This is a genomic window from Methylobacterium marchantiae (assembly GCF_042679825.1).
Taxonomy (GTDB): Bacteria; Pseudomonadota; Alphaproteobacteria; order Rhizobiales; family Beijerinckiaceae; genus Methylobacterium; species Methylobacterium marchantiae.
In genome coordinates this window covers 1-45364 of the sequence record NZ_JBHTND010000032.1, presented here as the reverse complement: position 1 = coordinate 45364, position 45364 = coordinate 1, and the positions used below count along the sequence as shown (strand labels likewise).

Genomic DNA, 45364 nt, shown 5'->3' with positions numbered 1-45364 from the left:
AGCGAGGCCGCCCCCGCCGGCCTCGTCGCCCAGGCGGAGAGCGGCGTGCGCAGCCGCTTCTCGGCGCGCAGCCCCGGCGACGATCTCACCGCCGCACGCTTCACCGGCTCCTCGACCCGCGCGGTGGCGGGGCGCTGAGGCGAAACCCGGCCGCCCGGCACCCTCTCCATGGGGCCCGGCATCGGACCGGCCGGGGTTTCCGATGATCTAACCCTACCGTATGGAACCCAGGCCCTGGTTCCGCGCCCGACCCGACCTCGTCGTTCAGGCCGCCGGAACCGGCTTGCCCTGCCGAGGGCGGCACGCCTGACGTCCCGCGACGAACGGCTCCGATGACGGATGTTTTGGCCTGTTGGGTGCAGGCGACATGACGGTCGAGGCGGGCCTGCCGCACTTCTTCATGACGGCATCGGGCTTGCCGCCACGGGGACCGCTCTCAACTTGATCGGGTTGATTCCCGGCGTCGATATTCCCGATGAGTTGCTGGATATTTTCGGGGCTCGCATGACGATCCGAACCTGGATCTCTTGAGAGAAATGGATGCAAAGCTGAACCAGATCGTCGCGCAGGGGCGGCAGGTCCTCGAAGAGATCAAGAGTGTCCAGGACGACATCCATTCGACGATCAATCTCGATATTTCCACGTCCGCGCGGGTCGCCAGGCTTCAGTTCGATTTGTACGTCCAGAAGGGCGACGATCTTTATCGGGACAATGCGGAAACGATGTCCACCGAGGCGTTCGCCCGGTGGCCGGCGCGAAGATCGATCCGAACGACCGCATCCTCTACGACCACGATACCGGTGTGCTGTCCTACGATGCGGATGGCAGCGGCACCGCCGCCAAGGCGATACCGTTCGCCGTCATCGACAACCACGCCAAGGTGTCGCTCACGGCCGCGGACTTCCTGATCGCGTGAGCCTCATGACGCGCCCTGGCCGGATGATTCGCCTTCGGCCAGGGCGGATGACACGCTCGGAGCCGTCCCATGGCGCCACCGGGGTTCGGGCCGGGGTAGTCTCTCGGCGCCTGTTCGAGTTGTTTTTCCAAGGCTTTACCTCATCCTGAGGTGCCGCATAGCGGCCTCGAAGGAGGCCTCCAGGGATCGCGCGACGACTGGAGGGCTCCTTCGAGGCCCTTTGCTCATGCAAAGGGCACCTCAGGATGAGGTGGTCTGATGGGATGATCGACTTCGGCATGAGAAGCGGCTGTAAATTGTGTCATGCGCTTCTTCCGCTTGGCACCAACCATAAGCCAGCCGGGGGGCTCGTGCGAGAGATCGGAACGGGAACGCGAGGTTCAACCGCTCGGGGTCGAATTTCAACCCGAGACACTTCCCGTCTGCCTGCCGACTTGACGCGGGCGCCGCCTCGCGACAGGAAGGCGGCACGGCAATGGATTCTGCCGGGCGCCGAGCCGAACCGCCATAAGGGCTGATGATTCCTACCCTTTTGCCACGCAGCAAGACGGTGGAACCATGCCTGCCTCCCTCCGAACCCTGATCGCCGGATGGCGCAAGGCCGTGGCGATCCGCGTGGCTCTTGCCGTCGCGTTCGTCCGCTGGGCCGTGATCCTGGTGCCGATGGCGGCCCTGGTGGGCTCGCTCTGCGCCGCCTTCCTCTGGAGCCTCGACGTCGCGACGAATGCCCGGTTCGCGCATCCCTGGCTGCTGTTCCTGCTGCCCTTCGGCGGGTTCTCCATCGGATGGCTCTATCACCGCCTCGGGCGCAGCGTGGAGGGCGGCAACAACCTCATCGTCGACCAGATCCACGAGCCCGGCGGGGGCGTGCCCCTGCGCATGGCGCCGCTGATCTTCCTCGGCACCGTGGTGACCCATCTGTTCGGGGGATCGGCCGGCCGCGAGGGCACGGCGGTGCAGCTCGGCGGCAGCCTCGCCAGCGCGATCGGCCGGAAGGCCGGGCTCGATCCGGCGGGCACCCGCATCGTGCTGATGGCGGGCGTGGCGGCGGGGTTCGGGGCGGTGTTCGGCACCCCCATCGCCGGGGCCGTCTTCGCCCTCGAAGTGCTGGCGATCGGCCGGGTGGAATATGCCGCGCTGATCCCCTGCCTGCTGGCGGCGGTGGTGGGCGACTGGGCCTGCCAGGCCTGGGGCATCCACCACTCGCTCTTCCGCATCGCCTACCTGGCGGAGGCGACGGGGCCCATCGCCCTCGATCCGGTCCTGCTGGCCAAGGCCGCCCTCGCCGGCATCGCCTTCGGGCTGGCCGCCCTCGTCTTCGCGGAAGCGAACCACCTTCTCGGCGGGTGGCTCAAGCGCCTGATCCCCTACGGTCCCCTGCGTCCCGTCGTCGGTGGATTCGCGGTGATCGGCCTCGTCTACGCGCTGGGTACCCGCGACTATCTCGGTCTCGGCGTCACCGCGCCGGATGCGGGGTCCTTGAGCATCGCGAGCTTCTTCGGGCCGGAGGTCCATCCCTGGTCCTGGGCCTGGAAGATCCTCTTCACCGTCGTCACCCTGGCCTCCGGCTTCAAGGGCGGCGAGGTCACGCCGCTGTTCTTCATCGGCGCGGCCCTCGGCAATGCGCTGGGCGGCTTGATGGGGGCGCCCCTCGACCTGATGGCGGCGCTCGGTTTCGTGGCCGTCTTCGCCGGCGCGGCCAACACGCCGCTCGCCTGCACGCTGATGGGGATCGAGCTGTTCGGGGCGACCCATGGCGTCGCCATGGCGATCGCGTGCTTTGCCGCCTATGCCTGTTCGGGCCATCACGGCATCTACCTGTCGCAGCGCATCGCCGTCCCGAAGGGCGGGGCCATCGAGCCGGGCTCGACCCTGCGGGAGGCACGGACGCGGCGCTGAGGCGGAAGGCGCGCGGTGCCGGCCCGCCCCCCGCTCGCGGCGCGAGGTGGCTCTACACCATGCCGAGGGCCTGCATGTAGAGTTCCAGGATGGCCTCTTCCTCCTGGCGCTCGGCATGGTCCTTCTTGCGCAGGGAGATGATCTTGCGCAGGGCCTTCACGTCGAAGCCGGTGCCCTTGGCCTCGGCGTAGACGTCCTTGATGTCGCCGGCGAGGCCGGCCTTCTCCTCCTCCAGGCGCTCGATGCGCTCGATGAAGCTCTTGAGCTGGTCGGCGGCAACCGAGGAGGCATCGACGGCGGGTGCGGCGGAAGCGGCCATGAGCGTCTCAATTCCTGATCTTACGCGCATCGTCGGGGACGCGCCGGAGGGGCTGGTTAAGCGATTACGCTTACCGGAAGCTTAGTGCGGCTCGGCTGCCGCCTTCGAGAAGGCCGCCTGTTGCTCCGGCGTCGCCTCGGCCTGGTTCCGCCGCTTCCATTCCTCGTAGGGCATTCCGTAGACGTGCTCGCGGCTCTCCTCCTTGCCGAGGTCGAGGCCGCGCGCGTCGGCGGCGTCCTTCAGCCAGTTCGACAGGCAGTTGCGGCAGAAGCCCGCCATGTTCATCAGGTCGATGTTCTGCACGTCGCTGCGCGTCTGGAGATGCGCCACGAGGCGGCGGAACACGGCGGCTTCCAGCTCGGTCCGGGTCGCGGGGTCGATCGTCGTCATGGCTGTCCTCGAGGTTCTGTCTCGCGCGTCGGCGTGACAGGTTGCTGCCGGAGACCGCCCCGTCAAGCGCGGGGTTCGATGGGCGGCAACGCGACGGGTGCAGACCACGGGAACGGCCCGGAGGCGTGGAGACCTGCACGAGGGACGCGGATCACCAGAAGATTCGGGCGGGCCCGGCGCCGCGAAGCGGAAGCGGCTTCGCCCCGTTCGGAGGTGTCAGCGGTACCGTCGAGGCCCTGTCACCCCGGCCTAGTCCTTCGCTCTATTATAAAACATCAGGGTACCGACCAGCAACGAGCCCACCACCCACTTGAGAAGGTAGGTCACGTCCATGCTGGCGACAGGATAATTGGGATAGATCCCGAGGCGAAACAGCTCGATCCCGTGGGAAATGGGATTCCAAGTGAAGATCGAGTGAGCGGGTTCGGGAATGAGATCGACGGTCTTGAACGCACCGCTGAACATCATCATCGGGCGACTGATCAGCCGGTAGAACGTCGACCAGCCTTCGAAATACGACCGGATGGCGGCATTTCCCAGACCGATGCCGAAGGCCAGCAGGCTCAACAGAACAAAACCCGCAACGCAATAGCCCGGCGCATAGGGAATAGCCTCGTTCACGCCGGACAGCCACAGCCCGCCGAAGAAGATCGCCATCAGAATGAGAATCTGAATTTGCTTGATCAGGAAATGTGCGACGATGTAATCGAACGGTTTTACGAAGTAATACTCCATCCTGCGGCCTTTTGGGGCCCTGACTCCGTTGGAGCCGTTCTTGAAGGCATAGAAGGGAAAGATACCTGCCCCCATGAACAGGAAGACGGACGTTCCGAAGAGGGGGACCTTGCCGTAGATATAGATCCGCAACGATCCCATGAGCACCACGAGGATCAGGGGCTCGAAGAAGGTCAGCAGCGCCATCGCCGGATGTTGCTTGCGGAAACGGGCGCCGAAATCCCGGATCACGAGGGCCAGGATGATGGTTCCCCAAGGCCTGCCCCTGGAGATCGACCGCGTCGGAAGCGCGATGGAGGATTCGGCCATACTCATCGGGCGCCTGCCTGATCGCGGATGATGCCGCTGTGTCTTGCAATATTGGACATGAACTGGTTCTCTTGCGTCACCGATTCATGAAATAGCGACATGAAATATATTCCACATTGAAGTCGATGCGGCATTGTTCGACAATCGTTCATGGGACGACGACGCCTGGATTGCGGACGCTCTATTGTCGGTTGATTGACAGACGAGGGTGGGCCATCACCTTATGCTGCTTTCCGACTTTTTTATGATGCCGGCGGGCCGACCTGGCGCGACCGGCGCGGTGATTCCGTCCCGGCCATAGGCAGGACCATCGCGGGTCTCGTCAACGCTGAATCTCGGCGGGACGAAGGAAGTCCCCTTCCCCACCCTGCCCGCTCCGGCGGATATGGCGCGCGGTCCTTCGCATCCGCCGGTCCTTCGCGTCCGAATGGACTGGCGGACAGCCGACAAAAACTTGACGGGACGGCCGTGTGGGTGCTTGTGGCGCCTCGCCGATAACCGGACCTTCGAATCCGGCAGGTGTCCTCAAGATTGCTGGAGGCCGGAGTGAAACGCTCGCGCCGCACGAAGATCATCGCCACCCTCGGTCCCGCATCCGATACGCCGGAGATGATCGAGAAGCTCTTCCGCGCCGGTGCGGACGTCTTCCGGCTCAACATGAGCCATCTTCCGCGCGAGAAGCTGCCCGAGAAGATCGAGGTGATCCGCACGATCGAGCGTGAACTGCGCCGGCCCATCGCGGTCCTGGTCGATCTGCAGGGCCCCAAGCTGCGCGTCGCCGCCTTCGCCGAGGGCAGCGCCATACTCGAGAACGGCGCGTCCTTCGTCCTGGATTCGGACCCGACGCCGGGCGACGTGAACCGGGTCTACCTGCCCCATCCCGAGATCCTCTCCGCGCTCGAGCCCGGCCACGTGGTCATCATCGACGACGGCAAGCTGCGGCTGACCGTGACCGAGGTCTCGGAAGGCCGTGCGGTGACGACGGTCGTCATCGGCGGCAGGATCTCGAACCGCAAGGGCGTCTCCCTGCCCGACACCGTGATCCCGGTGGCGGCGATGACCGAGAAGGATCGCGGCGACCTCGAAGCCGGTCTGAATGCCGGCGCCGACTGGATCGCCGTCTCCTTCGTCCAGCGCCCCGAGGACGTGGCCGAGGTGAAGAAGGTCGCCGCCGGCCGCGCCCTGGTCATGGCCAAGATCGAGAAGCCGCAGGCGCTCACCCGCCTCGACGAGATCATCGAGATTTCCGACGGGATCATGGTCGCGCGTGGCGATCTGGGCGTGGAGATGCCGCTGGAGCACGTGCCCGGCGTGCAGAAGCGGATCACCCGCAGCGCCCGGCGCCTGGGCAAGCCCGTCGTCGTCGCGACGCAGATGCTCGAATCGATGATCACGGCGCCGGTGCCCACGCGCGCCGAGGTCTCGGACGTGGCGACCGCCGTCTACGAGGGCGCCGACGCGGTGATGCTCTCGGCCGAGAGCGCGTCCGGCGCCTTCCCGATCGAGGCCATCTCGATGATGAGCCGCATCGCCGAGCAGGTGGAGCGGGACGCCCTCTACTGGACCATCCTCACCGCGCAGCGCTCGGAGCCCGACGCGACCGCATCGGATGCCATCGCGGCGGCCGCCCACCAGATGGTCGACGCGCTGGGCCTGACCGCCATCATGGCCTGGACCCATTCGGGATCGACGGCCCTGCGGCTCGCCCGCTCGCGGCCCAACGCCACGATCATCGCCCTCACCCCGCGGCGCGAGACCGCCCGGCGGCTGGCCCTGTGCTGGGGCACGCATCCGATCGTCACCAACGATGCCAGCGACGTCGACGACATGGCGTTCCGCGCGGCCAAGTTCGCGGTGCGCGAGCGTTTCGCCGAGATCGGCGACCGCATCATCGTGGTGGCCGGCGTGCCGTTCGGGACGCCGGGCGCCACCAACCTGGTGCGCATCGCCTTCATCACCCGCGATCACGCCGCCAAGGCCTGATCGCCAAGGCCCGAGCGCTAAGGCCTGAGCGCCAAGGCCTGAGCGCCAAGCCCTGATCGAGAGGTCTGCGCTTCAGCGCGCGACGGGTTCGCGGCCCGGCGCCGCGATCCTGTCGGCGAGGCCCTCGACTTCGTCCACGAGCGCCTCGGTGGCCACGTAGGGCACCATGTGGCCGATGCCGGGCAGGAGGACGAGCCGGGCGTCCGGAATGACCTTGGCGAGGGGCTCCGCCTGTCGGTCGGCCGGCACGGCGGCATCCGCATCGCCGGCGACGATCACCGTCGGCATCGCGATCGACCCGTAGCGCGGGGCCTGGGCCGCCACGGCGGCGGGCAGGCCGATGAGGTCGTAGAGATTGGCGAGCATGGTGTCGGGCCGCAGCACCAGGGCCGAGCGGCTCCGTTCGAGATAATCGTCGGGCAGATCCTGCGGCCGGAAGACGGCCCGTGCCGCGGGCCGAAGGTAGTAGAGGCCGAGCGGCGTCGCGACGGTGTGGCCGAGGAGCCAGGCCATCGGCGGCTTCAGGGCCAGTCGGTAATACCAGGGCAGCCCGTCCCTGGCGGAAAACGGCATCGCCACCGGCGCCACCAGAACCAGGCCCGAGACCAGCTTGGGATGATCGAGGGCGATGGCGCTGGCGAGCGTCCCCGACCAGGAATGACCGAGCAGGATGACGGGCCCCGTATTCAGGCGCTCCAGCGCCTGGGCGATGGCATGTCCCTGCGCGGCCGGACTTGCCATTTCGCGGCCGCCGAGGCGGTCGCTCCAGCCGAATCCCGGCCTGTCGAAGGCGATCACGCGAAAGCCGTTCCCGGCGAGCCGTCGGCCGACGCCTTCCATCGGATCGGCCGCATTGGCCGAGGCCCCGTGCAGGAGCACGACGGTTCCCTTGTCGGACACGTTCGGGCCGGCTTCGATGGTGGCGAGCCGGCCGCCCGCCACCTCGACGAAGGGGCCCTGCGGCGGAAACCGCGCGGCGACCCGTGCGGTGACGATGAGGGTGACGAGGGCGCCGGCCGCGAGCACGGACACGATCAGCCCGGCGATCGCGGCCGCGATCAGGCCGAGCCAGTGGAGAAGGATCATGTCCGGTCTACAGATCCCGGCCTTCGATATCGGGTGCGAGCTTGTCGATGGCTCCCTGGAGCTTCTCCATCCGCGGATAGATCGAGGCGGCGCGGCGGAAGGCGTCGAGGGCCCGGCGCTTGTCGTCCATGGACAGGTAGATCCGGCCCAAAGCCGCCCACGCCTCGTAATGGCGCGGCTCCAGCACCAGGGTGCGCTGCAGGTCGGCGACGGCGTTGGTCTGGTCGGTGAGCAGCCAGAACACCGTCGCCCGCCGGTTCCACCCCTCCGCCCATTGCGGTTCGAGCTGGGTGGCGCGGTCCATCAACTCGACGGCGAGGGGGAAGTCGCGGCTCGACATCGCCTGACGGGCGCGCTCGGTGAGGAGATCGGCGGTGGCGCTGCCTGAGCGGCCGAGGCGTTGCTCGATCAGGCGGGAGATCCCCTTGGCCTCGGTATCGTCCTCCGAGGCCTTCAGCCTTGCATAGAGATCGTCGAGGCTCGGCGCCTGCGCCTTCTTCGGGGCGTCCTTGGGGGCCTCCTTGCCGCTCTCCCCGTTCTGATTCGCTTCTCGGCCCTGGTGCGCGTCCCCGCCCCGGCCCGCCGGAGGCAGCGCCTCGGCGGCGGAGGCGGAAAACGCCAGAAGCGCCGCGCCCAGGAGCGCAACGTTGAGGAACGTGTCGAACGGTCGCGAAAGCGTCATGAGGGCGAGCTTCCTCGCCCTTCACGCCGCCGTCAACAGGCAGGCTTGACGCGGGCGCCCCATTCCGGGGCGGCGGCAGGCCTCAGCCCTGGCGGGCCTTGAAGCGCTTCTGCGTCTTGTTGATGACGTAGACGCGGCCCTTGCGGCGCACGAGCTGGTTGTCCCGGTGACGGCCGCGCAGGGACTTGAGGGAGTTGCGAATCTTCATCGTTCTCACGTCGGCCGGGGTCTAGCCCGCCGCCTGTCCATAGGGTCTCGGGGACGAGGCACCTCGGAAAGGCGTCCTCGGCGATGGCAGTGCACGCATCGCGGAAAGGCGGTTGCCATATCAGGCTTGAGCGCCCGAAGGCAAGGCGCAACCGACATGCGGCGGGAACGGATTTCCCGGACGTGGCCCCCGGGGTACGATCCGGGGCGTCGCGTCACCGATCTTCGGCGCCCCGGCGTTGGTTCGCGCCTCAGCGCTCGCGCCAGGCCTTGGCGATCTGGTCCGTGAGGGGCTTCGTCAGGTAGGACAGGACGGAGCGGTCGCCGAGCTGCATATAGGCCTCCACGGGCATGCCGGGCTGGAGCTGGACGGCTCCGAGCCGCGCCACCTGATCCTCCGGCAGGCGGATGCGGGCGGTGTAATAGCTCATGCCGGTCTTCGGGTCCTGGGACACGTCGGCCGAGACGCGGCTGACGATGCCGTCGATCTCCGGCGTCACCCGCTGGTTGAAGGCCGGGAAGCGCAGGACGGCGCGCTGGTTCAGCCGCACGTTGTCGATGTCCTGCGGCTGGATCCTCACCTCGACGATCAGCTTGTCGGCCTCGGGAACGATGAGCATCGCCGGCTCGCTGGGCACGACGAGGCCGCCGATCGTGTGCACGGTCAGCTGGTGGACCGTGCCGTCCTGGGGCGCGCGCATGTCGATCCGCTTGAGCTGGTCCTCGGCGGCGATGCGCTTCTCGACATATTCCGACCAGCGACCGCGGATCTCGGCGAGCTCCTTGCCGGTCTCGGTCCGCATGTCCTGGTCGATCTGGAAGATCTGCAGCTCGATCTCGGTGATCTTGCCCTTGGCCGATGCGGTGGAGGCAACGAGCTGGCCGCGCTCGCCCTGCAGCCGCGCGCCGTCGCGTTCGAGGGCGGTGACCCGCGAGAGCGGCACGAGGTTCTTGGCGTAGAGCTCGCGCACGCCCTTCAGCTCGGTCCCGATCAGCGCCGTCTCGCGCTCCTTGGCCGCGGCCTGTTCGGTGAGCCCCTTGATCTCCTCGCCGAGCTGGGAGACGCGCTCGCGCAGCTGCGCCTTCTGGCCGTTGCGGCCGGCGACGCGGGCCTGGAACAGGCGGGTCTCGCTGTCCACCAGATGGGCGACGGACGGGTCCTTGTCCTTGCGTGCGAGGAGGTCGGGCGGGAAAGCGATCTCCGAGGCGCCGTCGCGCTCGGCCTCGTCGCGGGCGCGGCGGGCGGCGAACTCGTCGAGGGCCTTGAGGATGATGTCGAGATTGGCGCGGGTCTGGGTCTCGTCGAGGCGGATCAGGATGTCGCCGGCCTTGACCCGCGCGCCCTCCCGCACCCGCAGCTCTCCGACGACGCCGCCGGTGGGGTGCTGGACCTTCTTCACGTCGGATTCGACCATGAGCTGGCCGGGCGCGATCACCGCCCCGGAGATCATCGTGAAGGTCGCCCAGCCGCCGACCCCGACGACGAGGAGGGCGCCGATGCCGATGGCCGCCGCGAGGTGGCGGCGGATCGAGCCCCGGGCGGTCGCCCGTGGCTGGGTGGGGGCGGCGAGGCCGGTGGGCGACAGGCCGGTGGGCGACAAGGCGATGGCCATCACGCGCTCTCCTGCAGGGTGGCGACGCCGGAACCGGTCCTCGGCGCCGTGATGGGCTCGGCGTTGGGGCCCGGCGTCGGCCTGAGCACCCGCTTGAGCACCTCGTCCTTGGGTCCGAAGGCCTGGGCGCGCCCGTCGGCCATCATCAGGATCATGTCGACGGCGGCCAGCGCGCTCGGGCGATGGGCCACGACGATGCAGATGCCTCCGCGCTGGCGAACGCCGACGATGGCCTGGGTCAGGGCGTTCTCGCCCTCGCCGTCGAGATTGGAATTCGGTTCGTCGAGCACCACGAGGAAGGGGTCGCCGTAGAGCGCCCGCGCCAGGCCGACGCGCTGGCGCTGGCCCGCCGACAGGCCCGCGCCGCCCTCCCCGATCCGGGTGTCGTAGCCTTCCGCCAGCCGCAGGACGAGGTCGTGGATGCCCGCGGCCCTGGCCGCCGCGATGACGGTGCCCGACTGCACATCGGGATCGAACCGCGCGATGTTCTCGGCGATCGTGCCGGCGAACAGCTCCACCTCCTGGGGCAGGAAGCCGATATGCGGGCCGAGATCGGCGCTCGACCATTGGTCGATGGCCGCGCCGTCGATCCGGACCTTGCCGCGCAGGGGCGGCCAGACGCCGACGATGGCGCGCACCAGGCTCGACTTGCCCGACGCGCTCGGGCCGATGATCCCGAGCCCCTGCCCCCGCTGGAGCGAGAGGCTGACATCCTGGACGACGATGCGCTGGGTGCCGGGCGGCGCCAGGCTGACATTCTCGGCGACCAGGGACTGGGACGGGGCGGGCAGCGCGTGCGGCTGCTCCACGGCGGGCATGCGCGCGAACAGCTCGGAGAGCCGCGCCCAGCTCTGGCGCGCCTGGACGAAGCCTTTCCAGTTGGCGATGGCGAGCTCGGCCGGCGCCAGGGCGCGGGCGACGAGGATCGACGAGGCGATGATGACGCCGGCCGAGGCGAGGTTGTTGATGACGAGCCAGGCGCCCAGCGCCAGGACGCCCGATTGCAGCGCCATGCGGAAGACCTTCGAGCCGGCGCCGAAGCCGCCGGCCACGTCGGAGGCCGTCATCTGCGACTGCATGTAGTCGCGGTTGGCGCCGCCCCAGCGATCGGCGAAGCGCCCCTGCATGCCCATGGCGGCCAGGACCTCGGCGTTGCGGCGCCCGGCCTCGGCGAGGCCGTTGCGGCGCATGCCGTGGGCCGTGGCGGTCTGGGACGGCATCCGGGTCGAGCGGTCCGTGGTGAGGGCGAGGACCGCGAGGACCGCCGCGCCGACGAGGGCCGCCGCGCCGATGAGCGGGTGGAACAGGAAGCAGATGAAGACGTAGATCGGCATCCAGGGCAGGTCGAAGAAGGCCGAGGGGCCGGTGCCGCCGAGGAAGGCGCGCAGCTGGTCGAGGTCGCGCAGGGGCAGCAGGCCGTCACCCGGGGCCGCACCCTTCAGCGGCGCGCGCACCACGATGTCGAAGACCCGCGCGCTCAGCGCCTCGTCCAGGGCCGCGCCGACGCGGGCCAGGATGCGCGAGCGGATCGTCTCCAGCACGCCCTGGAAGACGTAGAGGACGAGAGCCAGGATCACGAGGCCGACCAGGGTCGGCACGCTGCGGCTCGGGATGACCCGGTCATAGACTTCGAGCATGAAGAACGAGCCGGTGAGGTAGAGCACGTTGACGAGCCCGCTCATCACCGCGACCCCGATGAACGCCGTCCGGCAGCTTGCCAGGGCCGAAACGATCTCGGCCGAATTTCGCCCCTTCGCCACTGCCGCCCCCACCCTGCACTCTCGATCGTCAAGTCTAGTTCGTTGAAAGTCTGGCGTCTCCGGTTCGGAACCGCGACCCTCATCTGAATCTCTTACGAGCTAAGCGTGCGTTCGCGAACTCGAAAACATACGTTTCCGCGGGATTGTCGCCGCTTGTGTCCGATGGGAGCGATACACCGAAATGGCCACGGCCTATCGGGAGGCCGTGTCCGGCCGGCGGACAGGGGTGGCGGGATCGCCCGCATGTCGGGTGCGCGATGGGGATGCACGAGAACCGGGGCACATCCGGCTCGGCCCGATGCCCCCATCCGCCCCGCCGGCCTTACGCCGGTTTCGCCGCTCCTAAGCCGCAATCGCCGACAATCGCCAGCGGTCCTCCCCAGCGGTTCTGGCCCTCGATCCTCGCCCGCCGTTTCCGGCACGGCCGATCCTTGCGCCGAGGTATGGGCTCGCCGCCAATCGGACATCAGGTATGTGTCTGTAAACGGTCTGGGATTATATCCTCGTCGAGAGTGTTCGAGCTCCGGAGCGTGTCGAGTGCAGGCGGACCAGGATACACACGAATCCTCCGAACCGATCTTGCGGCGCGAGGAAAGGAATTCGACCAACTGGATTGCCACGATCCGGATTCCAAACGGCGAAGACATCCCCTGCACCGTGAAGGACGTCTCCAAATCCGGCGCCAAGATCGGCGTCCCCGCCTACCATGTCTTGCCGGATACGTTCCTGCTCCGGATCATCGGCCGGGACTTCGTCTGCATGGTCAAGCTCGCCTGGAGGCGGGGCGACTATGTGGGCGTGAGGATCGAGCGCGTCGGCAAGGTTCCGCCACCGCCCGCCAAGGCGGTGGGGTCCGTCAAGCAGGCGCCGCCGCCCGCGCCGCGTCCCGTCGATGCGGCGCCGCCACCTGCGGAACCGGGTGGGATCGGCATACGCTCACGCAGGCGGGGCTTGTCGACGTTATGAGACCGCCGCTTCCCGGAATGTCTCGGACAGCTCGGCTCCCGAGAGGCAGAAGGCGACGGTGATACGAGGCCTCGACGGAGGGTGACTCATCGAGGCCTGAACGCGCAGTGGCGGCCGTCCGCCGGGACCCCGTCGGGGGCATCTCTCGACATCGTGATGGTCGGGTCGAGCCGGGCTGCTTCAGCCGCCAGACGGATGGGCGATCTCGAACGCGCAAACGCCGCCGGATCGAATCGACCAAGTCCCCGATGCGCAGGTGTCAAACCGCACTGCGACCCGCCAAGAGCGGGCCCATATCGGTCTTACACAAGAACTCACGGTCTGCCGCCTTTCGACGGATACCGCGTAAACTTCGAGGACTCCGTTATGAATGCCCGTCTTGCTTCCGCCGTTGCCGCTGTCGTCTTGTCTGTCGGTGCCGTTGCTTCGCCTGCTCTTGCGCAGAGCTACAATGCGCCGGCCGGCATCTCGGCTTATGCGGCTCCCGGCAATGCCGGCCGTCGGGTCGTCGCCGATGACGATCTGACCACCGGATCCGTCGTCAGCCGCCGCAGCGTCGATTCCGCCCGGGAAGGCAACGCCGAGCAGAACAGCTTCCCGGTCTGGCAGTACGGCCGCACCTCCGGCGGCCCCCGCTAGACACTTGTAAAGCGGTCACATGAAAACGGCGGGGCGAAAGCCCCGCCGTTTTCATGTCTGCCTCGTGGAAGCGCTTCCCGGAATCAGGCGGCTTTGGCCATCAGCGGGCGCAGCAGCTTGGCGAAGCGCGCCGCCCACTCGATCTGGCCCGGCTCCAGGGCGATGAGATCCTGCCGGATCTCCACCAGGGCGTTGGGAAGGTCGCGGGCGATGGCGTGGCGGTCGATCGTGTCGCCCGGCAGGCCGCCGCCATAGGGTTCGTTGTCGCCCACCGTCAGCCCGGCCGGGTCGGCGCGAAGGCCGGCGATGAGCGGCGCGCTCATGCGGTCGTCCCGGTCCCACAGGATGCCCACGTGCCAGGGCCGCATATAACCGCGCCAGGATGCGGTGAAGCTGTGCATGGTGACGATGGAGGGCGGCACGCCCGCCGCCATCGCCCGCGCCACGGCCGCGTCCACGGCCTCGTCGAACGGCGCGTAGAAGCGCCGGATCCGCTCCTCCTTGCCGGCCTCGTCGATGCGGGCATTGCCCGGCACCACGGCCCCGTCCGACAGCCGCATCACCAGGGTCGGGTCCTCGCGTCCCCGGTTGGGATCGATGACCAGGCGCGAGAACCGCGTGAGGATCGCCGGCGCGCCGAGATGCGCGGCCAGGCGCCGGGTCACGGCGGCGGCGCCGATATCGTAGGCGATATGGCGTGCGAATTCCTGCTCCGGGACGCCGAGTTGGGCGAGATCCTCGGGCACGTGATTCGAGGCGTGCTCGCAGATGAGGAGGAGTCCGGATGTGGGATCGCCGGGGATCGTCTCGACGGGATGCGGCGGCAGCATGAGGCGGACACGGTCCTTCGGGGCCGGATCGGGAGGGTGATCTCCCGTCTTCGGGCAGGAAACACGCCGCCTGTCGCGCAATCGCACGCTTGCCGAGGCGGCAGGGCTCGGGCACAGCACGTATAGGCGATCGCGCCGCCACGGCAACAATCCGGCGGACAAGCAATCCGGCCCGCGCGATCGGACCTTGATGAGACACGGACACGCCATGACCGCGCCTTCACCCGCCCCCTCCCCCTCGTCTCACGATGCCGCCCGCGGCCTGCTCCTCGGCTTCCTCGACGAGGCGATCGCCGCCGCGCATCCGTCCCGCTGCCTGGTGCCGCACCTGCCCGCCCCCGGAAACGGCCGGCTGATCATCCTCGGTGCCGGCAAGGCCGGCGGCAGCATGGCCGCGGTGGCGAGCCGGTTCTACCGGGAGCAGCACGGCGTCGACGAGAGCCGCATCGTCGGCCTGGCGGTGGCCCGCCACGGCTACGGCGAGGAAGCCCCGATGATCCGCATGGTCGAGGCCGGCCATCCGGTGCCGGACCAGGCCGGGATCGACGCCACCATCGACGCCCTGAAGATCGCGGCCGATGCCGGCCCGGAGGACGACGTCTTGGTGCTGCTGTCGGGCGGCGGTTCGGCCAACTGGATCGCGCCGGCCGGCGACCTCACCCTCACGGAGAAGCAGGCGATCACCAAGGCGCTGCTGCGCTCCGGTGCGCCGATCAACGAGATCAACGCGGTGCGCAAGCACCTCTCCCGGATCAAGGGCGGCCGCCTCGCCATGATGGCCCGCAACGCCCGCTCGATCCTGACGCTGGCCATTTCCGACGTGCCGCATGACGACCCGGCGGTGATCGCTTCGGGCCCCACCGTGCCCGATCCCTCGACCCTTGCCGATGCCCGCGCCATCTGCGAGCGCCGCGGCATCCCCCTGCCGGAGACCGCCAAGGCCCTCCTGAACGATCCGGCCAACGAGACGCCGAAGGCCGGCGACCCGTCCTTCGCCCGCGCGGAATACCGCATCATCGCACGGCCGATCGACGCGCTCGACGCGGCGGCGGAGGCGGCCAAGCGCGCCGGCTACGAGATCGTGATGCTCGGCCCCGACGTCGAGGGCGAGGCCCGCGAGGTCGCGGCGGAACACGCCGCTCTCGCCAAGGAGATGAAGGCGGCCGGCCGCAAGGCGGCGATCGTCTCCGGCGGCGAGCTCACCGTGACCATCGTCGGCGAGGGCCATGGCGGCCCGAACCAGGAATACGCCCTCGCCCTCGCCATCGGCCTCGACGGCGAGCCGGGAATCCTCGGCATCGCCGCCGATACCGACGGCACCGATGGCGGTCGCGGCGAGGCCACCGACCCGGCCGGCGGTCTCGTCGATCCGACGACGCTGGAGCGCGCCCGCGCCGCCGGCCTCGATCCCGCTGCCATGCTCGCGGACAATGATTCGACGAAGTTCTTCGCCACGATCGGCGACCTCGTCCAGCCGGGTCCCACGCGCACCAATGTCAACGATTGCCGGATCATCCTTGTCGGTTAAGCCCCACGCCCCTCTCCCCTTCACGGGAGAGGGGAGCGCCATCGCCGGAAAGGCCGCCTTCTTTCCCCTCCGCGGCGGGAGATGGGCCCTGGCCGGTGCCTTCGCGGCCCTCTTCCTGAGCGCTGCCCCGGCCCGCGCCGACCTGCGCATGTGCAACCAGACCGGCAGCAAGGTCGGGATCGCCCTCGGATATCGCGATACCCAGGGCTGGGTGACGGAGGGATGGTGGGACGTGGCGCCCAAAGGGTGCGAGACCCTGCTGCGCGGCGCCCTGGCGGCGCGGTTCTATTACGTGTTCGCGGTAGACTACACCCGCGGCGGCGAGTGGAACGGCCGCTCGCTGATGTGCACCCGGGATGCCGAATTCACGATCCGCGGCGTCGAGGATTGCCTCGCGCGCGGCTACGACCGCAACGGCTTCTACGAGGTCGATACCGGCGAGCAGAAGAGCTGGACGATCCAGCTCACCGACCCGAACCAGCCGCCGGGAACGGGGCCGTGAGGGCGGACGCGATACCGGTCGTTACGGCCGCATAGCTCGGGATCAGGACCGGGAGACACCCAGGGCGTCGTCGAGAAAGACTTTGAAATTGGGGATGTCGACGGTCCAGGAATTCACCAGAGGATATTGCTCCTCCACCCAAGCCCTGTAGTCGTGACCTTTGATGATCGACAGGCGCGCATAGTTGAAGCGCAGCAGGTAGGACCCGTCCTTGATCGGCAATAGCTCGATGATCTTCGTGCCGGGCGGCGAGAAGATGATATGGGACAGGCCGGCGCCATGGGGAGCCATGATCGTCGCGGCATTCCGCATGAGCGCGATCTGGTGCCAAAGCGGAATGGCCGAGAACTCGTAGATGTCGAAGCCGCGCACGCGAGCGAGCGCTTCGATCTCGGCCTCGTTGGTCATGACCCGACGATCGGCGTCCCGGCGCGTGATGTAGACTTTGTCCGGCAGCGCCAGGCCGTGCTCGGCCGCCATGCTCGTCGCCCGTTCCCCGAGCGTCGTGAACACCGAGTCGAGATGCCGCCAACCGACCATTCCCCGGAAGGACACGCTCGCGACCAGCAGTCGTTCGACGAAGACGGTTTCGGTGAGGGGGGCGGTCGCTTCCCCGAGACCGAGGAGATCCAGCGAGGCCTGCTCGAACTTCGGAGCCTCACCATTGATCAGGATCCTGAAATCCCGATCCTGCAGGATTCCGCTCTCGGCGATCCAGCCGAAACGAGCGAGATAATCGATCAGCCAGTGATAGATGCCCTTGCTGCGCCGGTTCGCCGCGAAGCCGATCGGAATCGTCTTCACGTCCGATCGGTTCAGGGTCGAGATCTTCTCGCCGAAGGAGAGGATGACCTGTCCGTCCTCGTTCCAGATCTGGCCCGACGGATCGGTGAAGACATTGCGATATTCGAGAAGGCGGGGTTGCTTGCTCGCCTCCATCGAAGCGCGAAACTTGGCGGCATCGCCGTTCAGCATCTCGGCGTGATGGGGTGAGGTCTTCGGAGACGCCAGGAGGTCGACGGTCCCCCAGACTTCATTGGGAGGTTGCGTGGCGAAATCGAAGGAGGCCTTCTCCGGATTGATCCGGTCGCCACCCTTGAGAACGTCGCTGACGGCGGCCTTGAGCCGCGCGCGAAGCGCTGGATCCTTCAGTCTCGCAAAGACCTGTTTGGACGCCGACAGGTAGCGCGGATCGGAGCGGACGGTGGGGTCGTCGAGAAGGATCGATGCCGCGTCCGCCGGGTGATGATAGACGGCGAGTTCCTTGACCGCCGACAGTTTCACGTTGACCGGAGTATCCGCCTCCAACAGGCATTCCACGGCCTCCTTGATCACCGCCTCGTCCTTCGCCAGCAAAGCCGCGTAGGTGCGTTGCATGAGCAGCAGCGGTTGGCGCTTCAACAGCGCCCGGTCCTGGGTCTTCCGGATGACGTCCGACCATTCCTGCGCTGCCGCGTGTTCACGACAGGCGGTGAGGACTTTTCTCGCCTCGGCGGCCAGCGATGGTTCCTTCGCTGCGGCAGGCGCGGGTTCCTGACAGGCCACAGGCGCGGATTCCCGTCCGGACGACGATCCCGCCTCCGCCTCTGCCGATTTGCTCTTGGGAGAAAACACGATGCCTCGGCCTCGCTCGCGTGGAATGGACACTGCGCCGTCAGCCTTCCTGCGCTTCCGATCTGATCTTCTTGCGAGTCGCGATGCGCGCCTGCTTGCGCTCGGATTTGCGGGCCTCGATGCGGGCGACGCGCTTCGCCTCGGCTTTCTCGGATCGTTTCAGTGTCGAAGGCTCCGACATCGGACTGTATCCTCTAGCGTCTCTCGGGACCGAAGAGGACTTCCCTTCCGCCCCTTCCGAGTCACGATTGCTTGACACGCGCTGGTCTGCCACGGAGTCCGGATCCGACCGGCGTCGATCCTCGGTGTCCTTCGACGCCGAGACCGTCCCGGCAGAACCGCGACCCATCCGCTCGGGTGATCAGAGTCTGGTGGGGAAGGGAAATGCCGAACGAAGCGCCGCCGTATCGATCCGCGAGGGCGGCAGCACGCATTGGCGGGCGTCGAGCCACTTCAGATCCGTGAACTCGCGCATTCCTCGTAGGGCAGCGTCCGAAAGGCCTACCGACATCTTGTAATCCTGCATCTTGAACGAGTTGGTTTCCCCGTTAAGATTCATGTATTGCGCCGGGATACCATAGGCATGAGACACGATCAAACCGTGTAACGATGTCGTGACAATCTCCTCGCAGCTCACGATATCTGCAATGACGCGTTCGATGTCTTCGAAGGACGCGGCGAGCAGGGAAATGACCTTGATATGCTTGGCGTCGAGTTTGTCGACCGCCGCGCGGACCTCCGCCTCCTGCAGCACGTGAGCGATGATGCCGACCTTGTGCGTCTTGGTCGTCTCTGGCGTGAAGAGCTCGGGCAGGAGCACCGCGGGGTCGCCGTAGATTTCGGGGCATTCCCCGCCCGCCGCCAGGACCGCGTCGCGCGAGAGCGGGCCGCGAACGGCGGCATAGATGGCAGTCGGGCAGAGCGGATCGCTGGGGCGCGGCATCCCCGTGCCCCACAGCCGGACGCCCGGCCTGGCGAATTTCGCGATGCTTCCGATGCACAGACCTTCGGCCTGGTTGCTCGAAGCCCAGCGCGGCATCACGCCGAAGGCATGCCACAGCACGTAGGGTGTCAGGATGTCGCCGAAATTGCCCGGATAGGGGCTGCGCATCCACCACATCTTCGGGCGATACTGCTCTTCCAGGCCGGCCTCTCTTGCCATCTCCTCGAATTTGAGGAGCGCGCGATAGGAGTTGATCAGCGGCGCCCATTCCTTGGCCGACTCGGCGAGAAGGGTCGCTTCGAGCTCCAGGAAGCCGGCCGTGTCGCCGTTCTTGACGAACGTTGAGAGCGACTTGGATACCAGCTTTTCCTTCTCAATCACGCTTAGTCTCCCCATGGGGTTCTTCGAGTCGATGGAGGAGCTTATCGTGCCTGCAAAGGCCGGTGTCGAGGGCAGGTTCCGGCAGGTGCCGGGATCCATCCGCGCCCGAGCGGGATGCCGCGGCGAGCTCCCCGGAGCCAGACGTGGATGGATCGAAGGGCGGCAGGTCGCAGGCCCTTCGACCGGAGTGTCAGACCCGCAGCAGACCTTTCATGCCCGCCGCTCGCTCGCTGCCGGGAAACACCGTGTCGGACAGGACCTTCTCGTCGAAGCCGAACTGATCGATCAGCAGGCCCTTCATCACGGTGCGCAGATCCATCGTCGGCGCCAGATCGCGGCCCTCGAACAGGGCGGTCTCCTTCAGGCTCGGCCAGTCGGCGATGACCCGGCCGCCCGCCACGGCGCCGCCGACGAGGAAGGCCACGGTGGCGGTGCCGTGATCCGTGCCGGACGACCCGTTCACGTGCACGGTGCGGCCGAATTCCGTGACGATCAGGACCGAGGTCTGAGCCCAGGACGGGCCGAGCCCCTCCTTCATCGCCGCGATCCCGGCATCGAGGGAGGCGAGGTTCTTGGCGAGGCGGCCCTCGTAGGGGCCTTGCGAGGCGTGGGTGTCCCAGCCGTCGAAATTCATCACGGCGATGCGCGGCCCCGTCACCGGGGCCATCAGGGAGGCGGCGCCGCGGGCCGCGGCGGCGAAGCTGTTGGGGCCCTTCAGCGGCTGCTTGCCCATGGCCGCCATGCCGGGGTCGGACGCGATGAAATCGTCGACCTGCACGCCCTCGCGCAAGGCGTTGGCCAGGGCCTGGTCGCGGTCGTCGTAGAGGGCCTGGAGCCGCATCAGGGTGTCGGCCGTGGCATAGGGCAGGGTCTGGGGCTGCCACGTCTCCACCTGGGCCGGTCCGCGCAGGATGAGGGGCGTCGTGGCGCTCACCGAGAGGGCCTTGGTGGGACGCAGCTCGATGCCCTTGGCCTTGGGGACGAGGGAGAGCGCCCGGTTGAGCCAGCCCGTGTCGACACCCGCCCCGGCGCGGGTCATGCCGTTCTCCAGCACTTCCTGCGCGTCGAAATGCGAGCGGGCCCGGTAGGGGGTGGCGATGGCATGGAACAGCGTCGCCTCGCGCCGGGCGTAGAGATCCGCGAGGTTCGGCATCGCCGGGTTGAGCGAGAACAGCGGATCGAGCTTGAACGGCGTCTGCGTCGCCGAGAGCTTGAAATCGGAGCGCACGTTCTGGAACTGCGGGTCGCCCACCGGCATCACCGCCGACAGGCCGTCGAGGCCGCCGCGCAGGACCACCACGAGGAAGCGCGGATCGCGGCCGGACGCGGCCCAGACCTTCGGGACATAGGGCCAGGCGAAGAGCGCGCCGGCCCCCAGCAGCAGGTTGCGCCGGGTCGGCAGGTGAGAGTGCATGTCAGGGTGCATGGTGGCTGTCGCCTCTCGCGCGGCTATCGCCGTTGGAATTCCGGGCTGAGCATCAGCAGCGCCAATGCCTGTTGCGGGCTCTCGCCCCGTCCGATCACCCGGCGGGTCTCGTCGGAGTAGAAGCTGCCGAGACGATCGCCGATGAGCTCCCGGATCCCGGCCTCGTCGGCATTGAGGGTGGCGCATTGCTGGGCCCAGTCGATCCGGCTCTTGATGCCGTCGGACGTCACCCAGGCCTCGTCCTCCTCGGCCCAGCCCTTCGGCGAGGGCGCTGCCAGGAAGGGCTGCCCCATGGCGAGGAGAGCGGCCGTCGGCGAGGGCTTGAGCGGAACCTTGCCGATCATCCGCGCCGTCGCGGCGAGGAACTCGATCGGCGGGCGCAGCTTCACCGGCTGGGCCGTCCAGGCCTCTTCGCTCGCCGCGAGGGCGACGCTCACCGCCTTGAGATCGCCGCCGCTGTCGAGGAAGACCTTGGCGAGGCTCTTCTGGAGTGCCTCGGAGACCTTGTCGGAGACGAAGGCGCGCGCCATCCGGCGCGTCACGTAGCGGGCGGTGGAGGGATGGCGGACGAGGTCGTCGAGCACGGCGGCGATCTCGCCGGCGCCCGCCTCCGGATAGCGCTTGCCGAGGATCGTCTTCGCCCCCGGCTGATGCTGGCGTTCGCTGAAGATGCTCTGGCCGAACGTGTCGGAGCCCGGCTTGAGATCGACGGTCCAGCCCGTCAGGACGGCGGCGAGCGCCGTGACGTCGGCCTGGCTATAGCCGCCATCGACCCCGAGGGTGTGGAGTTCCAGCACCTCGCGCCCGAGATTCTCGTTGAGCCCCGACTTCTTGACGCGACCCACCCTGGAATCGGGTCCGGTCGAAGAATTGTTGTCGAGATAGAAGATCATCGATGGGTGCAGGATCGCGGCCCTGGCCATGTCGGCGAACCGGCCGAGGACGAACGGGCGGATGGCCTCCCGCTGAAACGAGCCGGCGGTGAGGCCGGATTTCGCCTTGGCGGTCGAGACGGTGAAATGGTTGCTCCAATGCAGGAGCAGCCGTTCCTGCACGGGTGCCTTCGTCGAGACCGCGAGGGTGAGCCACGAGATCAATTCGGCCGGGTTCTTGGTGAGGGGGCTTCCCGAGGTCTTGGCGTCGCCGCCCTTGCCCAACTTGCCCATCATCCCGTCATCCATCGACGGCGCGGCGGGGGGCGTCATCGCCATGCCGCCGTCCTGTCCGTCCTTCGCGCCCGCCTGGCGCGCCTCGGCCATCGCCTGCCTGCGCTGACGGGCGACCTGACGATTCGCCATCATCGCCTGCAACTGGCTGGTGCTGGAATTGAGGCCCTCCTCGGGCATGGGGGTCGGCAGGTCGAGCTGGGCGCGCACGTAGCGGCGCGGGTCGGCGAGGGCGGCCGCATCGGCCGGGCCGCATCCCAGGCCGAAACGACCGACCGCATTCGCGAATGCCAGATTGCGGCTCATCATCATCTCCGGCATCCGGTGCCGCCGGCCGAGGGGGCCGGGCGCCGGATGAAAGCGGCTGCATCAAGGGATGAGGTGTGAGGCGGTTTCGTGACCGCGGCCTCGACCTCACGCAGGCGTGACGTCGGCCGGTGGCGGGCAGCGTCGTCGCGGCGGCGATCTCGTTTCAGGCGGTGTCGAGGGCCGGACCGTGCCGATGCCCGGCCTTCGATCCGGCCGGGCATCATACGAAAAAGGGCCCCCTCTCGGGAGCCCTGCTTTCTCGTCCATTCCACGTCTTCTCGGCCATTCCGAGGGGGGAATGGTGGGCGCGACAGGGATCGAACCTGTGACCCCTACCATGTCAAGGTAGTGCTCTCCCGCTGAGCTACGCGCCCGGCTGAAGCGTCTCCGCTGCAGCGAGGAGCGGCCTATAGCTTTTGCCTGGAAGGGGCGCAAGGGGGCTTCTCGCCGGAACCGCCGTTTCGTTGCGCGCCGTGCAGTCCCAGACGGCTCGCAGGCCCCGATGTTGCATCGCGGCGACTAAGGCGGCGACCTGGCGGCGAAAAGCGGAGGAAATCGACCCTTCGACACGGATTCGACGCCCGACGGCGAGTCCGGGCGGGCGGGCGGCGATCGATGCACCATTATAGCGAGGTCTATCTTCAGTCATTGCGGCTATGGAGACTTCATGAATGCGTCGATAAACGAGACAGTGAATTCGAAAATTCATTTTTATCATGTAATGCGACGATGTATGAAGCGCGTGACGGCCGAACCATAGCGAAGATGATATTTGTGATTGAATAAAACAAGACATCTCGAGATAGAATTCTTATTTTTATGCTACTCTTCACGATAAATGAACGAAAATGCAATTTATCGGTTGTATTTTTACGAATGGAAATTGTGTTTCTGCCTGAAAATGGATTTTAACGGTTGCTGTGTGGTTTTTATGGATATCGGAGATTGTCCAATGCTTGATTCTCTCAAAGTCTTCGTACTGCAGCAACGCTGCCACGGGTTGGACACGGTTCTGGCCGCATATTAAGGGTCGGGGAGATAGCCGATCCGTCGGATGGCGGAGGCGTCCTCGTTCAAGAGCGTGTGCGAATCGAACGTGATCAAACGTACAGACATAGCCATCGTGGGCCGCTCCTGCCGATTGCCCGGAGCCCCCAGCATCGAAGGCCTCTGGCAGCTTCTGAGTGAGGGGCGCTGCGCCGTCGGCCGCATCCCGGACGATCGCTGGTCGCTGGAGCGGTTCGGTCATCCGCGCGCGCAGGAGCGGGGCAAGAGCTACACCTGGTCGGCGGGCGTTCTCGAGGACATCTGGTCGTTCGATCCCGGCGTGTTCGGCATCTCGCCCCGCGAGGCCGAGCAGATGGACCCGCAGCAGCGGCTCCTGCTCGAACTCACCTGGGAGGCCCTGGAGGATGCGGGCCTGCGCCCCTCGGCCGTGGCCGGCACCGGCATCGGCGTGTTCGTCGGCGCCTCCTCCCTCGATTACGGCAACCTGCGCGTCCTCGACACCTCGTCGGGCGACGCCTATGCGGCCACCGGCAACACACTCTCGATCCTCTCGAACCGGATCTCCTACATCTACGACCTGAAGGGGCCGAGCTTCACCGTCGACACGGCCTGTTCCTCGTCGCTGGTGGCACTCGATGCCGCCGTGGCCGCCATCGCCAGCGGCCGCATCGACACCGCCGTGGTGGCGGGCGTGAACCTGCTCGCGAGCCCGTTCAACTTCATCTGCTTCTCCAATGCGCAGATGCTGTCGCGCACCGGCCTGTGCCAGGCCTTCTCGGCCAATGCCGACGGCTACGTCCGGTCCGAGGGCGGCGTCGTCCTCGTCCTGAAATCCGATCGTGCCGCGGCGCGGGACGGCCATGCCGTGCGCGGCGTCATCGCGGCGAGCGGCATCAATTCCGACGGCCGCACCACCGGCATCTCCCTGCCCTCCGGCTATGCACAGGGCGCGTTGCTGGAGCAGGTCTACCGCGAGGCGGGGATCGACCTCGATGCGGTGGCCTTCGTCGAGGCGCACGGCACCGGCACCCAGGTGGGCGACCCGATCGAGGCCGGCGCCATCGGCGGCAAGATCGGCCGGCCGCGCCGGGAGCCCCTGCCGATCGGCTCGATCAAGAGCAATATCGGCCATACCGAGCCGGTCTCCGGGCTCGCCGGCCTGCTCAAGGCGAGCCTCGCCCTGGAGCACGACCTGCTGCCGCCCTCCCTGCACGCGGCCGAACTCAATCCCGACATTCCCTTCACCGACCTGAACCTCGCGGTGGTGACCGCGCCGCTGGCGCTCCCGCGCGGCCGGGCGGAGCGCTTCGCCGGCGTCAACTCGTTCGGCTTCGGCGGCACCAACGCCCATGTCATCCTCACGGACGGCAAACCGGCGCTTGCGGAGGAGGCATCCGCGCCCCGCGCGCCGGAACTGCTTCTCCTCTCCGCCCAGAGCCGTGCCGCGCTCAACGAGCTCGCCCTCGACTACGCCGAACGGTTCGAACGGGCCGATGAGGGCGAGACCGTGCGCATCGCCGCCGCCGCCGCCCATCGGCGCGAGCGTCTGTCCAGCCGCCTCGCCATTCCCCTCGATGCCGACCTGCCCGCCACCCTGCGCGCGGTGGCCGATGCCGAGGAGACCGACATCGCCCGCGTCGGCACCGCCGTCGACCGTCAGGCGGAGGTCGCCTTCGTCTATTCCGGCAACGGCAGCCAGTGGGTCGGGATGGGCCGCGAGGCCTACGCGCGCAACGCGGTGTTCGGCGCGGCCTTCGACCGGATCGACGGTCTGTTCGCCGAGATCTCGGGCTGGTCCCTGAAGGAGGCCCTGTTCGCCGAGGACCTCGCCGAGCGCATGGTCCTCACCCGGGTCTCGCAGCCGCTGATCTTCGCGATCTCCAGCGCCTCGACCACGGCCCTGAAGGCCGCCGGCCTCGTCCCGTCCTACATGCTCGGCCACAGCGTCGGCGAGATCGCGGCCGCGGAGGGCGCCGGCATCCTCAGCCTCGAACAGGCGGTGAAGGTCATCTTCCACCGCAGCCAGCACCAGGAGACGACGCGGGGCCTCGGCACCATGGCGGTGCTGCTGGCCCCGGTGGAGGAGATCGAGATCTTCCTGAAGGACTATCCGAGCCTCGACATCGCCGCCTACAACAGCCCGAAGGCGGTGACCGTCGCCGGCCCGGCCGCCGAGATCGACGCGGCGATGAAGGCACTGGCGCGCAAGCGCCGGCGCGGCCGCAAGCTCGACCTCGCCTATCCCTTCCACGGCCGGCTGATGAACCCGACCGAGAAGCCGCTGCTGCGCGACCTCGCCGGCCTCAAGCCCCATGCCGGCACGATTCCCATGGTGTCCACGGTCACCGGTGCCGTGCTGCCCGGCGCGCAGTTCGGCGCCGGCTACTGGTGGCGCAACATCCGCGAGCCGGTGCGCTTCTGCGACGCGGTCCAGGAAGCGACCCGCAAGGGCGCCCGCATCTTCGTCGAGGTCGGCCCGCGCGCGACCCTGCTCCCGCATATCGGCGATTGCATCGAGCCCCTCGGCATCGAGAACGCCACGGTCGGCGTGCTCACCAACAAGCCGGTCGGCTCGGACCCGTTCGCCCGCGCCCTCGCCTCCGCCCTCGTCCACGGCGCGGCCATCGACGAGGCGGCGGTGTTCGGCGAGAACCCGCAGGGCGACGTCGCGCTCCCGTCCTATCCGTGGCAGCGCCGGCCCTTCCGGCTCGCCGAGACCTCGGAAGGCGTCGGGGCGGCGACCCCCCGCCCCTATCATCCGCTCTACGGGTCGCGCCTGTCGCCGGACGGGCTCGAATGGAACGGCCATCTCGACATCGCGACGGTGCCCGAGCTCGACGACCACCGCATCGACGGTCAGGCGATCCTGCCGGGTGCGGCCTTCATCGAGATGGCGCTCGGCGTCGCCCGCGAGGCCATGCGCAGCGACGACGTGGTGCTGGCCGAATTCGAGATCCAGTCGCCGATGGTCTTCGGCGAGGACGCCCTGCGCGAGGTCGCCGTGCGGCTCTCGGGCAGCGGCAACCAGATCCAGATCCTGAGCCGGCCGCGCCTGACTCAGGCGGGCTGGCAGCTGCACGCCTCCGCCAAGATCGTGGACGGCACGTTCGCGGAGCGGCCGCGCGAGGTCGTCGAACTGCCGGCCGAGAACGCCGTCGAGGGGGCGGGGCTCTATCGCCTGGCCGCCGCGTCCGGCCTCGATTTCGGACCGAGCTTCCGCCAGGTCGCCCTCAGCGCCCGAATCGACGAGACGATCATCGTCTCCGAGCTGAAACCGGCGGAACCCGATCTCCGCTTCGGCCTCGTGCCGGCGCGGCTCGACGCCTGTTTCCACGGGCTGATCCTGCTCTTCGCCGATCTCATGGGCGAAGGGTCGACCAAGGCCTACGTGCCGGTGCGCTTCGGCGAGATCAGGCTGATCCGGCCCGGCGCCGTCATCGCGCGGGCGATGATCCGCACCCGGCGCTGCAACGAGCGCAGCATCCTCGCGGATTTCACCCTGGTCGACGAGGACGGCGAGGTCATCGCCACCCTGCGCGAGGGCCGTTTCCAGGCATTGCGCGCGAAGTCCGGCCAGGATCTGGCCGCCTACGCCATCGCGCAAAGGTCCGAACTCGCCACCGAGCCCACCGCGATCCCCCTCGACCGCCGGGCCCGCATCGCGGACGCCGTCCGTCCCGGCGTCAAGGCGGCGCTCGCCCCCGCGGAGGCGACGCTGTCGCCGGGCCACCTGCTCCTGGAAGGCTGGGCCACCGCGCTGGCCTATCGCATGGCCGAGGGGCTGCAGCGCTCGGGCACCGTCGCCATCGACGGGCGCGTGCCGGACGCGATGCGGCCGTGGCTCCTCAACGCCCTCTACGCCCTGGAGAGCAGCGGGCTCGCCACCCTCGACGGGACGCGCTGGACCCTGCGCAAGGACGTCACCCTGCCGTCTCCCGACGAGATCATGCGGTGGATCGCGGCCGATCATCCCGAACTCTCCGCCGAACTGGTGCTCACCGCCGATCTCGGCGCCGTGGTCGCGCGCCTCCTGGCGGGTGACCTTTCGAGCCTCCCGGCCCTGTCGCAGAATGCGCTGGACGCCTTCGTCCTGCGCAGCGCCAGCGCCCGCGCCTCGTCCGACGTGATCGCCGGCATCCTCGGGGCGGCGCAGGCCGACCTGCCCACCGACCGGTCCCTGCGCCTGCTGCAGGTCGGGTTCGGTCCGCTCTCGGCCCAGGCCGCGACGATCGCCGACGGCATCGCCGCACATCTCACCGTGTTCGAGACCGACCGGCGCCTCGCCGAGCGCGCCCGCCTCGCCCTGCCCCGCGGCGTCGCCGTCATCGAGGACGAGGCCGAGCTGACGGAAGGCGGCTTCGACGCGATCCTGGCGAGCAACGTCCTGCACCGGACCCGGCGCGGGCTCCTCGGCCCGATCGCCGACGCCCTCGCCACGGGCGGTTTCCTGCTGGCGGTGGAGCCGGGCGCCTCCCTGTTCCGCGACCTCGTCTTCGGTCTGATGCCCGACTGGTTCGAGGGCGTGGACGAGATGCCCCTGGGGCGCCTCGACGACATCACCGGCTGGCAGCGCGCGCTCAGCGAGACCGGCCTCGTCCGCGTCGCCGTCGACCGGGCGGCTTCGGCCAACGGCGACGATCTCCTGTTCCTCGCCGAGGCGCCGGTACGGGCGAAGGCCTCCTCCGGCCAGACCTTCACCTTCATCATCGGTTCGCGGGATTCCCACGCGGCGGAGACCGCCTCGTCGCTGGCGACGCTCCTCGTCGCGGCCGGCGTCCATGTCTCGATCATCCTCGATTCCGAACAGTCGCTGCTCGAACTCGAGCGGGAGACGCCCGATACCGTGGTGTTTCTCGCCGGGGCCTTCGGCACGGGCGGCGAGGCCGCCGACCGGCTGCGCGAGCGCTGCCTCGGCCTCAAGCGCTGCGTCGATCATCTCGGTCCCCGCCAGACCCGCCTGTGGGTGGTGTGCCCCGGCGCGACCCGCCACGACGGCACGTCCGACGGAGCTGTCGAATCCGGCCTCTGGGCCTTCACCCGGACGCTGGCCAACGAGGTCGCCAATCTCGACATCCGCCGCATCGACCTCGCCCAGGCGATGCCGACCAAATTCGCCTCGGAGCGCCTGCGCGACGTGATCCTGTCGGGCACCACCGAGACAGAGATCGTCCTCGACGTGGACGCGACCCGCGTGATCCGGTTCTCGCCGGGGCAGCTCTCGCGCCGCCCCGCCGTCGATGCCGTGCCCGCCCCGGCCGCGCGCCTGGAGCGCAGCGCCACCGGCGGCCTCAACGACATGCATTGGGGCCCGGCCGAGCGTCGCGCCCCCGGACGCGGCGAGGTCGAGATCGCGGTGGAGGCCACCGGCCTCAACTTCCGCGACGTGCTCTGGGCGCTCTCGATGCTCCCGGAAGAGATCCTCGAGGATGGCTTCGCCGGGCCTCGCCTCGGCCTCGAAGTCGCCGGCCGGGTGGTCTCGGTGGGCAAGGGCGCCGCGGCGTTCAAGGTCGGCGATCCCGTGGTCGCCTTCGCCCAGTCGGGATTCTCGACCCATATCGTCGTGCCCGAGCTCGTGGTGGCGCCGAGCCCGCCGGGCCTCGATCCCCAGGCGGCGGCCACGGTGCCGGTCGCCTTCCTCACCGCCTATTACAGCCTCGTCAGCTGCGCCCGCCTGCGGCGCGGCGAATGGGTGCTGGTCCATGGCGGCGCCGGCGGCGTCGGCCTCGCCGCGCTCCAGATCGCCAAGCTGAAGGGCGCCCGCGTCATCGCCACCGCCGGCTCGCGCGAGAAGCGCGCCCTGGTGAAGGCGCTCGGCGCCGAGCACGTCCTCGATTCCCGCTCGCTCGCCTTCGTCGACGAGGTCCGCCGCATCACCGGCGACGGCGTCGGCGTGGTGCTGAACAGCCTGTTCGGCGAGGCGATGGAGCGCAGCCTCAACTGCCTCAAGCCGTTCGGCCGCTTCATCGAACTCGGCAAGCGCGACTACGTCGCCAACACCCATATCGGCCTGCGCCCGTTCCGCCGGAACCTGTCGTATTTCGGCGTCGACCTCGATCAGGTGCTCCAGCACCAGGGCGAGGACGGGGCGCGGCTGTTCCGCGAGGTCATGGCCCTGTTCACGGAAGGCGGCCTCAAGCCCCTGCCGTTCCAGCCCTTCACCGCCGACGAGGTCTCCGACGCGTTCCGGCTGATGCAGCAATCCGGGCATGTGGGGAAGATCGTCATCGCTCCGCCCAAGCCCGGCAGCATCGCCGTCGCGCGCAAGGCGGATTTCACGGTCTCGGCCGAGGGCGTGCACCTCGTCACCGGCGGGCTCGGCGGCTTCGGCATCGAGGCCGCGCGCTGGCTCGCCGACCGGGGCGCCCGGCACATCGTGCTCGTCGGTCGCAAGGGCGCGTCGAGCCCGGAGGCCAAGCAGGTGGTGGCCGATCTCGCGGTCCGCGGCATCGGCGTCGCCGCGATGGCCTGCGACATCACCAGCCGCAAGGCGGTGGACGACCTTCTCGACGAGGTCGAGAGCGACGGCCGCAGGCTCGCGGGCGTGATCCACGGGGCGATGGTGCTGCAGGACGGCCTCATCGCCAATCTCGACGCAGATGCCCTCGACGCGGTGATCCGCCCGAAGGTCGTCGGCGCCGAGCATCTCGATGCCGCCACCCGTGACCGTGAGCTCGATTATTTCGTGGTGTTCTCCTCGGCCACGACCTTCATCGGCAATCCCGGCCAGGGCGCCTATGTCGCCGCCAACGGCTTCATGGAGGGCCTCGCCCGCCGTCGTCGGGCGCAGGGCCTTCCGGCGCTCGCCGTGGCCTGGGGCGCCATCGGCGATGTCGGCGTGCTCGCCCGCAACCGCGCGGTGATGGAGACCCTGGCCGGCCGCGTCGGCGTGACGCCGATGGACGCCCGCCGCTCCCTCGACCTGATGGCGGAGGCGCTGGAGGGACAGGGATCGTCTCCCGACGACGCCGTTCTCGCCATCGCCTCGATGCATTGGGGCAAGGCCCGCGAGCGCCTCGCCACCCTGCGCTCGCCGAGCTACGGCGATCTCGGCTCCGAACAGCAGGCGGAGGCCGGTACGGTGACGGCCATCGACATCGGCGGCCTGCTCAAGACCGAGGATCTGGACACGGTGCGCAAGACCGTCTCCGACGCCATCGTCGAGGACATCGCCCGCATCCTGCGCCTGCCCAAGGACGACATCAGCCGCGTGCGCCATCTCTCCGAGATCGGCCTCGACTCGCTGATGGGGGTGGAGCTCGGCGCCAGCCTGCAAGAGCGCTTCGCCCTCGACGCCCCGCCCTCGGGCATCTCCTCGGGCCTCACCGTGGTGGAACTGGCGGAGACGCTGATCCAGTCGGTGGCGGCCCCCGTGGACGAGGCCTCGGCGGCGGTGATGAGCCTCGCCCAGCGCCATGCCAGCGAGGGTGTGGACGTGCGCACCCTCGAGCCGTTCCACGAGCTCGTCGAGCAGAACAGCCTGCAGATCAAAGAAATCCTGCCGTGATAGGATCGGCGCGATAGCCACTCCGCTTCACGAAACGCTCCGCTTCACCGAAATCGGAAGATTCCATCGGCATGAGTAATCCAGCCCGACCCGACGGCGGCCGCGCGGCGCTCGCGGGCTTTGTCACCAACCGGCTCGGCCGCAACGCCAATCGGCAGGCGGCCCCGCGCCCCGAGGCGAAGGCGACGGACGCCTCGGTGCAGAAGTTCGAATCCCTGCCGGGCTACCGCGAATTGCGGCTGCAGCGCTCGGCGGCCGACCTGATCGGCCTCGGCAACCCGTTCTTCCGGGTCCACGAGACCAGGGCCGGCGCCACCACGCGGATCGCCGGCAAGGGCTTCGTCAACTTCTCATCTTACGATTATCTCGGCCTCAACGGGCATCCGGACGTGAGCGAGGCGGCGCGCCGGGCCATCGACGAATACGGCACCTCGGCCTCGGCGAGCCGGATCGTCGCCGGAGAGCGCCCCGGTCACCTGCGCCTCGAACAGGCGCTGGCCGACCATTACGAGACCGAGGCCTGCGTGGTGATGGTGAGCGGGCACGCCACCAACGTCACCACCATCGGCGCGATTCTCGAGCCGGCCGACGTGATCTTCCACGATTCGCTGTGCCACAACAGCATCGTCACCGGGGCGCAGCTCTCGGGCGCCCAGCGCCGGTCCTTCGCCCATAACGACCTCGACGCCCTGGAGACCCTCCTCGGCGCCACCCGCCACGAGCACCGCCGCGCGCTGATCGTGGTGGAAGGGCTCTACAGCATGGACGGCGACGCGCCGGACCTCGCCGGTCTCGTCGCTCTGAAACAGCGCTACGACGCCTGGCTGATGGTGGACGACGCCCACGGGCTCGGCGTCCTCGGACGCACCGGCATCGGCCTCGCCGAGCATTGCGACGTCGACTCGCGCCTCGTCGACATCTGGATGGGCACCCTGTCGAAGACGCTGTCCTCCTGCGGCGGCTACATCGCCGGGCCGGCGGCGCTGATCGAGTACCTGAAATGCACGGCCGGCGGCTTCATCTACAGCGTCGGCCTCTCTCCGCCGCTGGCCGCCGCCGCCGATGCGTCCCTCGCCCTGCTCCAGGCCGAACCGCACCGGGTCGAGCGCCTGCGCCAGAACGGCCACCTGTTCCTGTCCTGCGCCAAGAAACACGGGCTCGACACCGGCACGAGCCTCGGCCTCGCCGTCATACCGGTCATCGTCGGGGATTCGCTGAAATCGGTCACCCTGTCCGACCGTCTCTACAAGCGCGGCATCAACGTGCAGCCGATCATCCACCCGGCGGTGCCCGAGCGCTCCTCGCGCCTGCGCTTCTTCATCACCTCCGAACATACGCCGGAGCAGATCCGCGAGACCGTGACGGCGGTGGCCGAGGAACTCGCCGAGATCGAGAAGGGCGGCTCGCTGATCGAGCAGCTGATGGCCAAGCGCGGCAAACCCTGAGGCTCCGGCCGGATCGGCCCGCTTCGTCGTCGACGGGGCGTGGCCGATATCGGCTCCTCCTTCGTCTATCCGCCCGAAGACCGATCGGCCGACCGAGGCTCTGTGAGTTCAGAAAGCCGTGCCTACGCGGACGCCCGTGGTGATCGGTGTCGCCGCGGCGGCGAAGACGGCGAGGACTTTCTTGATCTCGGTGAACGGCGCGTTCGAGACGTAGATCATGTCGCGGTTGCGCATGCGGAACGCTTGCGTGAGGAACAGGCTGTTGGGATCGCGCATGTCGAACCGGTAGACCACCGGCACCAGCGGCGTGCCGAGGAGCGGGCTTCCCGGCCTCAGACGACGCACGACCGCTGCCGGCTCGAACCGGAACAGGAACGTGCCGGTGGGATCGGCGTCGGCATCGCTCTGGCCGCGCGCCTTGGCCAGGGCCTGGGCCAGGGTGATGCCCTCGGCCTGGAACGGAATCTCGTTGGACACGCCGAGGGCGCCGATGGCGAGGAAGGTCTGCGGGTCGCGCACCAGGGTCAGGTTGTCATTGGGGCGCAGGTAGATGTTTTCCTTCGGGTTCGACACCACCGTGGTCAGCGGCACCGTCGCGGTTGTGCCGCTGCGAGACAGGCGCACGAAGGTCTCGTTGACCGGAGATTTCACGCCACCGGCGCCGGCGATGACGTCGAGGATGCGGTCGCCCTGGGCGCCGAGGGGGACGCGGGCACCGCCGATGGATTCGCCGCCCACGGTGACCGATTGCGAGATCGCCCGGGTCACGGTGACGATGACCTGCGGCTGGATCGCCTTGCCGGCGAGTTCGGTCTCGATCAGCGACTGGACGTCCTGGGCACGCCGTCCCGCGACCTTGATGCGCCCGGCATAGGGCACCGAGATCGCGCCGTCGCGCGAAACGACCTGCTCGGGGAGCTGTGCCGCCTTCGAGCCCGCCGACATCGAATTGACGGTGAGCGGGCCGGAATAGAGACCGCCCGATCCCGCCTCGAACACCGAGACCGCCACCGCGTCGCCGATGCCGATGACCGGCTCGGCCGGCATCCGCCGATCGCCGAAAGAGGAGAGCAGGCTGTCGAGGGGACGTCCGCGCATGGCCTCGACCACGGCGGAATTCACTTCGATGAACTCGTAGCGGGCGAAGGTGCCCTCGCTCGTCGCCTGATCCGCGCCGCCCACGACGGAGGAGGTCGAGGGGCCGGCGGCCGGCAGGAAGGCGTTGCAGCCGGACACTGAGACGGCGATGGCGACGGCCAGCGTGGCTTTGGGAAACATCGAACTCTCCTCGGACCCGCCCCCACGACGAGTGTCTTGTCGGATCACGTCTCGGGTCGGCAGATACGCACCGCCCTTCGGGCGCCGGTCTCGGTCACCGGCCGGTCCGCCCGGCGCGAAGCCGATCGGCACGGATGGACCACCCGTCCTAGCGCGAAATCTCTGCGATCGTTTTAACGATCGCTCTCCTATCGCATCGTCGGAACGATGCGCCCGTTCGTCCCGGTCACGTTCGTGTCATGACCCTGGGACTGCGATACCCGATCCGGCTCTCTTCTGACGAGTGCCCGGCGACGACAGTCCTGAGAAATCGGCCGAGGGCATCGGCGGTGATGTCCGCGCGCTCGGGCCTCGACCGGGGGGCGCCGAAGCGGAAGACCGCGTAATCCGTGGCCGTCTCACCGAATCCCGGCCGGCAGTTCGGCAGGGACGGGGCGTGGTCGCCATAGACGCAGAGGATCGCGTCGCGCCCTTCCAGGCCGGCGACGAGGGCTTCGACGGCGCGGCCGGTATGGGCGACGTGATGGAGATACTGGGCCAGCGGATCGGCGATCCCGTCGAGCCGGCCGGGCTTCCACGGGCCATGGTTCTCCATCGTGACTGCGAAGACGAGGACCGGCCCGGCCGCCGCCTCGACCTCGGCGAGGATCCGCTCCGCCAGGTGTTCGTCGCCGATATAGGGACCGATGCGGGGAGCACCGGCGAAATCCTCCTCCATCACCAGGCGGTCGAAGCCCAGTCGTTGCATCACCGCGGCGCGGTGGAAGAAGTCGCGATGGAAGGGATGCACGAACAGGGTCGCGTATCCGGACGCCCGCGCCAGCCGGGCGAGGCTCGCCGGCTCGTCGCCCCCGCCGCTGAGATAGGGATCGTAGCACCCGAAGCCGAGGCTCTCCGGCGCGCGTCCCGTCAGCACGGCGTGCTCGGTCCGCATGGTGTAGGCGCCGTGAGCCGGGACACCCAGCCGGCCGTGGCGCAGGGCACGGGTGCGGATCGTCTCCATCAGCGGCAGGGCCGGCCCGTCGAGGCGGGTCGGATCGACGAAGGATTCGAGCTGGACGACGACCACGACCGGCGCCGGATCTGTCTTCCCGCCGTCCGCTCCGTCGGTCTCCGGGGACGGCTCGGTCCTCCAGCGCAGGGTGTAGGCGACGATCGTCGCCGGCAGCCCGTAGCGGGCGCAATCCGCGTCGAGGTCGGGGCGCGGAAACCAGGCTGCGAGCCGGCGCGCCGGCGTTCCGGAGCGCAGGGACGCGGCCAGTCCGGCGAGGAGGCAGGGCAGTCCGATGAGCGCCACCAGGGCGACGCTCGGTTCCTCGGGCAGCGCGGCGGGCTCCAGCCAATACCACAGGGCGACGAGGGCGAGGCTCGCCGCGATGGGAACGGCCATGCGCGGGTCGGTGAGGGGGCGCGTGTAGTAGAGATCGGGATGGCGCGGCACCTGCCTCAGCAGGGCGAAATCGCTGAACACCAGAGGCTCGCCGATCACCGCGTGTTTCAGCCGGCTGACGACGACGAGGATCGCCACGGTGAGGAGGCACGAGAAGGCGGCGAGCCAGGGACGCCACGAGAAGCAGAACCAGAAGGCGGTGAGCAGCGCGTAGCCCGCGAGGCGCAGGGCGATCTCGCCGGGGCGTCGTCCGACCGGCCGGTCTCCCGCGCCGTCCCATGCCTCGATGGCGAAGGAGCCGAGGAGCGCCAGCGCCAGGGCGGCGAGGAGCGTCATCGCTCGTCCCGCCCGATCCCGCGTCGCGCCCGGACCACGCGGACGATCGGGTTCAGCACGGCGTAGCGCAGGCGCATGGCGATCTGCGCCCCGCGGCCGAGGGCCAGCCGCGACGGCGGTGCGGCCTCGCGGCTCTCGCTCAGGCGGTCGAGGAGCTGCTCGGCCGTGCAGGGCTTCATGGCGACGGGGTCGAGATAGAGCGGGTAGACCAGCAGCGCCCCGGCCACGAGCTCGTCGAGGGCGAGGCGCCTGCCCCGGTCGGCGCCGGGTGCGAGGTCTTCGGTCAAGCCCCAGCCGGCGTAGAAGGGGCGCCCATGAACCGCCACGGTCAAACCGCGGATCAGGGCCTCGAACCCCGCCAGCGAGGTCATCGTCTCCACGTGATGCGCCCGGTCGAGGAGATCGACGATGGAGAGGCCGGCGACGATCCGGTCGGCCAGCGCCAGGGCGTCGGCCTGCGGGATGGCGCCGGGGCGGAAGCCGGCCTCCACATCGGGATGAGGCTTGTAGAGGAGGAAGGCCTTCGGGTTGCGGGCCCGGGCGGCGCGCAGGAGCTCGAGATTCGAGCGGACATGCGGCGAGCCGTGCCGCACCGAGGCATCGTCCTCCACCTGGCCCGGCACCAGCACGATGCGCCGGTCGTCGGGCCAGTCCGACGCATCGCCGGCCAGGCCGACATTGTATTTCGTCAGGCGCCGCTCGACCACGAGACGGCGCAGGGCCGCCGCCCGCGCGATGGTCTCCGGCGGGACGATCTCGGTCTTCAGAATCCGCGCGAGGCGATTCTCGCTGCGCGGATCGTAATAGATGCCGCTATCGTCTACGACGATGGAGGCGCCCGGCTGCAGGCTCGCTCCGAGGCCGACCGAACGCAGGAACCCGTCCTCGATCCGCGCCAGGGGGATGCCGTGTTCCGCGCAGAGCGAGGGCAGCCGCTCGGGCATCCGCGTCGCCCAGGCGAGGATGCGGGCATTGCGGGACCTCGCCTGGGCGACCGCATCCTCCGCATCCATGGCGTGGAAAGGCGCGCCCGCCGGGCCGGTGACGAAGACGTCGAGGGCCGGCCGCTTCCAGCGCGAGATCCCGACGAGCACGGTGGGGCGTGCGTTGTCACGGAACCGGCTTTCGAGCCATGCCACCTTGTCCCGGCACGCGTCGAACGGGATCGGCCGGCGCGTCCACGGATCGAAGGTGTGGATTCCCCCCGTCCCCCCGAACGGGATACCGTCGAGGGCGAGGCGCAGGCTGGACAGGCCGTTTCCGGGCGAATCGTAGGGGCTGACGAGGGGGCCCGGAGCGACGGTGAGGATCTGGCGGCCGGCGAGGCGCAGGCCCGATGCCACCGGGCCGCCGCGCTCCCAGACCACGCCGGTCGCCCCCTTCGCCCAGACCCGGCCGAAGACGAGGCCGGTGGCGGATTCGATCTGCCCCCGCAGCGCACGGATGGTCCGGCACGTGGCCAGCAGCCTCCGCGGCGGATTCGTCGCTGCGCGTGGAGAGAACGGCGAAGGGCGGGACACGTGCTGGGGCGAATCCGGTTCGGGGTGGGCGCAGCCATACGACGATCCGCTGCGTCAGGCGATTCGATCCCGCCGGGCCCGGGCCGCTCCCGGCTCGGTCCCGTCGCACCTCGCCGCGCCAGCTTGTGGATTCTGTGGATATGCCTTGTTGCAGACACATCACGCCGCCAGAAATTCCGCCTGACAGGGCGATCCGAGCAATTGCCGCGCTGCACCATCCGTGCGATCACGGTGGGACGTGCCCATTCGAAACGCCCGGTTCGGGCGCAGGAGCAAGCACTTTCGTATGCTGCCGACACGCGTCGACCCTACACGCGAGAGGCCCGCGACGTTCCTGTTCCTGCAGGGCATCGCCTCGCCCTTCTTCGCTGATCTCGGCCGGGCGCTGCTCAAGCGCGGCCATCAGGTCCGGCGTATCAACTTCTCCTCGGGCGACTGGCTGTTCTGGCGCCTCGCCTCGGACAATTACCGCGGCCCGCGCGATGGCTGGGACGCCTACATCGCCGGCTACATCGTCGAGCACGGTGTGACGGACATCATCCTGTTCGGGGATTGCAGGCCCTATCACGTGGCGGCGCGCGAGGCGGCACGGCCCCTCGGCATCCGGGTCCACGTCTTCGAGGAGGGCTACCTGCGGCCGAACTGGGTCACCTGCGAGCTCGGCGGCGTCAACGGGCATTCCTCGCTGCCGCGGGATCCCGACGAGATCCGCGCCATCGCCCGCCGCCTGCCTCGCGCCGGACGTGCGATGCCGGCCAGCGGCGACATGGCCCGGCGCAGTCTCTGGGATGTGGCCTACAACGTCGCCAATATCGGGTTCCCCTACTTCTTCCCGCATTTCCGCAGCCATCGGCCGATCCATGTCCTGGCCGAGTATGTCGGCTGGATCAGGAAGTTCGCCAGCCGGAGCCGCACGCGGCGGCAGGCCCAGGAACTCAACGAGATCTATCTGGAGCGCGAGGCGGAGTACTTCCTGCTGCCGCTTCAGCTCGACAGCGACTACCAGATCCGCATCCACTCGCCCTTCCTCGGGGTCGAGGGGTTCATGGACCGTGTGATCGCCTCCTTCGCCGTGCACGCCTCCGCCACGGCCCGGCTGCTGATCAAGCTTCACCCCCTCGACAGCGGATTGGTCAACTGGCGCAAGCACGCCCGCAACTCCGCCCGTCGCCACGGGGTGGACGCGCGGCTCGATTTCATCGACGGCGGCGACCTGCCGAACCTCATCGCCGGCAGCCGGGGCGTCGTGCTCGTGAACAGCACCGTCGGGATGCTGTCGCTCGAACTCGGTCGCCCGACCCTGGCGGCCGGCGAGGCGATCTACAATCTCCCGGGCCTCACCCATCAGGGCGGACTCGACACGTTCTGGATGCGGCCGGAAACTCCGGACGCTCAGCTCGTGGCGGATTTCCGCCGGGTCGTCCTGCACCGGACCCAGGTGAATGGCGGCTTCTTCTCGCGCCCGTCGATCGACCGGGCGGTGGCGGGCAGCGTCCTGCGCCTGGAAGCCAGCCTCCCCGCGCATGCCCTGGCCGCGGCCCAGGCGGTTCGCCAGCGCACGACGACGGCACCGGAACTCGCGCCGGTCTACTGACACGGCGGCCCGCTCGGTTCCCTCCGGGCGGGCCGATGGTCTAGAACCGGCGCCATGCCCGTCATCCTCATCACCGGCGCTTCGAGCGGAATCGGTGCCGCCCTCGCCCGGCACTACGCCGCGCCCGGCACGCACCTCGTCCTCAATGCGCGCGGCCTCGACAGGCTCGATGCGGTCGCCGCCGAATGCCGCGCCAAGGGTGCGTCCGTCGCCACGCGCTCCCTCGACGTGCGCGACAGGCCGGCCGTCGCCGCGTGGATGCGAGAAACGGACGCGGCCTCGCCCCTCGATCTCGTCATCGTCAATGCCGGCATCAATGGCGGGCATCCCGGCGGGGAGGTGGAGACCGAGGCGATGGCGTTCGAGACCGTGGACGTCAATCTCAACGGCGCGCTCAACGTCGCCCTCCCTTGCGTCACCCTCATGCTCGCGCGCGGACGCGGCCAGATCGCGCTTATCTCCTCGCTCGCGGCCTTCGCGCCGCTGCCCGACGCGCCGGCCTATAGCGGCACCAAGGCGGCCCTCCTCGCCCACGGATTGGCCTTGCGCGCCAAACTCGGGCCCCGCGGCGTCAGGATGAACGTGGTGACGCCCGGCTACGTGAAGACGACCATGGGCGGGGATTACGAGGGCTGGCGCCCGATGGAGATGAGTGCCGAGGAGGCGGCTCTCCGCATCGCGCGCGGCCTCGCCCGCGACCTCGACATCATCGCCTTTCCCGAGCCCCTCGCCTCTCTCGCACGCGGATCGGCCCTGCTGCCGGAAGGCCTGCGTCGGCGGAGCATGCGCGGCTTCCGGTTCAAGGTCGGGCGCAGCCGGCGATGACGCGCCCGCGCATCGCGCTGTTCGTCCTCGAGGCGCTGCCGAACGCCCGGGCCGTGCGCAGGTTCGTAGAGGACCACGCCGACGACATCGCCTTCGTCGGATTGTCCAATGCCGAACGGCCGAATTCCGGCGGCCTCACCGGTCAGGTCCGACGTCACCTCGCCCGCTCCGGCCCGGCCTTCCTGCCCTATCTCGCGGTGAATTTCGGCCTGCCGGACCTCCTGGCGCCCGCATCGGGGATGTTGCGGCGCCTGACCGGGGCGCGGGACGAGACAGCGGCGACGCCGCTCAAGGCCCTGTGCCGGGCGCGCGGGATACCGACCCTGCGTGTCGACGACGTGAACGGGCCGGAGGTGGCCCGAGCCTTCGCGATCCATGCCCCGGATCTCGTCCTCGCCTTCCATTTCGACCAGATCTTCTCGGCCGCGACCCTGGCGCTGGCGCCGCTCGGGGGGCTCAATCTCCATCCCGGAATGCTGCCGCGCCATCGCGGGCCGGTGCCGACGATCCACGCGCTGGCGGAGGAGGTTCCCGATTTCGGCGTCACGATCCATCGCCTGACCGCCGCCATCGACAAGGGTGCGATCCTCGCCCAGGAGGCGCCGGACCTGCCGGTCGGCATCACGGCCACCGGTGCCGCGATCCTGCTGCACGAGCGCGGGCGCATCCTGCTCGACCGGGTGCTCGGCGCTCTCGCATCGGGCACCCTCGGCGAAGGGATGGTGCCGGAGCCCCTGCCCTATTGTCCCTTCCCCGACCGGGTCCTGCTGGCCGGCCTCGCGCGCCGAGGACGAAAGCTCGTCGACGGAGCCGACCTGCGCGCCGCACTGGGGCTGAACGCGACCGTCTGAGCGCGAACCGGACGGAGCCCCGGCGGCGCTCTTCAGAGGGTGACGCGATCGACGCATGCCCGCCGCAATCCGATCCGCTCGGCCGGGACGGTCCGGTATGCGATGCGTGGACGCGGCGTCGCATCGGCGATCTGCTCCGCGCTGGCATCGGTGGGGACGACGCGCCGGAAACGGACAAGGCCCGATCCTGAGGACCGGGCCTTGTCGTTCTCGCAGATACGGCCGAAGCGCGATCCGCTTCGGCGCTCGGAGACCTCAGAGGCCGCCGAACTTGTAGTTGAAGCCGGCCTTGATGAGATTGCCCTCGGTGCTGAAGCGCGAGGTGTAGGAGCCGGTGGAGGGAGCGCCGAGGCCGGTGTTGTTCACCAGCACGTTGCGGCTGCCGAGGTCGTAATGCAGGTACTCGGCCTTCAGCGTGATGGCGCTGGCGCCGATGAAGCTGCCGATGAAGTTGAAGCGGTTGAGGAAGCTGTCGGTGGGGATCGCCCATTCGACGCCGCCGCCATAGGCGTAGCCGGTCTCCATGTCGTTGTAGCGGCCGGCATAGGCCAGGGCGCCGGCGCCGTTGAAGAAGTTGGCGCCGTAATTGACGTTACCGTAGGCGAAGCCACCGGTGCCGTAGACGAGGACCGTATCGAAGGCGTAGCCGACGCGGCCCTGGACGGTGCCAAGATAGTCGAGGCGCTGGCGCAGGTTGGCGGGGTTGAGGGGGCCGCCGACGGTGCTGCTGGGGCCGAAATAGGCGTAGCTCTTGCTGATGTCGGTCCAGGTCACGTCGGCGTTGAGGCCGACCACGAAGCCCGAGCCGGGGGTGAACTGATAGTTGTAGCCGACGCCGCCGCCGACATTGCCGATGCCGTCCTGCTCGGAGCGGAAGGTGCCCGGGCGACGGTTCGCGGTAACGTTGTCACGCGTGTTGAGTTCGTTGCCGGTGGTGCGGATCGTCTGGTTGTCGCTCCAGGCGTAGGAGCTGTGCGTGCCGAGGTAGAAGCCGGTCCAGGTGAAGACCGGGACGGGAACGAAGACCGGCGGGGCGGCGCGGCGCGGAAGATCCGCGGCCGAGGCGGCACCGGCGAGGAGGATCGAGGCGGTGCCGGCGAGAAGAAGCTTCGCGATCATGATGGGATTGTCCGTAGGAGCTGACCTTGCGGTCAAACTAGCTCCTCCATGGCGGCCCAGCTATGACCGGCGAGCCACACCCTGGCGTAGAAATGGGCACAGACCGACCATCACCTGAGATTCGGCGCGCGTCGTCCGAGATGATGTCATCGGCAGGCCGCTATGGCCAAGCTATCGTACCAGCACTCGCCGTCGATCGACTTTCCCTCGACGCTACGCTCATCGACGACACCGCACGTGTCCCGACGAGCATCCCGCTTCATCGCAGGATCGGGAAGGCAAATCCGATGCCGTTTTCCCCGAGATGGGATGCGGCATCGCCTGTTCTCGCCGGTGATCCGGGCCGGATCCCCTCCGCTGCGGGAGGGGGCCGGCCCTCTTTCACCGCGTCAGCGCGAGAACTTCTTGTACTTGATCTTCTTCGGCATCAGCGAGTCGGCGCCGAGGCGGCGCTTCTTGTCCTCCTCGTAATCCGAGAAGTTGCCCTCGAACCATTCCACGTGGCTCTCGCCCTCGAAGGCGAGGATGTGGGTGGCGATGCGGTTCAGGAACCAGCGATCGTGGCTGATGATGACGGCGCAGCCGGCGTAATCCTCCAGCGCCTCTTCGAGCGCCCGCAGGGTCTCCATGTCGAGGTCGTTGGTGGGCTCGTCCAGCAGCAGCACGTTGGCGCCGCCCTTCAGCGTGCGGGCGAGATGGACGCGGTTGCGCTCACCGCCCGACAGGGTGCCGACCTTCTTCTGCTGGTCGGAGCCCTTGAAGGCGAAGGCGGCGCAATAGGCGCGGGAATTGATCTCGCGCTTGTTGAAATAGATGATGTCGTTGCCGCCCGAGACCTCCTGCCAGACTGTGGCACCGGGATCGAGGGCGTCGCGCGACTGATCGACGTAGCCGAGATGCACGGTCTCGCCGACGGAGATGGTGCCGCCGTCGGGCTTCTCCGACCCGGTGATCATCTTGAACAGGGTGGTCTTGCCGGCGCCGTTGGGGCCGATGACGCCGACGATGCCGCCGGGCGGCAGCTTGAACGACAGGTCCTCGATCAGCAGGCGGTCGCCGAAGGCCTTGTTGAGGTGGTCGAACTCGATGACGTTGTTGCCGAGCCGCTCGTCGATGGGGATGACGATCTGGGCCGAGGCGTCGATCTTGTCGTTCTGCTTGGCCACCAGCTCGTCGTAGCGGGTGATGCGGGCCTTCGACTTGGACTGGCGGGCCTTGGGCGAGGCCGAGATCCATTCCTGCTCGCGGTTGATCGCGCGCTGGCGGGCCATGTCCTCGCGGCCTTCCTGGGCGAGGCGCTTCTGCTTCTGGACGAGCCAGGCCGAGTAATTGCCCTCGTAGGGGTAACCGCGGGTCCGATCGAGCTCGAGAATCCAGCCGGTGACGTTGTCGAGGAAGTAGCGATCGTGGGTCACGATCAGGATCGCGCCGGGATATTGTTTCAGATGGCCTTCGAGCCAGTTCACCGTCTCGGCGTCGAGGTGGTTGGTGGGCTCGTCGAGGAGGAGCAGTTCCGGCTCCCAGAGCAGCAGCTTGCACAGCGCCACGCGGCGGCGCTCGCCGCCCGACAGGGTCGCCACCGGCTGATCGTCGCTGGGGCAGCCGAGGGCCTCCATGGCCTGATCGACCTTCGAATCGAGCTCCCAGAGGTCCTTGGCCTCGATCTGATCCTGGAGGGCGGTCATCTCGTCCGCCGTCTCCTCGGAATAGTTCATGGCGAGCTCGTTGTAGCGGTCGAGGAGCGCCTGCTTCTCGGCCACGCCCTCCATCACGTTCTCGCGCACCGACTTGTTCGGATCGAGCTGCGGCTCCTGCGGCAGGTAGCCGACCCGCGCGCCCTGCGCGACGAAGCCCTCGCCGGTCCATTCCGTGTCGATGCCGGCCATGATCTTGAGCAGGGTCGACTTGCCCGAGCCGTTGATGCCGAGCACGCCGATCTTGGCGTCCGGGTAGAACGACAGGTTGACGTTGTCCAAGATCTTCTTGCCGCCGGTATAGGTCTTGGTGAGACCCTTCATGTGGTAGATGAATTCGCGCGCCATGAGCGTCCGGTATCCTTGACTGTTGCTGGGCGGCTTGGCGCGTGGGCGCTGGATCGGCCGCCGGAAATGGCGTGGGTGGGGCTCGCCGCGGAGGTCGCGCGCCATGAAAAGCGGCGCGCGTTGCTCCGGTCCGCCCGGGCCGTCCCGCGTGCGGCGGCGTCGGATGGCGGCGAGCCGTCCTCGAAACCGCACCGCGTGAGACGAGGGCTGGAAGTACCAGGGCGGCGGGTCAGCGGCAAGAACGGGTATGCAAGAACGGGTATGCCGGAGAGAGCGCAAATCCGCCCTTCTGCGCGGCCTCGGGCCGGGGCCAGGGCCGGGACGGTCTACGCGAAGGGGTTCTCGACCTTCCTCGTATTCGATGCCGTCTGCGGCGCCTCGTCGGGCAGGTCGGCCGCTTCGAGGGCCGCCACAATGGTCTCCGCGACGGCCTTGAGTCTGCGGGCCCGCTCCAGTCCCGCTCTGTCGCGGGTCAGGTCCAGGCTGCCATGGATGGCGATCGACGCCGCCCCGTTCTCCAGCGACAGGCCGCCGATGGTCTCCACGGCGGCCTCGTCCGCGAAGGGTGTGAAGGCCGCGGGCGCCGCGCCCGTCTCGATCGTTTGTGTCACATCCGCCTCCCCTCTCGCCCGCTCTCTCAGAAGATCGATCTCAGCACGTCGCGGAGCAGGCGTCGCGCCATCCGGTGCAGCGTGGCGATCGCCCATTCCTCGAAGCTCGGCTCTTCGCGGGCACGCCCCTTCGGCCGCCCGCCGGCGCTGTCGCCCCGGGAATAGGCGCGCGGCTCGGGCAGGTCCATCACCGTGGCGGTGACGCCCGGGAAGACGTCGATCCCCGAGACCGTCGTCAATTCGCCGAGCGGGACCGACCGCCATTCCGCATCGGCCCGGTTGGCCACGAGATAGGCCGCCGCCTCGCCGCGCGCCGGATCGTAGACCGCCTTGAACAGGGAGGTCGGTACCAGGACGCGCCCGTCCAGGGAGTCGATGGCGCTGCCCGCATAGATCGTCCCGGTGACGACGAAGAGGTGCCCCCTCGCCACGGCGAGGCGACGGACGCTCTCCTCGATCGCCGCCCACAGGCCCCGGTTCAGGGCGCGATCCTGGGGTACGACGTTGGCGAGGCTGAACGATTCGGCCTGCGCCGCGCCGCTCGGCATGTCGCCGGCCGGCGCCATGTGGCCGCGGTCGAACCCGCTGCGGACGTAATCGTCCAGCCTGGCGCGTGCGGTCTCCGGCAGGCGCTCCTCCTCGTGGAAGGAATCCGTCCGGTCGATGGTCCGTGCCCTGGCGATGCTCGCCCGCGTCAGCGATTCCGATGCGTAGACCGGGGTCCGCGACACGCCCGAATGCAGCACCGCGAAGGCCTCGTAGCAGAGGCTCGTCGTGTCTCGGGCGAGCTTGAGGTTGACGAGCACAGGTGCCTGTCCGCGGGCGAACAGGGCGGGACAGGCGACACCCGCGAGGCCCTCGGCCGGGAGGGCGACGAGGCCGGCCAGAAGGCATGCCGCCGCCGAGGCCCCTCTGCGCTGCCGCATCGCCCGTCTCAATAGCAGACCCGGACCTTGCGCGTGCCCGACGGGGTCGGCCTCCAGCGATAGGCGCAGGGTCGGCCGAGCGTCCCCTCGAAGGGGTGGACCCGGCGGTCCGGCTGCTGCGAGGAGCCGGGGTTTTGGCACCCATCCAGCCGGTCGCAGGGCAGCCTGAACTCGAAGACCGGCGCCGGCACGGAGGCGCCGGCTGGAATCACGGACCCTGCCAGCGGGGAAGCCATCGATCGTTCCGGACAAAGCGTCACACTGGCCGCGAGAGCCAGCCACACCAGCGCAGGCATGTGGAAAAAGCGGTCCATAGGGGCTCCCGGCGAAGTCGTCGATGACGGAAAAACCGTTCTTCGACATTGATCGATCGGCCACAAATCCTTAACTCGGTCGGCCGTCCCGAGGCTCGAAAGCTTGGGACGCGGCCTGCAGACTTGCTATGTCGGCGTGGTATTGACCGATGGTGGCGTTATAATGCGCAGCGGTCATGGCGGCCGCGTCGCGCGAAAGGCCGCCGAAGCCGAGATCGTCGGCGTCCCTGCCCGAAGCCGATAGCGGCAGGCGGGGCGTTCTGTCGATCGGATATCCGATTCAAAGAAGTGAGTGGGCCATTGTCACGGATAGAAACCTCGATCCTCGACGGGCTTGACGAACCGTCATCGCTTCGTCTGCTTCCCGAGAGCGCGCTTCAGGGTGTTGCGGACGCCGT

General features: G+C 68.6%; 35 protein-coding genes, 1 tRNA gene and 1 riboswitch. Of the genes, 12 read left to right on the top strand and 24 right to left on the bottom strand.

The features are described from left to right. Nucleotides 1–398: 398 nt before the first annotated feature. Entirely contained in the window at nucleotides 399–617 is a 219-nt protein-coding gene (locus ACFQ4G_RS18675; protein ID WP_238208175.1) for a hypothetical protein, read from the bottom strand. 128 nt (nucleotides 618–745) lie between these two features. On the opposite strand from ACFQ4G_RS18675, the gene ACFQ4G_RS18670 reads away from it, so the two are divergent. Together ACFQ4G_RS18670 and ACFQ4G_RS18665 are read left to right on the top strand one after the other, a co-directional pair. Further along, nucleotides 746–916 carry a hypothetical protein gene (locus tag ACFQ4G_RS18670; RefSeq protein ID WP_238208173.1) on the top strand — a complete coding sequence of 57 codons (171 nt, stop codon included), beginning with the start codon at nucleotides 746–748 and terminating at the stop codon, nucleotides 914–916. A 462-nt stretch (nucleotides 917–1378) separates the two neighbouring features. Next, nucleotides 1379–1450, top strand: a riboswitch (Fluoride riboswitch). 24 nt (nucleotides 1451–1474) lie between these two features. Further along, the gene (locus ACFQ4G_RS18665) at nucleotides 1475–2815 is read left to right on the top strand and encodes a voltage-gated chloride channel family protein (protein ID WP_238208171.1); all 1341 of its coding nucleotides are present in this window, start codon (nucleotides 1475–1477) and stop codon (nucleotides 2813–2815) included. 52 nt (nucleotides 2816–2867) lie between these two features. Here ACFQ4G_RS18665 and ACFQ4G_RS18660 read toward each other — a convergent pair whose 3' ends face one another. The 3 genes from ACFQ4G_RS18660 to ACFQ4G_RS18650 all read right to left on the bottom strand — a co-directional run bounded on the left by ACFQ4G_RS18660 (nucleotide 2868) and on the right by ACFQ4G_RS18650 (nucleotide 4568). Beyond that, nucleotides 2868–3134, bottom strand: coding sequence for a DUF2312 domain-containing protein (locus ACFQ4G_RS18660; protein ID WP_018044356.1), 267 nt, complete (start codon nucleotides 3132–3134; stop codon nucleotides 2868–2870). An 81-nt stretch (nucleotides 3135–3215) separates the two neighbouring features. Then, complete coding sequence (locus tag ACFQ4G_RS18655; protein WP_238208169.1) at nucleotides 3216–3524, bottom strand: DUF1244 domain-containing protein; 309 nt, start codon at nucleotides 3522–3524, stop codon at nucleotides 3216–3218. A 249-nt stretch (nucleotides 3525–3773) separates the two neighbouring features. Further along, the gene (locus tag ACFQ4G_RS18650; RefSeq protein ID WP_238208167.1) at nucleotides 3774–4568 is read right to left on the bottom strand and encodes an ABC transporter permease; all 795 of its coding nucleotides are present in this window, start codon (nucleotides 4566–4568) and stop codon (nucleotides 3774–3776) included. Nucleotides 4569–5114: 546 nt separating this feature from the next. Here ACFQ4G_RS18650 and pyk point away from each other — a divergent pair. After that, the gene (gene pyk, locus ACFQ4G_RS18645) at nucleotides 5115–6551 is read left to right on the top strand and encodes a pyruvate kinase (protein ID WP_238208165.1); all 1437 of its coding nucleotides are present in this window, start codon (nucleotides 5115–5117) and stop codon (nucleotides 6549–6551) included. A 72-nt stretch (nucleotides 6552–6623) separates the two neighbouring features. Here pyk and ACFQ4G_RS18640 read toward each other — a convergent pair whose 3' ends face one another. The 5 genes from ACFQ4G_RS18640 to ACFQ4G_RS18620 form a co-directional block, all read right to left on the bottom strand. Further along, nucleotides 6624–7637: an alpha/beta fold hydrolase gene (locus tag ACFQ4G_RS18640; protein ID WP_238208163.1), complete on the bottom strand. Its 1014-nt coding sequence runs from the start codon at nucleotides 7635–7637 to the stop codon at nucleotides 6624–6626. A 7-nt stretch (nucleotides 7638–7644) separates the two neighbouring features. Then, entirely contained in the window at nucleotides 7645–8319 is a 675-nt protein-coding gene (locus tag ACFQ4G_RS18635; RefSeq protein ID WP_238208161.1) for a tetratricopeptide repeat protein, read from the bottom strand. Between the two features lie 82 nt (nucleotides 8320–8401). After that, complete coding sequence (gene ykgO / locus ACFQ4G_RS18630) at nucleotides 8402–8527, bottom strand: type B 50S ribosomal protein L36 (RefSeq protein ID WP_003601867.1); 126 nt, start codon at nucleotides 8525–8527, stop codon at nucleotides 8402–8404. 250 nt (nucleotides 8528–8777) lie between these two features. After that, the gene (locus tag ACFQ4G_RS18625) at nucleotides 8778–10139 is read right to left on the bottom strand and encodes an HlyD family type I secretion periplasmic adaptor subunit (RefSeq protein WP_238208160.1); all 1362 of its coding nucleotides are present in this window, start codon (nucleotides 10137–10139) and stop codon (nucleotides 8778–8780) included. Further along, nucleotides 10139–11899, bottom strand: a complete 1761-nt coding sequence (locus tag ACFQ4G_RS18620) for a type I secretion system permease/ATPase (protein WP_379040806.1) — start codon at nucleotides 11897–11899, stop codon at nucleotides 10139–10141. Before ACFQ4G_RS18620 ends, ACFQ4G_RS18625 begins: the two co-directional genes overlap by 1 nt. Before the next feature lie 162 nt (nucleotides 11900–12061). On the opposite strand from ACFQ4G_RS18620, the gene ACFQ4G_RS18615 reads away from it, so the two are divergent. Both ACFQ4G_RS18615 and ACFQ4G_RS18610 read left to right on the top strand, forming a co-directional pair. Continuing rightward, nucleotides 12062–12865, top strand: a complete 804-nt coding sequence (locus ACFQ4G_RS18615) for a PilZ domain-containing protein (RefSeq protein WP_379040804.1) — start codon at nucleotides 12062–12064, stop codon at nucleotides 12863–12865. Nucleotides 12866–13231: 366 nt separating this feature from the next. Next, complete coding sequence (locus tag ACFQ4G_RS18610; protein ID WP_238208156.1) at nucleotides 13232–13504, top strand: hypothetical protein; 273 nt, start codon at nucleotides 13232–13234, stop codon at nucleotides 13502–13504. Nucleotides 13505–13587: 83 nt separating this feature from the next. Here ACFQ4G_RS18610 and ACFQ4G_RS18605 read toward each other — a convergent pair whose 3' ends face one another. Continuing rightward, nucleotides 13588–14334 (bottom strand): N-formylglutamate amidohydrolase, encoded by a 747-nt coding sequence (locus ACFQ4G_RS18605; RefSeq protein ID WP_238208153.1) that lies wholly within the window; start codon nucleotides 14332–14334, stop codon nucleotides 13588–13590. A 208-nt stretch (nucleotides 14335–14542) separates the two neighbouring features. On the opposite strand from ACFQ4G_RS18605, the gene ACFQ4G_RS18600 reads away from it, so the two are divergent. Further along, complete coding sequence (locus ACFQ4G_RS18600; protein ID WP_238208151.1) at nucleotides 14543–15862, top strand: glycerate kinase type-2 family protein; 1320 nt, start codon at nucleotides 14543–14545, stop codon at nucleotides 15860–15862. A gap of 88 nt (nucleotides 15863–15950) precedes the next feature. Next, nucleotides 15951–16364, top strand: a complete 414-nt coding sequence (locus ACFQ4G_RS18595) for a DUF1036 domain-containing protein (RefSeq protein ID WP_379040811.1) — start codon at nucleotides 15951–15953, stop codon at nucleotides 16362–16364. Between the two features lie 42 nt (nucleotides 16365–16406). Here ACFQ4G_RS18595 and ACFQ4G_RS18590 read toward each other — a convergent pair whose 3' ends face one another. The 6 genes from ACFQ4G_RS18590 to ACFQ4G_RS18565 all read right to left on the bottom strand — a co-directional run bounded on the left by ACFQ4G_RS18590 (nucleotide 16407) and on the right by ACFQ4G_RS18565 (nucleotide 22577). Beyond that, nucleotides 16407–17765, bottom strand: a complete 1359-nt coding sequence (locus ACFQ4G_RS18590) for a glycosyltransferase family 61 protein (RefSeq protein ID WP_238208148.1) — start codon at nucleotides 17763–17765, stop codon at nucleotides 16407–16409. Between the two features lie 253 nt (nucleotides 17766–18018). Continuing rightward, nucleotides 18019–18159: a hypothetical protein gene (locus tag ACFQ4G_RS18585; protein ID WP_238208146.1), complete on the bottom strand. Its 141-nt coding sequence runs from the start codon at nucleotides 18157–18159 to the stop codon at nucleotides 18019–18021. Between the two features lie 180 nt (nucleotides 18160–18339). Beyond that, the gene (locus tag ACFQ4G_RS18580) at nucleotides 18340–19302 is read right to left on the bottom strand and encodes a polysaccharide pyruvyl transferase family protein (RefSeq protein ID WP_238208144.1); all 963 of its coding nucleotides are present in this window, start codon (nucleotides 19300–19302) and stop codon (nucleotides 18340–18342) included. A gap of 190 nt (nucleotides 19303–19492) precedes the next feature. Continuing rightward, nucleotides 19493–20728, bottom strand: a complete 1236-nt coding sequence (locus tag ACFQ4G_RS18575) for a DUF1501 domain-containing protein (RefSeq protein WP_238208142.1) — start codon at nucleotides 20726–20728, stop codon at nucleotides 19493–19495. A gap of 23 nt (nucleotides 20729–20751) precedes the next feature. Further along, nucleotides 20752–22200 carry a DUF1800 domain-containing protein gene (locus ACFQ4G_RS18570; protein ID WP_238208140.1) on the bottom strand — a complete coding sequence of 483 codons (1449 nt, stop codon included), beginning with the start codon at nucleotides 22198–22200 and terminating at the stop codon, nucleotides 20752–20754. 302 nt (nucleotides 22201–22502) lie between these two features. Then, a tRNA-Val gene (locus tag ACFQ4G_RS18565) sits at nucleotides 22503–22577 on the bottom strand. Nucleotides 22578–23299: 722 nt separating this feature from the next. Here ACFQ4G_RS18565 and ACFQ4G_RS18560 point away from each other — a divergent pair. Both ACFQ4G_RS18560 and ACFQ4G_RS18555 read left to right on the top strand, forming a co-directional pair. After that, on the top strand, nucleotides 23300–30715 hold the full coding sequence (locus ACFQ4G_RS18560) for a type I polyketide synthase (RefSeq protein ID WP_238208138.1): 7416 nt from the start codon (nucleotides 23300–23302) through the stop codon (nucleotides 30713–30715). Nucleotides 30716–30786: 71 nt separating this feature from the next. Beyond that, the gene (locus ACFQ4G_RS18555) at nucleotides 30787–32160 is read left to right on the top strand and encodes an aminotransferase class I/II-fold pyridoxal phosphate-dependent enzyme (RefSeq protein ID WP_238208136.1); all 1374 of its coding nucleotides are present in this window, start codon (nucleotides 30787–30789) and stop codon (nucleotides 32158–32160) included. A gap of 108 nt (nucleotides 32161–32268) precedes the next feature. On the opposite strand, the gene ACFQ4G_RS18550 is transcribed toward ACFQ4G_RS18555, so the two are convergent. The 3 genes from ACFQ4G_RS18550 to ACFQ4G_RS18540 all read right to left on the bottom strand — a co-directional run bounded on the left by ACFQ4G_RS18550 (nucleotide 32269) and on the right by ACFQ4G_RS18540 (nucleotide 36684). Then, nucleotides 32269–33438, bottom strand: a complete 1170-nt coding sequence (locus ACFQ4G_RS18550) for a polysaccharide biosynthesis/export family protein (RefSeq protein ID WP_238208134.1) — start codon at nucleotides 33436–33438, stop codon at nucleotides 32269–32271. A gap of 226 nt (nucleotides 33439–33664) precedes the next feature. Further along, on the bottom strand, nucleotides 33665–35164 hold the full coding sequence (locus ACFQ4G_RS18545) for an LTA synthase family protein (RefSeq protein ID WP_238208132.1): 1500 nt from the start codon (nucleotides 35162–35164) through the stop codon (nucleotides 33665–33667). Continuing rightward, complete coding sequence (locus ACFQ4G_RS18540; RefSeq protein ID WP_379040798.1) at nucleotides 35161–36684, bottom strand: capsular polysaccharide export protein, LipB/KpsS family; 1524 nt, start codon at nucleotides 36682–36684, stop codon at nucleotides 35161–35163. The genes ACFQ4G_RS18545 and ACFQ4G_RS18540 overlap by 4 nt, the downstream gene beginning before the upstream one ends. Nucleotides 36685–36970: 286 nt before the next feature. Here ACFQ4G_RS18540 and ACFQ4G_RS18535 point away from each other — a divergent pair, with 286 nt between their 5' ends. The 3 genes from ACFQ4G_RS18535 to ACFQ4G_RS18525 are packed head-to-tail and all read left to right on the top strand — an operon-like array spanning nucleotide 36971 to nucleotide 39954. Next, nucleotides 36971–38278 carry a capsule biosynthesis protein gene (locus ACFQ4G_RS18535; protein WP_238208130.1) on the top strand — a complete coding sequence of 436 codons (1308 nt, stop codon included), beginning with the start codon at nucleotides 36971–36973 and terminating at the stop codon, nucleotides 38276–38278. Nucleotides 38279–38332: 54 nt separating this feature from the next. After that, complete coding sequence (locus ACFQ4G_RS18530) at nucleotides 38333–39103, top strand: SDR family NAD(P)-dependent oxidoreductase (protein WP_238208128.1); 771 nt, start codon at nucleotides 38333–38335, stop codon at nucleotides 39101–39103. Next, nucleotides 39100–39954 carry a formyltransferase family protein gene (locus ACFQ4G_RS18525; protein WP_238208127.1) on the top strand — a complete coding sequence of 285 codons (855 nt, stop codon included), beginning with the start codon at nucleotides 39100–39102 and terminating at the stop codon, nucleotides 39952–39954. Before ACFQ4G_RS18530 ends, ACFQ4G_RS18525 begins: the two co-directional genes overlap by 4 nt. A 255-nt stretch (nucleotides 39955–40209) precedes the next feature. Here ACFQ4G_RS18525 and ACFQ4G_RS18520 read toward each other — a convergent pair whose 3' ends face one another. The 5 genes from ACFQ4G_RS18520 to ACFQ4G_RS18500 form a co-directional block, all read right to left on the bottom strand. Then, the gene (locus tag ACFQ4G_RS18520) at nucleotides 40210–41073 is read right to left on the bottom strand and encodes an outer membrane protein (RefSeq protein WP_238208126.1); all 864 of its coding nucleotides are present in this window, start codon (nucleotides 41071–41073) and stop codon (nucleotides 40210–40212) included. Between the two features lie 389 nt (nucleotides 41074–41462). Continuing rightward, nucleotides 41463–43115 (bottom strand): energy-dependent translational throttle protein EttA, encoded by a 1653-nt coding sequence (gene ettA / locus ACFQ4G_RS18515; protein ID WP_238208125.1) that lies wholly within the window; start codon nucleotides 43113–43115, stop codon nucleotides 41463–41465. A 326-nt stretch (nucleotides 43116–43441) separates the two neighbouring features. Continuing rightward, on the bottom strand, nucleotides 43442–43726 hold the full coding sequence (locus tag ACFQ4G_RS18510; protein ID WP_238208124.1) for a hypothetical protein: 285 nt from the start codon (nucleotides 43724–43726) through the stop codon (nucleotides 43442–43444). A 26-nt stretch (nucleotides 43727–43752) separates the two neighbouring features. Continuing rightward, on the bottom strand, nucleotides 43753–44652 hold the full coding sequence (locus ACFQ4G_RS18505; RefSeq protein WP_238208123.1) for a DNA/RNA non-specific endonuclease: 900 nt from the start codon (nucleotides 44650–44652) through the stop codon (nucleotides 43753–43755). 8 nt (nucleotides 44653–44660) lie between these two features. Continuing rightward, nucleotides 44661–44888 (bottom strand): hypothetical protein, encoded by a 228-nt coding sequence (locus ACFQ4G_RS18500; RefSeq protein WP_238208122.1) that lies wholly within the window; start codon nucleotides 44886–44888, stop codon nucleotides 44661–44663. Nucleotides 44889–45364: the final 476 nt, after the last annotated feature.

Excerpts from the sequence above, each read along its gene's own strand:
- ACFQ4G_RS18675 (WP_238208175.1), bottom strand. The coding sequence starts at position 617 with ATGGATGTCGTCCTGGACACTCTTGATCTCTTCGAGGACCTGCCGCCC.
- ACFQ4G_RS18665 (WP_238208171.1), top strand. The coding sequence starts at position 1,475 with ATGCCTGCCTCCCTCCGAACCCTGATCGCCGGATGGCGCAAGGCCGTG.
- ACFQ4G_RS18660 (WP_018044356.1), bottom strand. The coding sequence starts at position 3,134 with ATGGCCGCTTCCGCCGCACCCGCCGTCGATGCCTCCTCGGTTGCCGCC.
- ACFQ4G_RS18655 (WP_238208169.1), bottom strand. The coding sequence starts at position 3,524 with ATGACGACGATCGACCCCGCGACCCGGACCGAGCTGGAAGCCGCCGTG.
- ACFQ4G_RS18650 (WP_238208167.1), bottom strand. The coding sequence starts at position 4,568 with ATGGCCGAATCCTCCATCGCGCTTCCGACGCGGTCGATCTCCAGGGGC.
- ACFQ4G_RS18640 (WP_238208163.1), bottom strand. The coding sequence starts at position 7,637 with ATGATCCTTCTCCACTGGCTCGGCCTGATCGCGGCCGCGATCGCCGGG.
- ACFQ4G_RS18635 (WP_238208161.1), bottom strand. The coding sequence starts at position 8,319 with ATGACGCTTTCGCGACCGTTCGACACGTTCCTCAACGTTGCGCTCCTG.
- ykgO (WP_003601867.1), bottom strand. The coding sequence starts at position 8,527 with ATGAAGATTCGCAACTCCCTCAAGTCCCTGCGCGGCCGTCACCGGGAC.
- ACFQ4G_RS18625 (WP_238208160.1), bottom strand. The coding sequence starts at position 10,139 with ATGGCCATCGCCTTGTCGCCCACCGGCCTGTCGCCCACCGGCCTCGCC.
- ACFQ4G_RS18615 (WP_379040804.1), top strand. The coding sequence starts at position 12,062 with ATGGGAGCGATACACCGAAATGGCCACGGCCTATCGGGAGGCCGTGTC.
- ACFQ4G_RS18610 (WP_238208156.1), top strand. The coding sequence starts at position 13,232 with ATGAATGCCCGTCTTGCTTCCGCCGTTGCCGCTGTCGTCTTGTCTGTC.
- ACFQ4G_RS18605 (WP_238208153.1), bottom strand. The coding sequence starts at position 14,334 with ATGCTGCCGCCGCATCCCGTCGAGACGATCCCCGGCGATCCCACATCC.
- ACFQ4G_RS18600 (WP_238208151.1), top strand. The coding sequence starts at position 14,543 with ATGACCGCGCCTTCACCCGCCCCCTCCCCCTCGTCTCACGATGCCGCC.
- ACFQ4G_RS18585 (WP_238208146.1), bottom strand. The coding sequence starts at position 18,159 with ATGTCGGAGCCTTCGACACTGAAACGATCCGAGAAAGCCGAGGCGAAG.
- ACFQ4G_RS18575 (WP_238208142.1), bottom strand. The coding sequence starts at position 20,728 with ATGCACCCTGACATGCACTCTCACCTGCCGACCCGGCGCAACCTGCTG.
- ACFQ4G_RS18570 (WP_238208140.1), bottom strand. The coding sequence starts at position 22,200 with ATGAGCCGCAATCTGGCATTCGCGAATGCGGTCGGTCGTTTCGGCCTG.
- ACFQ4G_RS18555 (WP_238208136.1), top strand. The coding sequence starts at position 30,787 with ATGAGTAATCCAGCCCGACCCGACGGCGGCCGCGCGGCGCTCGCGGGC.
- ACFQ4G_RS18550 (WP_238208134.1), bottom strand. The coding sequence starts at position 33,438 with ATGTTTCCCAAAGCCACGCTGGCCGTCGCCATCGCCGTCTCAGTGTCC.
- ACFQ4G_RS18545 (WP_238208132.1), bottom strand. The coding sequence starts at position 35,164 with ATGACGCTCCTCGCCGCCCTGGCGCTGGCGCTCCTCGGCTCCTTCGCC.
- ACFQ4G_RS18535 (WP_238208130.1), top strand. The coding sequence starts at position 36,971 with ATGCTGCCGACACGCGTCGACCCTACACGCGAGAGGCCCGCGACGTTC.
- ACFQ4G_RS18530 (WP_238208128.1), top strand. The coding sequence starts at position 38,333 with ATGCCCGTCATCCTCATCACCGGCGCTTCGAGCGGAATCGGTGCCGCC.
- ACFQ4G_RS18525 (WP_238208127.1), top strand. The coding sequence starts at position 39,100 with ATGACGCGCCCGCGCATCGCGCTGTTCGTCCTCGAGGCGCTGCCGAAC.
- ACFQ4G_RS18520 (WP_238208126.1), bottom strand. The coding sequence starts at position 41,073 with ATGATCGCGAAGCTTCTTCTCGCCGGCACCGCCTCGATCCTCCTCGCC.
- ettA (WP_238208125.1), bottom strand. The coding sequence starts at position 43,115 with ATGGCGCGCGAATTCATCTACCACATGAAGGGTCTCACCAAGACCTAT.
- ACFQ4G_RS18505 (WP_238208123.1), bottom strand. The coding sequence starts at position 44,652 with ATGCGGCAGCGCAGAGGGGCCTCGGCGGCGGCATGCCTTCTGGCCGGC.
- ACFQ4G_RS18500 (WP_238208122.1), bottom strand. The coding sequence starts at position 44,888 with ATGGCTTCCCCGCTGGCAGGGTCCGTGATTCCAGCCGGCGCCTCCGTG.